This window comes from Mucilaginibacter sp., assembly GCF_028287845.1.
Lineage (GTDB): Bacteria > Bacteroidota > Bacteroidia > Sphingobacteriales > Sphingobacteriaceae > Mucilaginibacter.
The window spans coordinates 1-46344 of the sequence record NZ_JAQBOW010000104.1; the positions used below are offsets into that span (position 1 = coordinate 1).

50 protein-coding genes are annotated in these 46344 nt (G+C 40.4%); 24 read left to right on the plus strand and 26 right to left on the minus strand.

Going from position 1 to position 46344, the window contains the following annotated elements:
* Nucleotides 1-252: 252 nt before the first annotated feature.
* Complete coding sequence (locus JWP71_RS10240; protein ID WP_299499368.1) at nucleotides 253-1233, plus strand: acyl-ACP desaturase; 981 nt, start codon at nucleotides 253-255, stop codon at nucleotides 1231-1233.
* Nucleotides 1234-1362: 129 nt separating this feature from the next.
* Here the strand turns inward: JWP71_RS10240 and JWP71_RS10245 are convergent, their stop codons facing one another.
* The 8 genes from JWP71_RS10245 to aroE all read right to left on the minus strand — a co-directional run bounded on the left by JWP71_RS10245 (nucleotide 1363) and on the right by aroE (nucleotide 7129).
* Nucleotides 1363-1692, minus strand: coding sequence for a hypothetical protein (locus tag JWP71_RS10245; RefSeq protein ID WP_299499371.1), 330 nt, complete (start codon nucleotides 1690-1692; stop codon nucleotides 1363-1365).
* 112 nt (nucleotides 1693-1804) lie between these two features.
* On the minus strand, nucleotides 1805-2500 hold the full coding sequence (locus tag JWP71_RS10250; protein ID WP_299499374.1) for a peptidoglycan DD-metalloendopeptidase family protein: 696 nt from the start codon (nucleotides 2498-2500) through the stop codon (nucleotides 1805-1807).
* 177 nt (nucleotides 2501-2677) lie between these two features.
* A complete protein-coding gene (gene rbfA / locus JWP71_RS10255) occupies nucleotides 2678-3049 on the minus strand; it encodes a 30S ribosome-binding factor RbfA (protein WP_299499377.1) in 372 nt (123 codons plus the stop codon).
* A 75-nt stretch (nucleotides 3050-3124) separates the two neighbouring features.
* A complete protein-coding gene (locus tag JWP71_RS10260) occupies nucleotides 3125-3514 on the minus strand; it encodes a hypothetical protein (RefSeq protein WP_299499380.1) in 390 nt (129 codons plus the stop codon).
* A gap of 9 nt (nucleotides 3515-3523) precedes the next feature.
* Nucleotides 3524-4750, minus strand: coding sequence for an FtsX-like permease family protein (locus JWP71_RS10265; protein WP_299499382.1), 1227 nt, complete (start codon nucleotides 4748-4750; stop codon nucleotides 3524-3526).
* A 40-nt stretch (nucleotides 4751-4790) separates the two neighbouring features.
* The gene (locus JWP71_RS10270) at nucleotides 4791-5429 is read right to left on the minus strand and encodes an MBL fold metallo-hydrolase (RefSeq protein WP_299499384.1); all 639 of its coding nucleotides are present in this window, start codon (nucleotides 5427-5429) and stop codon (nucleotides 4791-4793) included.
* Nucleotides 5430-5735: 306 nt separating this feature from the next.
* A complete protein-coding gene (locus JWP71_RS10275) occupies nucleotides 5736-6356 on the minus strand; it encodes a gliding motility lipoprotein GldD (RefSeq protein ID WP_299499387.1) in 621 nt (206 codons plus the stop codon).
* Nucleotides 6329-7129 carry a shikimate dehydrogenase gene (aroE, locus tag JWP71_RS10280; protein WP_299499390.1) on the minus strand — a complete coding sequence of 267 codons (801 nt, stop codon included), beginning with the start codon at nucleotides 7127-7129 and terminating at the stop codon, nucleotides 6329-6331. The genes JWP71_RS10275 and aroE overlap by 28 nt, the downstream gene beginning before the upstream one ends.
* 165 nt (nucleotides 7130-7294) lie before the next feature.
* Between aroE and JWP71_RS10285 the strand changes: the two genes are divergently transcribed.
* From JWP71_RS10285 to JWP71_RS10295, 3 genes are all read left to right on the plus strand, one after another.
* Nucleotides 7295-8104, plus strand: coding sequence for an SDR family oxidoreductase (locus JWP71_RS10285; RefSeq protein ID WP_299499393.1), 810 nt, complete (start codon nucleotides 7295-7297; stop codon nucleotides 8102-8104).
* Between the two features lie 128 nt (nucleotides 8105-8232).
* Nucleotides 8233-8883 carry a tRNA (guanosine(46)-N7)-methyltransferase TrmB gene (gene trmB, locus JWP71_RS10290; RefSeq protein ID WP_299499396.1) on the plus strand — a complete coding sequence of 217 codons (651 nt, stop codon included), beginning with the start codon at nucleotides 8233-8235 and terminating at the stop codon, nucleotides 8881-8883.
* Between the two features lie 5 nt (nucleotides 8884-8888).
* Complete coding sequence (locus JWP71_RS10295; protein ID WP_299499398.1) at nucleotides 8889-9221, plus strand: MGMT family protein; 333 nt, start codon at nucleotides 8889-8891, stop codon at nucleotides 9219-9221.
* Between the two features lie 114 nt (nucleotides 9222-9335).
* Here JWP71_RS10295 and JWP71_RS10300 read toward each other — a convergent pair whose 3' ends face one another.
* The 5 genes from JWP71_RS10300 to JWP71_RS10320 all read right to left on the minus strand — a co-directional run bounded on the left by JWP71_RS10300 (nucleotide 9336) and on the right by JWP71_RS10320 (nucleotide 12237).
* The gene (locus tag JWP71_RS10300; protein WP_299499400.1) at nucleotides 9336-9968 is read right to left on the minus strand and encodes a hypothetical protein; all 633 of its coding nucleotides are present in this window, start codon (nucleotides 9966-9968) and stop codon (nucleotides 9336-9338) included.
* A 3-nt stretch (nucleotides 9969-9971) separates the two neighbouring features.
* Entirely contained in the window at nucleotides 9972-10190 is a 219-nt protein-coding gene (locus tag JWP71_RS10305) for a DUF2442 domain-containing protein (RefSeq protein WP_299499402.1), read from the minus strand.
* Between the two features lie 101 nt (nucleotides 10191-10291).
* Nucleotides 10292-11017, minus strand: coding sequence for a YebC/PmpR family DNA-binding transcriptional regulator (locus tag JWP71_RS10310; RefSeq protein WP_299499404.1), 726 nt, complete (start codon nucleotides 11015-11017; stop codon nucleotides 10292-10294).
* A 90-nt stretch (nucleotides 11018-11107) separates the two neighbouring features.
* Nucleotides 11108-11245, minus strand: coding sequence for a hypothetical protein (locus JWP71_RS10315; protein WP_299499406.1), 138 nt, complete (start codon nucleotides 11243-11245; stop codon nucleotides 11108-11110).
* 41 nt (nucleotides 11246-11286) lie between these two features.
* Nucleotides 11287-12237 carry an NAD-dependent epimerase/dehydratase family protein gene (locus JWP71_RS10320; protein WP_299499408.1) on the minus strand — a complete coding sequence of 317 codons (951 nt, stop codon included), beginning with the start codon at nucleotides 12235-12237 and terminating at the stop codon, nucleotides 11287-11289.
* 270 nt (nucleotides 12238-12507) lie between these two features.
* On the opposite strand from JWP71_RS10320, the gene JWP71_RS10325 reads away from it, so the two are divergent.
* The 3 genes from JWP71_RS10325 to crtD all read left to right on the plus strand — a co-directional run bounded on the left by JWP71_RS10325 (nucleotide 12508) and on the right by crtD (nucleotide 15822).
* Complete coding sequence (locus JWP71_RS10325) at nucleotides 12508-13518, plus strand: aspartate-semialdehyde dehydrogenase (protein ID WP_299499410.1); 1011 nt, start codon at nucleotides 12508-12510, stop codon at nucleotides 13516-13518.
* 147 nt (nucleotides 13519-13665) lie between these two features.
* On the plus strand, nucleotides 13666-14220 hold the full coding sequence (locus tag JWP71_RS10330; protein WP_299499412.1) for a type 1 glutamine amidotransferase domain-containing protein: 555 nt from the start codon (nucleotides 13666-13668) through the stop codon (nucleotides 14218-14220).
* A gap of 132 nt (nucleotides 14221-14352) precedes the next feature.
* Entirely contained in the window at nucleotides 14353-15822 is a 1470-nt protein-coding gene (gene crtD, locus JWP71_RS10335) for a 1-hydroxycarotenoid 3,4-desaturase CrtD (protein WP_299499414.1), read from the plus strand.
* 20 nt (nucleotides 15823-15842) lie between these two features.
* Here crtD and JWP71_RS10340 read toward each other — a convergent pair whose 3' ends face one another.
* Nucleotides 15843-16796, minus strand: coding sequence for a rhodanese-related sulfurtransferase (locus JWP71_RS10340; RefSeq protein WP_299499416.1), 954 nt, complete (start codon nucleotides 16794-16796; stop codon nucleotides 15843-15845).
* Nucleotides 16797-16997: 201 nt separating this feature from the next.
* Nucleotides 16998-19484, minus strand: a complete 2487-nt coding sequence (locus JWP71_RS10345; RefSeq protein WP_299499418.1) for a DUF5686 and carboxypeptidase regulatory-like domain-containing protein — start codon at nucleotides 19482-19484, stop codon at nucleotides 16998-17000.
* 125 nt (nucleotides 19485-19609) lie between these two features.
* Here JWP71_RS10345 and kbl point away from each other — a divergent pair, with 125 nt between their 5' ends.
* The 7 genes from kbl to JWP71_RS10380 all read left to right on the plus strand — a co-directional run bounded on the left by kbl (nucleotide 19610) and on the right by JWP71_RS10380 (nucleotide 24543).
* The gene (gene kbl, locus JWP71_RS10350; protein ID WP_299499420.1) at nucleotides 19610-20800 is read left to right on the plus strand and encodes a glycine C-acetyltransferase; all 1191 of its coding nucleotides are present in this window, start codon (nucleotides 19610-19612) and stop codon (nucleotides 20798-20800) included.
* Nucleotides 20801-20843: 43 nt separating this feature from the next.
* A complete protein-coding gene (locus JWP71_RS10355) occupies nucleotides 20844-21104 on the plus strand; it encodes a DUF6364 family protein (RefSeq protein ID WP_299499422.1) in 261 nt (86 codons plus the stop codon).
* Entirely contained in the window at nucleotides 21101-21508 is a 408-nt protein-coding gene (locus JWP71_RS10360) for a PIN domain-containing protein (protein ID WP_299499424.1), read from the plus strand. The genes JWP71_RS10355 and JWP71_RS10360 overlap by 4 nt, the downstream gene beginning before the upstream one ends.
* On the plus strand, nucleotides 21508-22542 hold the full coding sequence (gene pheS, locus JWP71_RS10365; RefSeq protein ID WP_299499426.1) for a phenylalanine--tRNA ligase subunit alpha: 1035 nt from the start codon (nucleotides 21508-21510) through the stop codon (nucleotides 22540-22542). Before JWP71_RS10360 ends, pheS begins: the two co-directional genes overlap by 1 nt.
* Nucleotide 22543: 1 nt before the next feature.
* Nucleotides 22544-22960: a hypothetical protein gene (locus JWP71_RS10370; protein ID WP_299499428.1), complete on the plus strand. Its 417-nt coding sequence runs from the start codon at nucleotides 22544-22546 to the stop codon at nucleotides 22958-22960.
* Between the two features lie 3 nt (nucleotides 22961-22963).
* On the plus strand, nucleotides 22964-23545 hold the full coding sequence (locus tag JWP71_RS10375) for a TetR/AcrR family transcriptional regulator (RefSeq protein ID WP_299499431.1): 582 nt from the start codon (nucleotides 22964-22966) through the stop codon (nucleotides 23543-23545).
* Between the two features lie 233 nt (nucleotides 23546-23778).
* On the plus strand, nucleotides 23779-24543 hold the full coding sequence (locus JWP71_RS10380) for a hypothetical protein (protein WP_299499433.1): 765 nt from the start codon (nucleotides 23779-23781) through the stop codon (nucleotides 24541-24543).
* Nucleotides 24544-24634: 91 nt separating this feature from the next.
* Here JWP71_RS10380 and JWP71_RS10385 read toward each other — a convergent pair whose 3' ends face one another.
* The 4 genes from JWP71_RS10385 to JWP71_RS10400 are packed head-to-tail and all read right to left on the minus strand — an operon-like array spanning nucleotide 24635 to nucleotide 26615.
* A complete protein-coding gene (locus JWP71_RS10385) occupies nucleotides 24635-25450 on the minus strand; it encodes an alpha/beta hydrolase (RefSeq protein WP_299499434.1) in 816 nt (271 codons plus the stop codon).
* Between the two features lie 9 nt (nucleotides 25451-25459).
* Nucleotides 25460-25786, minus strand: a complete 327-nt coding sequence (locus JWP71_RS10390) for a VOC family protein (protein WP_299499436.1) — start codon at nucleotides 25784-25786, stop codon at nucleotides 25460-25462.
* A gap of 18 nt (nucleotides 25787-25804) precedes the next feature.
* Complete coding sequence (locus JWP71_RS10395) at nucleotides 25805-26290, minus strand: SRPBCC domain-containing protein (RefSeq protein ID WP_299499438.1); 486 nt, start codon at nucleotides 26288-26290, stop codon at nucleotides 25805-25807.
* Nucleotides 26280-26615 (minus strand): metalloregulator ArsR/SmtB family transcription factor, encoded by a 336-nt coding sequence (locus JWP71_RS10400; protein WP_299499440.1) that lies wholly within the window; start codon nucleotides 26613-26615, stop codon nucleotides 26280-26282. Before JWP71_RS10400 ends, JWP71_RS10395 begins: the two co-directional genes overlap by 11 nt.
* 348 nt (nucleotides 26616-26963) lie before the next feature.
* On the opposite strand from JWP71_RS10400, the gene JWP71_RS10405 reads away from it, so the two are divergent.
* From JWP71_RS10405 to JWP71_RS10435, 7 genes are all read left to right on the plus strand, one after another.
* On the plus strand, nucleotides 26964-29858 hold the full coding sequence (locus tag JWP71_RS10405; protein WP_299499442.1) for a TonB-dependent receptor: 2895 nt from the start codon (nucleotides 26964-26966) through the stop codon (nucleotides 29856-29858).
* 40 nt (nucleotides 29859-29898) lie between these two features.
* Nucleotides 29899-31347 carry a hypothetical protein gene (locus tag JWP71_RS10410; protein ID WP_299499444.1) on the plus strand — a complete coding sequence of 483 codons (1449 nt, stop codon included), beginning with the start codon at nucleotides 29899-29901 and terminating at the stop codon, nucleotides 31345-31347.
* Between the two features lie 84 nt (nucleotides 31348-31431).
* A complete protein-coding gene (locus tag JWP71_RS10415; protein ID WP_299499446.1) occupies nucleotides 31432-32385 on the plus strand; it encodes a hypothetical protein in 954 nt (317 codons plus the stop codon).
* An 11-nt stretch (nucleotides 32386-32396) separates the two neighbouring features.
* Nucleotides 32397-33566 (plus strand): metallophosphoesterase, encoded by a 1170-nt coding sequence (locus JWP71_RS10420; protein ID WP_299499448.1) that lies wholly within the window; start codon nucleotides 32397-32399, stop codon nucleotides 33564-33566.
* Between the two features lie 316 nt (nucleotides 33567-33882).
* Entirely contained in the window at nucleotides 33883-34143 is a 261-nt protein-coding gene (locus tag JWP71_RS10425; protein WP_299499450.1) for a hypothetical protein, read from the plus strand.
* Nucleotides 34144-34368: 225 nt separating this feature from the next.
* Nucleotides 34369-35319, plus strand: coding sequence for a TIGR01212 family radical SAM protein (locus JWP71_RS10430; protein ID WP_299499452.1), 951 nt, complete (start codon nucleotides 34369-34371; stop codon nucleotides 35317-35319).
* A 103-nt stretch (nucleotides 35320-35422) separates the two neighbouring features.
* Nucleotides 35423-36673 carry an acyltransferase gene (locus JWP71_RS10435; RefSeq protein WP_299499455.1) on the plus strand — a complete coding sequence of 417 codons (1251 nt, stop codon included), beginning with the start codon at nucleotides 35423-35425 and terminating at the stop codon, nucleotides 36671-36673.
* Between the two features lie 39 nt (nucleotides 36674-36712).
* On the opposite strand, the gene JWP71_RS10440 is transcribed toward JWP71_RS10435, so the two are convergent.
* The 7 genes from JWP71_RS10440 to JWP71_RS10470 form a co-directional block, all read right to left on the minus strand.
* Complete coding sequence (locus tag JWP71_RS10440) at nucleotides 36713-37186, minus strand: ribonuclease H-like YkuK family protein (protein WP_299499457.1); 474 nt, start codon at nucleotides 37184-37186, stop codon at nucleotides 36713-36715.
* 414 nt (nucleotides 37187-37600) lie between these two features.
* On the minus strand, nucleotides 37601-38047 hold the full coding sequence (locus tag JWP71_RS10445) for a KTSC domain-containing protein (RefSeq protein ID WP_299499459.1): 447 nt from the start codon (nucleotides 38045-38047) through the stop codon (nucleotides 37601-37603).
* Between the two features lie 184 nt (nucleotides 38048-38231).
* The gene (locus JWP71_RS10450) at nucleotides 38232-38684 is read right to left on the minus strand and encodes a Rieske 2Fe-2S domain-containing protein (RefSeq protein ID WP_299499462.1); all 453 of its coding nucleotides are present in this window, start codon (nucleotides 38682-38684) and stop codon (nucleotides 38232-38234) included.
* A gap of 64 nt (nucleotides 38685-38748) precedes the next feature.
* Nucleotides 38749-39681: a DUF5777 family beta-barrel protein gene (locus JWP71_RS10455; RefSeq protein ID WP_299499465.1), complete on the minus strand. Its 933-nt coding sequence runs from the start codon at nucleotides 39679-39681 to the stop codon at nucleotides 38749-38751.
* A gap of 28 nt (nucleotides 39682-39709) precedes the next feature.
* Nucleotides 39710-40252 (minus strand): YceI family protein, encoded by a 543-nt coding sequence (locus tag JWP71_RS10460; protein WP_299499467.1) that lies wholly within the window; start codon nucleotides 40250-40252, stop codon nucleotides 39710-39712.
* A gap of 2 nt (nucleotides 40253-40254) precedes the next feature.
* Nucleotides 40255-41619 carry a hypothetical protein gene (locus JWP71_RS10465; RefSeq protein WP_299499470.1) on the minus strand — a complete coding sequence of 455 codons (1365 nt, stop codon included), beginning with the start codon at nucleotides 41617-41619 and terminating at the stop codon, nucleotides 40255-40257.
* A gap of 3 nt (nucleotides 41620-41622) precedes the next feature.
* Nucleotides 41623-42258 carry a sigma-70 family RNA polymerase sigma factor gene (locus tag JWP71_RS10470; protein ID WP_299499471.1) on the minus strand — a complete coding sequence of 212 codons (636 nt, stop codon included), beginning with the start codon at nucleotides 42256-42258 and terminating at the stop codon, nucleotides 41623-41625.
* Between the two features lie 277 nt (nucleotides 42259-42535).
* Here JWP71_RS10470 and JWP71_RS10475 point away from each other — a divergent pair, with 277 nt between their 5' ends.
* From JWP71_RS10475 to JWP71_RS10485, 3 genes are all read left to right on the plus strand, one after another.
* Nucleotides 42536-43342 carry a glycosyltransferase family 2 protein gene (locus JWP71_RS10475; RefSeq protein WP_299499473.1) on the plus strand — a complete coding sequence of 269 codons (807 nt, stop codon included), beginning with the start codon at nucleotides 42536-42538 and terminating at the stop codon, nucleotides 43340-43342.
* A 214-nt stretch (nucleotides 43343-43556) separates the two neighbouring features.
* Nucleotides 43557-44969 (plus strand): oligosaccharide flippase family protein, encoded by a 1413-nt coding sequence (locus JWP71_RS10480; protein ID WP_299499475.1) that lies wholly within the window; start codon nucleotides 43557-43559, stop codon nucleotides 44967-44969.
* Between the two features lie 123 nt (nucleotides 44970-45092).
* On the plus strand, nucleotides 45093-46344 hold a 1252-nt coding region (locus tag JWP71_RS10485), incomplete at its 3' end, for a hypothetical protein (RefSeq protein ID WP_299499477.1).

The following is a 46344-nucleotide window of genomic DNA, read 5'->3' on the forward strand; positions in this document are numbered from 1 at the left end:
GAACAGAGAAGTCAAGCCCGCCAGAGCCGATGGTACTGCGGTAAAACGTGGGAGAGTAGGTCGGTGCCCAATTTAAATCAGGAAAACCCTGTGAACTAAAGTTCATGGGGTTTCTTGTTTTATGGCACTTAGGTAATTAACCCGGTAATTAACCCGTCCGGGCGGGTGAAATATCGCTGCAATATCTAAGGTTGAAATTGGTATGGTTATATAAGTATTTAAATCATTACATTTGTTGATTAATCAATTATTATGATATTTTTTGAAGAAAAAAGGCAGGAAGTAATGGCACATATTGAGAAATTCATGCTTGAAAAAATGCAGGAATATCTTAAGCCCATCGACACCATCTGGCAACCATCTGATTTTTTGCCGGATTCTACAAGTAACACTTTTTTCAGCGAAATTAAAGACATGCAGGAAACAGCCAAAGGTCTGTCATACGATTTGATGGCTGTTTTAATTGGCGATACTATTACTGAAGAAGCTTTACCGACCTATGAATCATGGTTAACTATGGTTGAAGGCGTATCAAAAAATGAAGAGGGCGGCTGGATGAAATGGACCAGGCAATGGACAGCCGAAGAGAATCGCCATGGCGATCTGTTGAACAAATACTTATATCTTTCGGGCCGTGTTAACATGCGCGCTATGGAGGTATCCACCCAATATTTAATTGCCGACGGATTTGATATTGGTACCGGTCATGATCCATACCGTAACTTTATATACACTTCTTTCCAGGAGCTGGCCACTAATGTATCTCACCGCAGGGTAGCGTCGCAGGCAAAAAAAGATGGCGATGTGTTATTGTCAAAAATATGCGGTGTTATTGCTTCTGATGAAATGCGCCACGCAAAAGCATATAAATATTTTATCGAGAAAATTTTTGAGGTGGATCCTAACGAGGCAATGTTAGCTTTTGAGGATATGATGCGCAAGAAAATTGTTATGCCTGCTCACTTTTTACGCGAAGTAGGTTTAAAAATAGGCCAAACCTTTGGCCACTTTACTGATGCCGCACAACGGCTGGGTATTTATACCGCTGTTGACTATGTGGATATTTTGAAAGAACTTATAGCCGACTGGCATATTGAAAGCATAGGCGACCTGAATGAATCGGGCGAGAAGGCACGCGATTATATTGTTAACCTGCCAGACCGTTTATTGCGCGTTGCCGAAAGAATGAAAAATCCGATGTTAGAGTATAAATTCAGCTGGATAAACGGATAATTAGCCCCACCCAGCTTTCCCCCAAAAGGAGGGCTTTATGCAATTAAAGTCTCTCCTGTCCGGGGGAGATTATTTATAATATGTTTGTTTTTAAGGCGTTCATGAAGGCTGCGCCGTTTGGAGAGGAATTTATCCTTCGGTAACCAGATCCACTCCCCTGATATCATCTGTGAGGTCTTCAAACAAGCTATTTAATATGGATTCAACTGTGAGTGAGTTTACATCATCCACATAATGTTCATTACGAGTTATCCAAAGTTCCCTGCCTTTTATTTTTAAATGGAACAGTACACCATCATACATTTCTGGCTGCGAAATTTCGACAGCATCGCCTACCCGCTCAATTTTAAAGTCGATATCTTCCTGCCTTTGTTCTCTAAACAACGGGTTAAGATTTTGTGTTAAATGCGCCAGTAATTTATCCGGATTGATACGTGTATGCAGGGTTATAACTTTCATATATAAATTACAATTCTAAAAAGGTATTGTTTTATTTCTGATGGAGATATCAACCCACCTGTGATCCTGAGTTGTAAAATTTCGAAAAATTCTGAAGATGAAATGACAAGATTTATTTTGCAAGAAATCCCAATATCAAATTCGGATCAGGAATATTTTTAAGATATTTTTCTTTTTCAGAATACAGGCCAACGCCAGGGTAATCCCCTGTTTTGCCTTCCATATCAAACATCAGTTGAAAATGCAGGTGTGGGGGCCAGTGGCCGTTTTCATTGATATGGCCGAGTGCTGCAATTTTTTGATTTTTGCTGACGCTTTGTCCGGTACTTAAACCGGCTAAACTTTTGCGGCTTAAATGCCCGTAAAGACTATATAATATTAAACCGTCAAGATCATATTGTAAAATGATGGTGGGGCCATAATCGCCAAAATTATCATTGTCCTGAAAGCTATGTATAGTGCCATTTAATGGCGAGTAAACAGGTGTGCCGGCATCACTCCAAATATCAATGCCTAAATGTAAACGGCGCGGTTCATTGCCGGCATCAAACAGGGCGCTACGGGCATAAATAGTTCTGTGCTCCATATAACCACCAATGCCATAACGGCTATTGCTTGCCGTGAGTTTGGCATTTATCCAGCGGCTAAATTGCTCACTGTCTGTAACAATATCAAGGCTTAGTTCGGTATTGGCAGCGGTAAAATCAAAGGGATAAAGGCGATCTGTATCTGCATTAAAATCAACTATCTTGCCAATAGCATCGGGGTGTGCTTTAATATATGCTGCTAACCGGGTAGATGCATCCATGGCCCCCTCTAAATCTCCCCCGGCAGGGGAGACTTTATTGTTTAAGTTTTTAAAAGCTTTCTACCGGAAAGCTGTTGAAAAGTCTCTAAAAGTCCCCCTTACCGTAAAAGCCTCTACTGGAAAGCTTGTGAAGTGTTTGAAGTTTCCCCTACCCGGGGGGAGATTTAGAGGGGCCGGCTATTCAGTGTCCGGCTGTTTTTCTTCGCGATGTATTTTGTCGAATATCTTGTCCATACGATCTACATATTCGCTGGTGTCATCAATAAAAAACTCCAGTTGTGGTATTATCCTAACCTGATCCTTTATGCGGCTACCAAGCTTATAACGGATCTCTGAAGCATGTAATTTAACAGTTTGCAATGCAAGGGTTGTATTGGTGTTATTAAAAAAGCTTAAAAACACCCTTGCAATTGCCAGGTCGGGTGTAACCCTTACTTTGGTTATGGTTACCATAGTATTTGGTAAATAGTTCATGCCTTCACGCTGAAATATAGCGGCAAGGTCCTCTTGTATTACTCCGGCAAATTTTTGTTGACGTTTCGATTCCATAATGATTTAATTAACGCCAAACAGGCAAATGAGTTTGATTTTAATATTTAATATTAATAACGTTAAAGTTTTACCCTATAGCTTGCAGCCTTTAGGTATATCTTTAGTAATAGTTATTATTTTTGTTACTATAAGTGTATTGTTATAACCTTCCTCGCCTTTATGGCCCCCGTCGTCATTTTTGTCAGACGTTACGATCTTGCCTTCTGCTTCAACGTAAACAGGTTCGTTGGGCTTTTCAAATGGCACAAGCTGCCCGTATTTTAACTCTAGCTGCTTCGAGCTGTCTGTAACCCAGTATTCATGCCCGTCGGCACAATCTTTAAATATTTTGGCTTCGGGCCCTAAACTATACAGTCCCTTAAACACATGCGCAGCCTCTTTTTTATCCGACTTATTTTTACAGGCAAACATACCGATAACAATCAGTACACCTAATAAGTATTTGAGTTTGGTTATACGCATCCAACAAAATTATAAATCCTGTTTAATATCATCCAATCCTTTTATACTTAACCGCGCGCTAATACCCGACGCAATTGCCGAAATAACAGCAACGGTTAAAAACACTACGCCAAAATCGGCTAATTTTATAGCAATGGGGTAGGCATCAACCACTGTCATTTTTTCGCCAAGCTTTATAAAGCCATAGTGTTGTTGCAATATACAAAATATGAAGCCAAGCGCAAGGCCAGCCACACAGCCAATTACAGATATCATCATTCCCTCGAAAAAGAATATGCGTTGTATTAAATTCCTATCAGCGCCCAAGCTGGTTAAAACGGCAATATCCTTGCGTTTATCAATAACCAGCATGGTTAAGGTACCGATAATATTAAATATGGCAATAGTTAATACAAAGGTTAAAATCATAAATATACTTAACCGTTCGCCACCCAATACTTTATATAATTCGGTATCCTGCTCCTTGCGGTTTTTCACGGTGAAGTTATTACCTATTTTATCCTGTATTTCTGTCTGTACATTATCAAGGTTAGTGTCTTTGTTATAATTAAGATCAATAGATGAAACCTTAATCGGTATATCAAGCAGCCCGCGGGTAAATTCAATAGGTACTACAACTATGTCATCAAATTCCTGCTGGATAGAAAATACACCCGATGATAAAATACCGCGCGTAATAAACTCATCCGCGGGGTTCACAGAAACAGCAGTACCGCGCCGCGGAGAATATATTTGCAATGGCGATTGCTCATCGCGAATATTAACTGATAAGTTATTTTGCACAATTGCACCAATAACAGCCATTGGCCTGCCATCACTATGTAAAGTGAATGAGCCATCTTGTATGGTACTATCCAGCATGTTATTTTTTAAAAAATCATCACTCACTCCTTTTAAGGTTGATATAAATGATTTGTTACCATACATAATGAGCACTTTTTCCTGCAATACATCTGTATAGGAAAATAGCCTTGCATCCTTATGCAGCGATTTAAAATAAGGTGTGTTAGGATCAAACGTTTTACCCATGCGGGCCTCTATCCTCAATTCGGGCGAGAAGTTACTGTACAGATTAAGCACTACTTTTTCTAACCCGTTAAATGCCGACAGTACAATAATTAACGCCGCGCTGCCAATTAATACGCCCAGCATAGATATACCAGATATGATATTTATGGCATGCATTTTCTTACTTGAAAACAGGTACCGCTTAGCTATATAGATGGAAGTATTCAAGTTATGGGTTGTATATGATGAGTTTTATCTCACTGCAAAACTACGTTAAAAATGGATTGGATTGTTTTTCAAACCCGATAGTTGTTTCGGGGCCATGACCGGGATAGATGGTGCAGCTATGAGGCAGGGTAAAAAGTTTTTCTTCGATGTTTTTTATCAGCAGTTCAAAACTACCGCCGGGCAGGTCGGTACGGCCAATGCTACCCCTAAATAATACATCACCGCCTATAACGTAATTAGCTTCCTGGTCATGATAACATAAATGAGCCGGAGAATGGCCTGGCGCATAGATTAAGTTTAATGTAGTATTGCCAAAGCTAACGGTGCCTGTTTCGGGCAAATATTCATCAGGCATGGGCGAGGGGTCATACCGTATCCCAAACTGTGGAGCATAGGCGATAACCGCATCCAGCACATCCTGTTCGCCTTTGTTAAATTTTGGTTTTAGTCCGTATTGATCAAACACAAATTTATTGCCCAGCACATGGTCTATATGGCAATGGGTGTTTAGCAGTAAAACAGGATTTAAATTATTCTCTTTAATGAAATTCACAACAACATTTTGCTCGGCGGCATTATCCATACCCGGATCAATGATGGCGCATTCGCCGCTTTCATCATATAAAATGTAAGTGTTTTCGCTGAAGGGGTTGTTGGGGAATACTTTTACTGAAGCCATATCTTAATTTAATTTCAAATTCGGAATGTTTATTTAATAGTTAGTATTTGTAATTATTAATATGATGATTTTCAGAATATTACAACTTTTTACTGTCCCACGGTGTCCCAAGTGTCCCACGTGTACCCACGTGTACCCACGTGTACGTGGGACAGTACAGTAATAACATTTAACGGTATAGGCCTATTGCTGCATTTGCTTACTTCACTGGGGAGTTAATTTTCTATATCGATTTAATCACCAAATGCTTTAAAATCATTAATATTTAACTAATTCCGTATTCGAATTTTCGCAATCTGCATTTTGCTACTTCCACCTAAAGCTTTTTATCATCACACCAATATCCTGCTTAACAAAGTTTAGCACAGGTTGTATGGAATCAAGCCGAGGTTCAGTATTAAAATACAATGCACCACGCAGATAGTTTTTTGCACTATCAGTTAAAAAAAACTGTACAGATGATGCCGCGTTGCCATCAATAGTATAATAAATACCGTAAACTTTATGATCAGGAAACCGTATGTTTCCCTGGTCAATTCCGCTTGATTTTACGGTGTTTTTAAAAGCCAGTTTGCGGGCATCCTCAACCAGTTCATTAAATTCTTTTTTTGACGTAAGTGGTTCATAACTTAAATGGAGCGTGCCATTAAGCTGCGGAAACTGCATATTTAATAAGTATTCCATTTTTTGTATACTGCCTGGCAGCCTGCCTTTTGGGGCAAGCTCCATATCGGCATACTTTGGATATAAAAAAGTAAAGGGGTAATTGGATACATATTCCCGGTATTCTTTTTTAGGCAATACAATACGGTAATATCCCCTTGGTTTTGGAGAATAATCATGATTGCCCCCGCAAGCGGCCAAAAACAATAAGGCAAATATTATTATTGCAAATATTCTCATGGATACTTCTCCTTCGCTGTCCATATCTCCCATGATTTTTCGGCTTGTAATACCAGCATTTCGTAGCCATTTTTAGAGGTTGCACCCTGTTCTGCACCTTTTTGTAAAAATAGGGTTTCTGCAGGATTATATATCAGATCGTACAATAAATGCTCGTTAGTTATTGCCTCGTAAGGTATTGGCGGACATTCATCAATTTTTGGCGCCGTACCCAGCGGCGTGGTATTTATAATGAGTTTATGGCTTTTTATATGATGCGGCTTCAGATCTTTAAACAACAAATTACCAGGATGCGGACTGCGGGTAACTACTTTAAAGTTAATTTCAAGGTTTTCAAGGACACATTTAACAGCTTGTGCCGCGCCACCATCGCCTAATATTAAGGCATCGGTATGCTGATTTCTTAATAATGGCCTTAATGACATTTCAAAGCCGTAAATATCTGTATTAAAGCCTTCCAGCCTAAAATCATGCCCCTCCACGCCAACCTCGCCAGAGAATGCTGCCAGTAACGGGCTTTCTTTGCTTATGCGTATGCAATTTACCGCGCCCGCCGCACGTGCATCATGTTCTATCCAGTCCAGGTATTTTAATACATTCTTTTTATGCGGAACAGTAACATTAAGGCCGCATAATTGCGGATTAACATCTAAGAGGTCCTGCAAATCTTTTATATGTTCTAACGGATAAAGGTCATATACCGCGTCGGTAATATTTTCATCGGCAAACTTTGTGGTGAAGTATTTTTTTGAAAAAGAATGCGAAAGCGGAAAGCCGATAAGCCCATATTGTTTCATGCTGTAATATTAATAACAAACAACGAGGATTTTAAATTTTTTATATAGACGCCCGGATAATCTTTTTGATTTAACATTATTACATAAAAATCGCACCATTTATCACGCTTTATTTATATTTGGAAGCACTTTAACCTTAGCTATTTAATTTATCTTTTTTAAAAAATGAAAAAAGTAATTCTTGTAACCGGAGCTTCATCAGGTATTGGATTGGCCAGCGCTACTGCCCTGCACGAAGCAGGACACACAGTTTATGGCACCACACGTAACCTTGCAAAAAAGGTAAACGTACCTTTTAATTTAATTGAACTAGACGTAACCGACGATGCATCAGCAAAGGCCGCCGTTGATAAAATTATAAAAGCCGAAGGGAAAATTGATGTTTTGGTAAACAATGCCGGAAACGGTATTGCAGGCCCCGCGTATGCTATGCCGGTTGATAAGGCCAAGCAACAATTCGAGGTTAACTTTTTTGGTGTGGTACGTATGTGCAGCACGGTTATACCCGAGATGCTAAAAAACAACAGCGGTATTGTAGTTAACATAAGTTCGTTAGCCGGTTTATTTGGCTTGCCATACCAAAGCATGTATGTTGCCTCGAAATATGCTGTAGAAGGCTATTCTGAAAGTATGCGCATGGAACTACGTAAAACAGGCATTAAAATAGTAACCATTAACCCCGGCGATTTTAAGACAGAATTTACCGGAAGCCGCGAAAAAATACCTTTTACGGTAGATCACGCTAAGTTAAAGGCTAATTATGACATCGCTATCACCAGTATAGAAAAAGACGAAAATGCCGGTGCCGATCCATCGGCTATTGGTAAGCAACTGGTTAAAATAGTTGCTAAATCAAGTCCGGCGCACCAGTATTTGGTAGGTGCTATCGGGCAAACCATAGCCGTTACTTTAAAGAAGGTATTGCCAGGTGGGATATTTGAGGGGTTAATGGCCGATCATTACGGGATAAAATAATTTAATTATACAATAATACTCTTTGTCATTTCGAACGAAGAGAGAAATCTATACACCTGCATAACGAAATTAGCAGGTGTATAGATTTCTCCTCGTACCTCATTCGAAATGACATTTTATTTTGAACAGTGGGAAAAGATAAAATAAGGCGCTTTGCAGAGATAGAAACTTTTAGCAATGTTTTGCAGCTGGACGGGGGCAAGCCCTACAAAGGCGAATGGAGCAAAGGTTTTTTTAAAAATGATAATCCGGTGGTGCTTGAGCTGGCCTGTGGTAAAGGTGAGTATACAGTGAACCTGGCAGTACTGTTTCCTGACAAAAATTTTATAGGGATAGATTACAAAGGCAACCGTATATGGCGCGGCGCTAAAACCGCATTAGAAGATGGGGTAAATAACGTTGCATTTTTACGTATCCAAATAGAGAACCTGACAGATTATTTTGCCCCCGGCGAGGTTGATGAAATTTGGATAACTTTTCCTGATCCGCAACCGCAATTGAGCCGCGAGAAAAAGCGTTTAACCTCTCCAAGATTTTTAAATAAATACATTGAATTATTAAAACCGGGCGGCTGTGTTAACCTGAAAACGGATAACGACGGCTTATATACTTACACCGCAGAAAAAATTCAGGAACGGAAATTAAAGGAGCATGTTAATACGGCGAATCTTTATCATTCTGAATATGCCGATGAGGTTTTATCCATCAAAACCTATTATGAGAAAAAATATTTAAAGGATAATAAAAATATTAACTACCTTAAATTCTCATTTCAATAACCCCAATGCCCGATTATAACTTTTACGATAATGTTTATGATGTTGCCCGGCAAATACCAGCGGGCAGGGTAACTTCATACGGCGCTATTGCCAGTTATTTGGGTACAAAAGGATCATCGCGAATGGTGGGTTATGCCATGCAGGCTTGCGGAGCAGCCCAACCCCCTGTACCGGCGCATAGGGTAGTGAATCGTCAGGGACTGTTAACCGCAAAGTTTCATTTTGGTGGCGATACTATGCAGCAGCTGTTAGAGGCCGAAGGCGTTAAAGTAAAAGACGACCAGGTGCAGGATTTTAAAACCGTGTTTTGGGATCCGGCTGCGGAGTTGGCTTTGTAAAGATAAAATTGTCATTCTGAGCATAGCGAAGAATCTTATACAATTGATAGGTTAGCGTTTTACTTATCGCGCATATAAGATTCTTCGCTATGCTCAGAATGACAAAAATAATTATTATTCCTCTGGTGATTTTGGTGGTGCAGGCTTAGTAACCCCTGTCTTAAATCTCGGTGTGAAGCCGATCTTGGGCTTATCCTCAACCGGTGTCTCTTCTTGCTTTTCTTCAGGATCAGCAGTTTCGGCAGGTTTAGTAACCCCAGTCTTAAACCTCGGCGTAAAACCAACTTTTGGTTTTTCTTCGGCTGGTGCTTCTTCTTTCTTTTCTTCGATTGGCGCTTCGGCAGGTTTTGTAGCGCCGGCTTTAAACCGTGGCGTAAAACCAACCCTTGGTTTATCAGAAACAGGTATTTCCTCTTTCTGTTCTTCAACCCGAGCTTCAGGCTTAGGTGGTACGGCAGCTTTAAATCGTGGTGTAAAGCCAGCGTTTGGCGTTGCAAGTTCTTCTAAACTTTCAGTTATCGTTTGCTCGGCTAACTGATTTTCAATTCTTGGTTTTTCGGTTTTTACCTCGGGTGGTAAATTGTATTGCCGGCGAATTTTATTGAACCAGTATTTTTTGGTGTGATCAAAACTCTTTTCGCCCATTTGCTCGAAATGTGTTTTAAATTCAGAAAATAAGCCGGGCTCAGCTTGTTTAAAGGCTGCCAGGTCAATTCTCTTCTTTGTAAAAAACTCCTCGAACGTCATTGTTTAGCTTGTAGTGATATCTAAATCTAGTTTATTAAAATGTATCCCTTTATCAGTTTGCATCCAGTCTTCTCGTTCCTCATCGCTTGCGTTTAACAATTTCGGGAACCACTCCAACGGGAAAGCCTGTTGTTTACCATTCTCACTTTCAACAAACAGCAAGCCATTGTTAAATATTACTTTAACTTTCTTTTCCTGCTTACGTGTATGGAAGAACGGCATTGTTTTTGTCTGAACTTTGATTTTTAGGTTGGAGGATTTACCTGATTTTGAATAGCAAATTGGCAACTAATCTCTAATTACCAATTAACTAATCTCTAAATCTACTCTGCCATATTATGATACACCGCCTGCACGTCATCATCTTCCTCTAAGCGGTCTATCAGCTTTAATACATCAACAGCCTGCTCTTCGGTCACTTCTTTAAATGACTGTCCTACACGCTCTAATTTTGCCGATCTTACTTCAATTCCCATCTCCTCTAAAGTCTTTTGCATTTTGCCAAAATCTTCAAAAGCAGTATGTAATACAGCTATATCGTTTCCTTCCTCGTCTGCTTCAACAAACAGATCTTCTAAGCCGGCATCTATCAGCTCAAATTCCAGTTCTTCCAGGTCGCGGTCGCCGGGCACAAATGTAAAAACAGACTTACGGGTAAAAATAAAATCAAGCGACCCGGTTTTGCCCAGCGCGCCATTATATTTGGTAAAGTAGCTGCGTACATTAGCTACGGTACGGTTAATATTATCAGTAGCTGTTTCTACCAGTATGGCAACACCGTGCGCGGCGTAGCCCTCATAAACCAGCTCTTCGTAATCTTTCTCGTCGCGGCTTGTTGCGCGCTTAATAGCGGCTTCCACGCGATCTTTAGGCATATTTACCGCCTTAGAGTTTTGTACCGCGGTACGCAAACGCGAATTGGTATTCACATCACCGCCACCGGCTTTAACGGCCATCACTATTTCTTTACCCAAACGGGTAAACTGTACGGCCATTTTGGCCCAACGCTTAAATTTTCTTTCTTTACGGAATTCGAATGCTCTTCCCATATTATAGTTAGTAATCCTTATTTAGGCAGGATTTTGAGGTACAAATATAATGTTTATGTTTTTAGATATTTATCGCAGAAAGGTTATTACCTATTTGGGTAACTGCGACGGTGCTATTAAATCGGCTTCTGTATAAAGGTCTTCTTCGTCCTTTAAAAAGTCAAACAACTCGCCCGATGCAAATTTATATACATCAATGATATCATCAATAACAACTTGCTTTGCCATATTCAAATATAATAAATATTAGCCCGTAGAATGAAGTAAGTTTATTTGCTATTTTTTAAATTCTCCAATATATCGGCAGTCATACTGCTCAGGTCAAATTTTTGTTTCCAGCCCCAGTCGTTTTGCGCGTAGGTATCATCTATTGATTTTGGCCAGCTATCGGCAATTGCCTGCCGTGGATCATGTTCACTATAACTTATTTCAAAATTGGGGATATGTTTTTTTATTTCTGCGGATAATTGCGCCGGTGTAAAACTAATGCCGCCCAGGTTGTAAGATGAGCGAATGGTTAAATTTTTAGCCGGTGCATCCATTAATGATAGGGTTGCCCTTATGGCATCTTCCATATACATCATTGGCAAAGCGGTATCAGCAGAAAGAAAGCTTTCATATTTGCCATTTGCCAAAGCCTCATGGAAAATATTTACCGCATAATCGGTAGTGCCGCCGCCGGGTTCAGATCGCCAGCCTATTAAGCCCGGATAACGAATGCTGCGTACATCTAAACCGTATTTGGTAAAGTAATATTCGCACCAGCGCTCGCCGGCCAGTTTGCTAAAACCGTAAACAGAATTTGGGTCCATTATACAAAACTGCGGCGTGTTTTCCTTGGGCGAGTGCGGCCCGAAAACAGCGATAGAGCTTGGCCAGAAAACTTTGGCAGTTTTAAATTCAACGGCAAAATCAAGTATATGGATAAGGCCGGTCATATTAAGGTCCCAGGCCAGTTTTGGTTTTTGTTCGCCTACGGCTGATAGGATGGCTGCCAGTAAATAAACTTGTGTAGGACGGTGTTTTTTGAATACTTTATGCAGGTTGTCTTTATCTAAAACGTTAACCAGTTCAAACGGTCCTTCATTAATTATAGGATGATCTGTATTGCGGATATCTGATGCTATCACCCGGTCGTTGCCATATTTGGCGCGCAGGTTCATTACCAATTCGGTACCAATTTGCCCGTTGGAGCCAATCACCATTATTGTTTCATTCATATTAAGCATCAGTTGCAGCAAAGGTAAAAATTTGGGTCGAATGAACGACTTTTTCCTGCTACAGATACAAATATGAGTCATCATTTACAATAATTTAGACCTGTAAATAAAAAAATCCCGATATTTGGCGTTATATAATAAATTATTAATTAACAATTTAAAAAAATGAAGATCGCCGTAAGGCAGCTTCATTACCGTTAAAAAACAAATTAAACACAATGAAACCTCCGAAGGAAGCTTCATTACAATTAAAAAAACAAATTAAACACAATGAAAATCGCAGTTGTAGGTGCCACAGGATTAGTTGGCACTAAAATGTTGCAGGTTCTGGCAGAACGCAACTTCCCCGTTACAGAATTATTATTAGTCGCATCAGAAAAAAGTGTTGGTAAGGAAATCACTTTTAAGGGTAAGGCTTATAAGGTAATCTCTGTTGAGGACGCGATAAAACAGAAGGCTGACATTGCCTTATTTTCGGCAGGTGGCAGCACATCATTGGAGCAAGCTCCGCTTTTCGCGGCAGCAGGTACTACGGTAATTGATAATTCATCAGCATGGCGCATGGACCCAACCAAAAAATTGGTTGTGCCCGAAGTTAATGCCGATGTACTAACTCCCGAAGATAAAATTATTGCCAACCCAAATTGCTCAACCATACAAATGGTAGTGGCTTTAAAACCATTGCACGATAAATATAAAATTAAACGCGTGGTTGTTTCAACCTACCAATCAGTAACCGGTACCGGCGTTAAGGCGGTAGATCAGTTGATGAATGAGCGTAATGGTATTGACGGCCCAATGGCATACCCATATAAAATTGACTTGAACGTTTTACCTCATATTGATGTATTTACCGAGAACGGGTACACAAAAGAGGAAATGAAAATGGTTAAAGAGACCAATAAAATTATGGGCGACGATAGCATCCGTGTTACGGCTACTACCGTGCGTATACCGGTTATGGGCGGTCACTCAGAGTCTGTAAACATTGAGTTTGCCAATGATTTTGACCTGGCAGAAGTAAGAGAACTATTAGCAAAATCGCCGGGCATAATTGTTACCGACGACGTAGCAAACCTTAAATATCCTATGCCGCTTGACGCGCACGATAAAGACGAAGTATTTGTGGGCCGTATCCGCAGGGATGAGAGCCAGGCAAATACACTAAATTGCTGGATAGTGAGCGACAACCTGCGCAAAGGCGCGGCAACCAATGCTGTACAAATTGCCGAGTATTTGGTAGCTAATCATTTAGTAGGGCAGGCGGTGCTTAGTGAATAGAGATTGGTGATTAGAGATTAGTTTTCAATTTAAAAGGGATAGCCGGTTGGTTATCCTTTTTTTGTTTATAGTAATTTCAACTTTCCCAAAACCATCCTTTCAACCGCCTGTAGTATTTATAGAGTTAAAACTTAAATTATAACTATTATGGAAAGCTTAAGTAATAAAAAAGTAGCTATCCTTACCGAAGAAGGATTTGAGCAGGTGGAGTTAACCAGTCCGCAGCAAGCGTTAAAGGATGCTGGCATAACGGTACATGTGATATCGCCAAAGAGCGGGAAAGTCAAGGCATGGAATGAAACCGACTGGGGCATTGAAGTTAACGTAGACAAACAACTAAGGGAGGTTAGTCCGGATGATTATGACGCGCTGGTGTTACCCGGCGGTGTACTTAACCCGGATAAACTAAGACAGAATAAAGACGCGGTTGCATTTGTATCGGCATTTTTGGATGAGGGCAAGACGGTAGCGGCTATTTGCCACGGGCCACAAATGCTGATAGAAACCGGCATGATAAATGGGCGCACACTAACATCGTTCCCATCATTACGAACCGATCTTAAAAATGCCGGAGCGCACTGGATAGACCAGGAAGTTGTTGTTGACAATGGCTTAGTAACTAGCCGTACGCCTGCAGACTTGCCAGCCTTCAACAAAAAAATGATTGAAGAAATTGCTGAAGGCGTACATCACGGGGTGTAGGCTCTTAACTCCACACTTTTGTCATCTCGACTGAAAGGAGAGATCTATACACGCGCTAGTCTACCTATCAATGTATAGATTTCTCTCTTCGTTCGAAATGACATAAGGAGGTAGATTTCTTACCTTTGCACCATGTCATCCAAAAAAGCTGTCATTATTGGTGCAGGGATAGCCGGAATTGCAGCCGCTATTCGTTTAGCTGTTAAAGGCTACGCGGTTGAGGTTTTTGAGGCTAATGTTACCCCCGGCGGTAAACTGGCCGAAATAGAAAAGGATGGTTTCCGCTTTGATGCCGGGCCGAGCCTGCTTACCATGCCCCAATATATTGATGAACTGTTTGAACTGGCTGGAAAGGAACCCCAAGCTTATTTTCAGTATCAAAAGCTGGATATTAACTGCAAATACTTTTACGAGGATGGTACCAAATTAACCGCTTACGCGGATAAGGCTTTATTTGAAAAGGAAGTAACCACAGTTATTGGCGAGCCTGCCTCAGCCATAGAAAAACAAATAGCCAACAGCGCTAAAATATATGAGCTGACGGATCCTGTTTTTCTGCAAAGGGCATTTAGCGGCTTAAAAAGCTTGTTTAACAAAGAAGGATTTAAGGCATTATTCAATTTAGGTAAGTTGGACACCTCACGCACCATGTATCAGGCTAATCAAAACTTATTTAAAGATGAGCGCATGGTGCAGTTTTATGACCGCTATGCTACCTACAACGGTTCTAACCCATACCAGGCACCGGCAACGTTAAATATAATTCCGCATTTAGAGCAGCATTACGGGGCTTATTTCCCTAAAGAAGGTATGTATAGCATAGTCACAAATTTGGTTTATCTGGCGAAAATATTGGGCGTTAAATTTCATTATAATTCAACCGTTGAGGAGATTGTTTTAAAGGGCAGAAAGGCTATAGGGATAAAAATAAAAGGCGAAGTTATTAATGCTGATGTAGTTGTATCGAACATGGATATTTGGTTCACTTATAATAAATTGTTAAGTGCTTATCCAAAACTTCATCCTAAAAAAATATTACAGCAGGAGCGTAGCAGTTCGGCATTGATATTTTACTGGGGGATAAATAAAAAGTTCGTCAAGCTTGATTTGCATAACATTTTTTTCAGTGCTGATTATAAAGCAGAATTTGATCATATCTGGAAAGAAAGATCTATTTATCACGATCCAACAATTTATCTTAATATCACCTCCAAATTAAAACCAAGGGACGCGCCGCCGGGATGCGAGAATTGGTTCGTGATGATAAACGTCCCGGCCAATACCGGGCAGGATTGGAACGGTTTAATTAATAGCGCCCGGCAAAATATACTGGCTAAACTTTCCAGCCTGTTAAATGAAAATATAAGTAAACTAATTATCAGCGAAAGCGTGCTTGACCCGCGCGGTATTGAGAGTAAAACTTCATCCTACCAGGGATCGATTTACGGTACCAGCTCTAATAGCAAATATGCCGCATTTATGCGCCATGGTAACCGGTCATCAAAAATAAAGAATTTGTATTTTGTTGGTGGTAGCGTGCATCCGGGTGGTGGGATACCGTTGTGTTTGTTATCGGCTAAGATTGTGAGCAAGGGGCTGTAACAGATTTGACAATTGACATATTAAGCCAACGCTATCTTCGATGCTTTCATATTAACCGGTTGCGGCACTTTTACATAATACCCCGTACCATCATAAACCCGTTTACGCGGATGCTCTTTACAGGAATCACTACAGCAGCCATCCAAGGCGGTGCCGCACTCGTCGCATTGGGTAAAGTGTTCATTGCATTCAGGGTTAGCGCAGTTGATCATTTTTTCGGTGGTTTTACCGCAGTTGTAGCAGGTTGATATTGCCACCGGGTTAACGCTGTTTACCTCAACAGATAAACGATTGTCAAACACATAACATTTACCTTCAAAATCCTCGCCGCCCGCTTCTTTACCATATTTAATAATGCCACCATGCAATTGATAAACATCTGTAAAACCCTCATGCAGCAACAGGGCCGATGCCTTCTCGCATTTAATGCCGCCGGTGCAGTAGGTAACTATCTTTTTGTCTTTGTATTGGGCAAGCTCGTTTATCTTATCCGGGAAATCTCGAAAGTTCTCGATATCCAACGTAATGGCATTTTTAAATTTGCCCAGATTGTGCTCATAATTAGAACGTACATCCAGAATAATCACATCCTTATTATTTTTCATCTCCAAAAACTCTTTCGGCTCTAAATGTTTGCCGGTTTTTAATTGGGGATTGATGATGTGTGGATCGCGCAGGCCCGAGTGTACGATTTCTGATTTATAGCGCACGTGCATTTTTACAAATGATGGCGTATCAACCTCGTCAACCTTAAAATCGATGTTTACAAAGCGCGGGTCGGCATGCAGGGTATCCATATAGGTCTTACATGATTCCGCAGCACCCGAAACGGTACCATTTAATCCTTCTTCGGCAACAATTATGCGCCCGGTAAGGTTAAGATCTTTACAAAATTTTAAATGATCGGCAGCAAATTGCTCCGCGTCTGCTATTGTCGAATAACAATAGTAAAGTAATGTGTTGTATTGTCCCATAAAATCATTGATGCCGCTGCAAACGGCGTTAAATGAGGAGCAAAGATAAAGATTAGTTATTGAAGATTAAAGATTAGTGATTTGCAAAATGTATTAGTAATGGTCAAATATTACTTCCACTGTACGACCTGCTTTAATGTAAATATTACGTTTAGGGACTATCAAACCAATCTTTAACCTCTAATCTTCAATTTTTAAAAATTACCTTATACCGTAAAATATCCTTATTCCCTGGATATATTTCTTATTACCTGCGTATGATACACCATAATCAATTCTGAAAATGAGGCGTTGCAGACCAAAATAAAACTCAGAGTAATTGGGGTTGTTTTTTTCGGTAAGATAGTTGGCGCCTATTATCTCTTCGAGTTTAAATTTTCGTATAAAAGGTATCTGGTTTAATATAAACCCCGAAAAATTATGTTGGTAATGGGCCTCAAGGTATCCGCCATTGGCACTGTAGGTATAAAATGGCAGGAAGTGAAAACTACCTACGTAAGTAGGATCGAAAGTAGTTCCCTGGTTACCCAAAAAGTGATTATAATCCATATAGTATAACGTCTTATGGGTAAAGAAATCTCCGCCCGTAAGTTTGAATGATGAATAACCTGCTAAACCCAGCCTGATATGCTCTTTAGAAATATCAACCGAAGCAAAATCGTAGTTTGCATCCGAACCAAAAACTCCCGGTATAGCTTTGCGGTAATTTACCGTAAGAGTTGGATATTGCGATGGTATATAAATTTTACCGGTTGGGCGGGTAATATATTGCTGATCAAACGTAAAGTTAATCGAAGTATTAAAAGTAAAAGCCTGATTTTGCGGGAACAGAATGGAGCTGTCATCTGCCGGTGCTGTCTCTGGCGCAAGCGGATTGTTAGACGTATAGCGCCTGGTTTTAGAAGTAAATATATGGCCGTAAGAGGTATTAAATAACTGTGTACGGTTAGCATAGGATAGGAAGGCTGTCCACAACACCCCATTGGCTAATTCATGTTTATAACCCAGGTTACCATACTCAGACCGGTAATATTTCACATAGTTGTTATTGCTCAGCAGCGTACTCAGTGTATTAAAATATAGCGAGCGGGTACCTACATTGTTTAGGTCGAGTATGTCATTACCAAAATCTAAAAAGAATTCGCCGGCATGAAACGGATCGTAGGTGTAAGATGAGTGCACATTGGCGCTAAATAATTTATTGCCCCATCCGTAGCGTATATTAGGCGTTATGCTGTATTTCCTAAAATCGTCAAGCACTTTAGTGTATCTTACTTTTAAATTTAAACCTAATCCTTCAACTGTATTATAGTAAAGGGTTTGTATAAAAGGGTAAACGTATAAAGAGTCTTTATGATCGTGGCTGGTTGCTGTAAATCCAAATACAGTGTAAGGGATTACCAATAGCCTGTTTTTGCTTTTATGTAAAGAATCAAGGTAGGGCTTTGTTTTCTGCACTGCGGCTATACTATCTTTTTTCTGAAAATCTCTGGTTTCGGTGGCTGTTAAGGGCACGGGCCGATGATTGTACCAATAATCCGCGTCTTTTAGGTTTGCTGCGGTATCAATTCGTAGCACCTCGCCATTATAAAAGCCGGGAGGTTCTACATTAAATTTATAGTTGTTATAAATGCCAAGGTAATAGCCTTCAAATTTAAATCCTAATACAGTTCCCTTGTAATCATATTCAATGGCAACCGGCATCCAGGTGCTATCCCTTATGGGTACGTATTGCTGGCTTATCTTCATAGTATCAACCAGGTTAAGAACATTGTCTTTGCTGGTTAATTGCAGATCTACGCTATAAAGGCGCCAATCGCCCTCAACTATATAAATATTGCCGCGAAATACCGGGTCATGCTGCCTGCGTGGCTGTAGCTCAATTTTATCAATGGTTTGCCCGTTTATCTGCGAAACCCCTACTAATTTAAAACGATAGTAAGAAAATGCATTTGAAGCAACCGGCGATACAAATCCGCGGCTGCTTAAACCATGTACGGTAAAAATATTTTCATAAAAATTTCCCTGTAGATCAGAAACCTTATTGTAGCTGAATGTTGGTGTGATACCGGCCATCCTGGTAGATATATTGACTTCTTTTACCTTATTGGGTCGCTCATAATTAAAAGTTGATATTGATTCCGACTGGTACAATATACCACGTCCGTTGGTATCCAGGGCAAGGACCTTTGCAACCCCCTGCCTTAATAAAGCCTTGGGCGCGCTTGTTAATTTTTGTACTCCTTTTACATAAACAACACATGAGTATGATTTGATCTCGTTCAGGTGATATTCGCGTTTATTAATAACCTTGCGCATAATATCCATAGCCGCGGTATCACGCCCCTTTTTGTCTTTACCAGAAACCTGCCGTAATTGAAAAATATCATCCTCCATTTGCAGGTTCAATAGTACGTCACGGTCGGTAATGGTTACTTTTTCTACCCGCTCTTTATAGCCTACAAAACGGTATACAACGTTATAAGTGCCGGGGTCTAATTTGAATTTATAAGCACCCTCCTCATTACTGGTGGTGCCATAGGTGGAGTTACGGATATAAACTGCTGCGAATGCAATAGGGTTATGTTTTTGATCGGCAATATGGCCCGATAAAACAAATTGCTGCGCTGATGCTTTAAATGTAAAAGCACCCGATAATATAAAAACAGATAGTAAAAGTATCCTCATATATTTCACAATTAATGTTTTAAAGCCAAAAATGTTTGCACAAACAAATAATATTATTTAAAACCTCATCCATATTAAAGCTAAATGGCAGTTAATGCTTAATTTTGCAACCTTAACAGATCGCTATGTATAACACACTACAACCCGTTTTGCAACAGGAGCTTGCAGCAATACAAGAAGCAGGTTTATATAAAACAGAAAGAATAATAACTTCTGCACAGGGTGCCGATATTACTGTACAGGGCGGGCAGGAAGTAATAAACTTTTGTGCCAACAATTATCTGGGCCTATCCGGCGATGCAAGGGTTATAGAAGCTGCTAAAAAGGTAATGGATACACACGGCTACGGCTTGTCGTCCGTCCGTTTTATTTGTGGAACACAGGATATACATAAAGAACTGGAGAAAAAGATAGCCGACTTTTTAGGCACAGAAGACACCATTCTTTATGCGGCTGCATTTGATGCTAACGGCGGTGTGTTTGAGCCCCTTTTTAATGAGCAGGATGCCATTATATCTGATGAATTGAACCATGCGTCCATCATCGACGGTGTGCGCTTATGCAAGGCCCAGCGCCAGCGCTACAAGCATGATGATATGGCCGACCTGGAAGCCAAACTACAGGAAACAGCAGGCTGCCGTCACCGTGTCATTGTTACCGATGGTGCATTTTCTATGGATGGCACCATTGCACAATTGGACAAGATCTGCGCTTTAGCAGAACAGTATAATGCTTTGGTGATGATAGATGAGAGCCATTGCTCGGGCTTTATGGGTAAAACCGGCAGGGGCACGCATGAGCACCATAACGTAATGGGCAAGATAGATATCATAACCGGTACGTTGGGTAAGGCATTGGGTGGGGCATCAGGCGGGTTTACATCCGGCAGGAAAGAAATAATTGATATGCTGCGCCAGCGCTCAAGGCCCTATTTGTTCTCTAATACCCTAGCACCGGCAATTACAGGAGCCTCAATAGCTGTATTGGATATGCTGAGCGAGACTACCCAACTGCGCGATAAGCTGGAAACCAATACGCAATACTTTCGCGAAGCGATGACAGATGCCGGGTTTGATATTAAACCGGGCGTGCACCCCATAGTACCCGTAATGTTGTATGATGCCAAGCTGGCCCAGGGGTTTGCTGCCCGGATGCTGGAAGAAGGTATTTATGTAATAGGCTTTTACTATCCGGTAGTGCCACAGGGTAAGGCACGTATAAGAGTACAGATATCTGCTGCGCATAGCCGAGAGCATTTGGATAAAGCAATTGCGGCGTTTACTAAGGTGGGCAAAGAATTAAAAGTGATTAAATAATACGTGCATATTTTTTATATTTGTACGTATAAATTCATGGGTTATGAAATTAACGTTAAATATTGAACCGGGATTAATAGATCAAATGAAAAAGGTCGCTAAAAAAAGAAATACAAGTATTTCAAAATTAGCGGAAAGCTTTTTTAAAAAGGAAGTGGAGACGGAACGGGAACCTTTTCGTATGAAAAGCTTAGAGGAATTATCAGATGTAGTTAAACAGTTTACTATTTCAGGTGATCCGGTGCCCGACTTTGACCATAAGGCTGAATATCATAAACATTTGGAAGAAAAATACGGATCGTGAAGAAGATCTTTTTGGATAGTGATATCTTGTTAGATGCAACACTAAAAAGACCTGAATTTATACTGCCCGCTTTGAATATTATCAATTTAATTCAAAATGGTCAATTCAAAGCAGTAACATCATCGGTGGCTTTTGTAAATGTTCATTATTTTTTAGACAGATACGATAAGTCGAATAAATTTTTGTTATTAAATGAATTAAGATCTATTCTATCAATTGTAAGCGTCAGTGAAACAATAATTGATCTGGCTTTAAAAAGTGGAATAAGTGATTTTGAAGATGCTGTTCAATATTACGCCGCTAAAAGTGCAGGAGTCGATGCAATTATAACCCGCAACATAAAAGACTATAAAGAATCTACCATACAGGTTTTAGCGCCTGAGCAATTTTTAAGAACATTATAATGCAAGATCAAATAGACCAATACACTGCCGAGATCAATGCCTTCACACCTGCTAACGCGGATGAGCTGGAAACGTTCCGGATAAAATTTTTAGGGACAAAGGGAATTATTAAGGACCTTTTTGAGCAATTTAAAACCGTTGGCCCCGAAGAGAAACGCACGTTTGGCAAGGTATTGAACCAATTTAAACAACTGGCCGAAGCTAAATACAATGAACTTAAAGAAACCTTTAATTCGGAACTCACAACTCACGACTCAGAATTTGATAAAACTTTGCCGGGCGATGGTTTCCAGGTAGGTTCACGCCATCCGTTATCGTTGGTGCGTAATGAGATCATTGACATATTTAAGCGCCTGGGTTTTGTGGTGGCCGAGGGGCCTGAGATAGAAGACGACTGGCACAACTTCTCCGCGCTTAACTTTCCTGAGGAGCATCCTGCGCGTGATATGCAGGATACCTTCTTCATCAAAAAAAATAATGGTAAGGATGATATCGCTTTGCGTACCCATACCTCATCGGTACAGGTGCGTATGATGGAGAATGGCAAACCGCCGTTTCGTGCTATTATGCCGGGCAGGGTTTACCGTAATGAGGCCATATCGGCCCGCGCGCATTGCTTTTTTCATCAGGTAGAAGGTTTGTATGTTGATGAAAATGTATCCTTTGCCGATTTGAAACAAACCCTTTATCACTTTGTGCAAGAGCTGTATGGCGAAGGCACAAAGGTGCGTTTTCGCCCATCATATTTTCCGTTTACAGAGCCATCTGCCGAGATGGATGTATCCTGTACCATCTGCAAAGGCGCCGGCTGCAACATGTGTAAATACAGCGGCTGGGTAGAAATACTGGGCTGCGGTATGGTAGATCCTAATGTTTTAGAAAATTGCGGCATTGACAGTAAGGTGTACACCGGCTTTGCCTTTGGCATGGGTATGGAAAGAATTGCCAACCTAAAATATGTTATACGTGATCTGCGTTTGTTCTCTGAAAATGACGAGCGTTTTTTAAATCAGTTTCAATCAGAAATTATATAGTATGATGAGAAAATTAGGGATAGCGGCAATATTATTAATAAGCTGCATATCATGCGGTAAAGTGGGTGATGTGGTTCCTAATGTATCGGTAGATTTTAGCATATCATTGCTTGATCCCCGCATGAACGCTTTACATAACACAGGTGGTGCCGTGCTAATAAATGGCTATGGTGTTGCCGGGTTAATTATATATCGCGAAGCTAACGGTAGTTATGCCGCATACGATCGATGCAGTGCCTATTTACCCGCCAACAAATGCGCTGTAACACTTGATAACCCTTCGTATACCTGCACTGATCCTTGCAGCGGCTCCAAGTGGAGTTTAGAGGATGGCACCCCTGTTAAGGCCCCCGCCATCAAATCCTTAAAGGCTTATGCGGTAAATATCAGTAATAATCAGATATTTGTAGAGAACTGATCAATGGAAGCTGATAAAATAAAAGACAGCATTAAACGTGCAGCGCAGGAACTGTTTCGAAAATTCGGGTATCATAAAACCAGTGTTAACGAAATAGCCAAGCGCGCAAAAATTGCTAAAGCTACAATTTACAAGTATTTTGATAGCAAGGAGCATATATTGCATACCCTGCTGATGGATTATATCCGGGTAAGTGTTGACGATTTGATATTAAGCCAACCCCCTGATATGGACGAAGAGGCCCACCTGGGTAACCTCATCATGAAAACCTGCCGCTTAAGCTATACCGTGTGTAATGAATTTATAGGTTGGGATTTTATACGCGAAAGCGCTAATTCGCAAGAGTTTTTAAAGAACCTTAGCAATGAGCTTGAAGAACTGCTGATGGCTTCATTTACCCGTATAATAGCTATTCGTAAAACTGATAACTATCACCAGCGCATGCGTTTTCTTATTAAATGCAGCAAAAGTATCGTATTTAGCTTTGCCTTTACTTCTGTGTCCGACTCGGATGTGCGCAAGAACTTTGTATCCTTCCAAAAAGAAATATTACCTTATTTAGTTAAGGCGGCCATAACTATATAGTTATATATCCGGGCACCTAACTACCTACAGCCATCGTTGTAATTCCATTTAAGGCTGCGCCGCCAAATAAAATCTGGATTAATTAGTATTGAATTTCATTCGTTGCAACCAAACGCATAACAGCCTCGTATAAAGATGTTTTAAGTGATAAATTTAACAAATCGCTCGAATAAAATGTTACATTTAAAACAATTTAATCTCAAAAATCATAAACTATAATCCTCTTAAAAATTATGAAAGCTTTAAAACTTACTTTAATTGTGCCATTATTGGTATTTGCCATTTCCTGTAAAAAAACGGGCAGCACTGCCACTGTAACCGTGGACGAGGCTGCTGATATGGCCGCCGGTTCTGTTGCACAAAACTCATTCGGTTTTTCTTCGGTTGCAGATAATGTAGGCGTAAATGCGCAAACTCTTTACTCAGTTAGTTCGGGTGGTCAGGCGGTTAATACAACCTCGACAGTTTCGCACCAGGCATGCGGCACTACTGTTGCCGATAGCCTTACCGGCTCGGGCAACAGTTCATCAGTTACCTACAGCTTTTTTTACAAATACATGCGTACCCTAAACTGTAATACCGCCAGTCAGCCTGATAACCTGCTGAACGTAGTAACTTTCCGCGGTAATTATGATGGCCCGCGCCTAACCTCTGCCGATGCCGGTACCGCCAGCGTTACCGTAGCCGGCTTAACTACTACTGCCACCAACTATGCTATTAACGGCACCTATACACGTAAAGGCACTTTCACTTCAAAAGAAGGCGCAAAAGCCACAGGCACCAGTAATGTGGAAATTAAGGCAACTAATGTATTGCTTAGCAAGCCGGACCGCACAATAATTAGCGGCACTGCCACTGTTGCCATATCGGGCACAGCGGGGGGCAGCACCTTTAGTTATACCGGTACGCTGGTATTTAATGGCAGCAACAAAGCAACTTTAACCGTTGGAACTACTAATTATGTAATAAACCTGCTTACCGGCGCGTATGTTAAATAATAGGTAGGGTTACAGATTTATATAAAACACAAACGCCCCGAACATTCGGGGCGTTTGTGTTTGCGGGGATTTGCAGTTAAACAGCGGGACCTCAAAGCGGTTCATGTGATTTTACTTTATATTGAGCTGTAAAAAACCGAATCAATTCCGGTGCAAGCACTTTTTCAGAAACATTATGCGTTTGTCCTTTTAAAACCCTGTGCTGCCCGTTTTGCAGTTTTTCTGCTACTGCGTGTGCGGCCTTGCGGAGCATATCTGGGCTCTTCTCTCCGGCAATTGCTATTGCGGGGATGGTTATTGCCGATATTTGTTTAGCTGGCATGGAACCATCGCCCATTATTTCTGCATCATAGGGCAATGAGCCGGCATTGGCTTTCATTTTTGACCAGTTTGGAGTAAGCCTTAAAATAAATGCTATGATGGACGGAACACCGATCACTTGGGTCAGGTAGTATTTGGCGGCATCGCCTTTTAAGCCCTCTGCTATCATTAACTGTAGTTTTTCTACATAACCGGCCGGCGGTTCTTTATATTTTCCATCGATATTAAACGGTGGTTCGTAAAGTGCCAGTTGGGTTATATTGAGGCCAGCAGCAACGGCTTTAAGCGCAAGTACCGCGCCAGAGGAAATGCCAAATAAAAAGGCCGATCCCCCTGCCTCATTGAGCAATGCCTGTATATCATCAATTTCTTTTTGAACTGTGTAGGGTGGGGTATCTCCACTTTCGCCGCGTGCCCTGCGGTCATAAGTAAACACTGTAAAGCTTTCGGCTAATAAAGGAGCAAGTTTTGGCATAGGGCCAAAATCCTTACTACAAAAGGCACCGTCTACCAGTATCAGCGCGGGGCCACTGCCTGCTTTGTTGTAAGCTATGCCGGTGCCATCTTTTGAGGTTACAAAATCCATCTCTGATCTTTATTTTTGGTGAAGGCATAAACTATTCCCATCCAAATCTTTTAGCCACGCAAACCTGCCCCAGGGCGTTTCATCAATTTCCCCCATTGTTATTCCTTTCTCCTTTAATTCCTTAACTTCTGTTTCAATATCATCGGTTTCACAAATAATTCCCTGGAAGTTTGCGAGTGATATTGTGACACCCTGGCCGGGCAGCCCCAACTGGATCCATGTTTGACCATGCTCCATAGGAGCTTCCGCTATGATTTCAAAACCGAGTTTCATATAAAACTCTTTTGCTTTTTGCTGATCGGCTACCGGGATCATAATGATTTCAATCGCTTTCATATTTTTAAATTTATTGGTTTAATTTATTTCAAGAACGAGTTGTTCGGCCAAACGGTCAAAACTTTGGTTCCAGCCTAACTCCATTCCCTGGCATGATGTACTAAACTCCGGGCTTGTTTTGATAATGGCTACATTCATTACTAGCTTTGTTTTCCCTTTTTCTTCAGTAAGGGTAACAATATGTAACACCTCCAGCCCGGCATTTCCATGTTGATCTTTGGTGGTTGTAAAAACAAGCCGGTAAGGTGCATTGATCTCATTAAACAAGCCCGTTACATGTATCACCTGACCATCCCCGGTTTGCATCATGATTTTGATCGATCCGCCTGGTCTTACATCCATTTCACATGCGGGATTGGTATTGTTTTTAGGCCCCCACCACCTGGCCAAATATTCCGGGTTGGTCCACATACTAAATACCAGATCAATAGGCGCCTCAAAAATGCGGGTGATCAACACCTCTTGTTTTGCAGGAGCATTTACGCGTTCATTGTTATTTAGCATCTTCTTTGTTTTTAGCTTGTAATTCTTTTAATAGTTTTTCCATTGCATCGAATTTATCATTCCAAAACGCAGCGTATTGGTTTAGCCAATCCCAAACTTCGCCAAGCTTTTCCATCCTGGCCTCGCAATACCGTTCTCTGCCTTTTTGATTTACTATTACAAGGCCACATTCTGTCAATATCTTTATATGTTGGGATACAGCAGACCGGGTAATATCAAAATGCGCTGCTACCTGGTTAAGATTTAGCTGATTATCAGCCAGCATACCCAATATAGCCCTCCTGTTCGGATCAGCAATTGCCTGAAATACGTCTCTTCTAATCATTTGCAATTATTGTGTAAGTGAATGCTTACAAATTTATAGGTAAGTATTCACTTGCGCAAATTTATTTTTTGGACTATTGATGCCAACGTTGCAGGTGTAAAAAAGGACAGTCTGGATCTGCGCTTATCATCAGTACACATCGAGGCAGCATTACGTATTTGTTAATTAAGAATTAATTTAAAAGTAGTTATCATAGGCAATTATACCCTAAATGTTAACTCAAAAAAACCATTGTATTAAGTAATTACTATTGGTCAAAAAAATCAGATTTGCTACAGAATTGAGGGGGTTTCTTTGCGTTTTACCACGCATAATAGTGAAACTTTTTACATCATCATCTCCTCATTCATGAATATAACTTTACTGCCCAAACCATATTTTTTATTAATTCTTCTACTTACGGGTCTGTGCTATTCATCATTCGCCCAAACTATAAAAGGCCATGTTTCTGATTCTAAAACCGGGGAAACACTAATTGGTGCAACAGTACATATTGAACATGGTAATACCATTCTTAATACCCCGGTTAAACTGGATGGTACCTACACATTTAACAACGTACCTGCCGGAAGCTATAAGTTACAGGTAAGTTATATTAGCTATAAAACCACTAAAGAATACATAGTAGAGGCTGAAAAAGGTAAGGTAACTGTTCTAAACGTAGCTATGATTGATAACTCTACCTCACTTAATGAGGTAGCAATTATTGAGTACGCCAGTAAAGAAACAGATAACTCTGCCCGCAACGCAGAAAAAATTGCCAATAATACCATGAATGTGGTTTCGGCCAGTTCTATCGCCTTATCGCCGGATGTACTGGTATCAAATGTGCTTAGCAGGGTTTCGGGTATATCTGTAGACAGGGGCAATACCGGCGACGCGCAGCATGCCATCATCCGCGGGATGGATAAACAATACAATACTACTTTAATAAACGGAGTTAAAATTCCAAGTCCGGACAATAAAAACAGGTATGTACCACTTGATATTTTCCCGGCCGACCTGGTTGAAAAAATTGAAATATCCAAATCGCTTACGCCGGATATGGAAGGCGATGCTTCGGGCGGTGTAATTAACCTGGTAATGAAAACTGCGCCCAGCCATTTAAGGGTAGAGGGCTATTTAAGCACCGGTTATAGCCAGTTGTTTCTTGACAGGGGCTTTAGCAGTTTTAACGCAAGCACTGTACACTCCAAAGCACCCGGCGAATCATTGCCGCCATTGGGCTACGCGTCTATCAGTGATTTTCCATATCAGAACCTGGTTACTAAAACCGGCAACGCGCCGCCAAATGCCAACGCAAGTTTAACCATAGGCGACCGTTTTTTGAATAACAAATTAGGTGTGATTTTTTCTGGAACTTATGAGAATACCTATGCAGGCAGCAATAGTTTTGTTATCGTTCAGACAAATACAGTAGGGCCTGCGCCCGATGCTAATTCGCAAAACCAGGAAACAAATTTTCAAAGTTCTTACAACCGTATGTATTCATCGCAAATTGACAGGCTGGGTACCATAGCATCAATTGACTATAAGTTTGACAACAATAACTCTATTAACTTATTTGCTACCTACCTGCAATTGAATGAACACCGGGTACGTGAAACCGAAAATTTTGTATATGGCGGTTATTCATATCAGGGTTATCATTACACCAATGGTATAGATAACTTAACAGAGACTCGTACCGACCTGCAAAGTATTTTTAATACAACACTAAAAGGCAAACATAAAATATCCAACGCGTTTTCTTTCGACTGGACATTGGCAAAGTCTGAAGCGACACACAAACAACCTGATATTGCCGAATTTAAAACATCATACAATACCAGCCCGGGTCCCGGCGGAACCAATCAACCTACGCCCGGCGATCTTAATAGTTCTACCTATGTAGCGACTTCTATAGTTACCGGCCCGGTATTGTTAGGTGATGAATCAAGAGTATGGACACATAATACAGATAAGGATGTCTCAGGCTATTTAAACCTGCATTATGATACCAAAATATTTGGCCGTAAGGCATTATTCTCTGCCGGTGCAATGGCAAGACATAAAACACGCGACAATTTTGTTGATAGTTATAAATTGAACCACGGATCTGACCCGGGCTCTATAACATCTGATGAGGTGTTTGTTTCTGTACCGGCCTCAACTTTTACATTTAACTCGCCTGATTATGCCCGCGGCTCATCTTACTCTGATCCGGGAGTATACACCTTTACCGAAAATATCCAGGGTGCATACGGTATGTTAAAATATTTTGTAAATGATCATTTTGATATGATATTTGGTTTAAGGGAAGAGAAAACTTACCAGTCCTATCTTTCACAATTACCAGTAACATTCCCGGGCAAAACGGCTACTTTTAATTATACCGATTATTTGCCTAGCATCAATGTAAAATACGCATTAACAGATAACCAGGCCATAAGGGCATCGTATTTTACATCCATATTGAGGCCCGCATTTGCAGACCTTATTCCCTATCCTGATCAAACAGTTGACGGAAATATAACCATGGGTAATCCATACCTGCAACATACTACTATAAATAATTACGATGTAAGATATGAGTTTTTTCCCGGTGTTTTTGATGAGTTTATGGTTGGGGGTTTTTATAAATACCTAATCAATCCAATTGAGCAAACGTATACTACAAGTCAGTTTGGCGCCACGCTGGCCCTTATGCCGGTTAACCTGGGCAACGCGCATAATTACGGGGCAGAGTTTGTAGCTAAAAAATTCTTTGGCAACATTGGTGCATCTGTTAATTATACCTATACGCAATCGCTTGTTACCACACCAAAAGAGATAGATGTTATTAATCAAACTTCTATAACTTATCACAATCAAACCAGGCCATTACAGGGGCAGGCAGATCACATAGGCAATGTTTCTTTGCTTTATAAAGACACCAAAAACGGGCTGGATGCCCAACTGGCCCTGGCTTATACGGGGCAAAGAATTGCTGCAGTATCAAAATATTATAACCTGGACACTTGGGAAAAAGCCAGCCTTAACCTCGACTTTTCTGCTCAAAAAACATTTGGCGGGCGCTACATACTTTTTGTAAAAGCAAATAACCTCCTAAATACACCGTACGAATTATTTATCAAGCAAAATAACACCTATAACAATACCGGCATTTTAAAATATCCTCACCAGGAAAGCCCCAACTATACTACGGTGGAATATGATCAATACTATGCCCGATACAGTTTAGGCTTCCGTTTTAAATTCTAAATTAAATCAATAAAAATCAAAACAATTAATTAAATCAGCTATGAAAAAATTACACATCATTACGTTATGCCTGGCGCTTTTCGCGCTTGCATCGTGCAGTAAGAAAACTGATACCGCGGTAATATCGGCTCCGCTATACCAGGTGGGAAAATCAATTAGTAACTCGGGTACTTTGGCGGCCGGAACCTATAAAGGTACCATGCTTGCAGGCCAAACTTATACCGTTGGCGGCGATATTACCATTAATGCAGGCGATACCCTGTTAATTCAAAAAGGAGTAAAAGTAAACATGACTAATGGCGCTAATTTTATTGTAAACGGCACCCTTATCAGCTTAGGTACAAGTGATGCCCCTGTTACTATTACAGATCCAAGGAGATCAAAAACTACAGGCCCATCTACAGTAGCTACCGATTCGACTTACAAAGGCGGCTGGGGCGGTATATATTGCAGCAATACCAGTAAACTGGTAGTTATTAAATGGACCCACCTTGATTTTGGCGGCGCGGCTTTAAAAGCGCTTCCGTTCCCTGCAGCAGCCGGATTGGCCGCAGGTAATCAATATATCCTGTTTTTTGAAAACCCTAACGGTGTATTTATATTAGAAGATTCATGGTTATATGGCTCGCCTGATGATGCTACCCGTTTTTACGGCGGTTATTTAAATATCATGAGAAACACTATGGAAAAATGCGGCGGTATTGGCGGCGACGGTTTTAACGCGAAAGGCAGCGCCATTGGTAATATGGCTTATAACCTGATTATCGGCGGTGCAACCAATGGTACAAAATCTGCCAGCGATGGCACCCTTGGTGGTCCGTGCCAGTTTACCATGTACAATAACACTTATGTTAACGATGGTTTTAGAAATACCGGCGTTTATGGCGCAAGAAGCGGTTCTGTTGAGATTGAAAATAATTCAAGGGCGTTGGTTTACAACAATTTGATAGTTGACTGTGATTTTGGTGTACGTATTGCAGGCGGTCCTGGTGGCGCAAAAGTTTACCTGGCCGATACCCTGGCCAATACAACAGGCCCTATTTACAAGACGGCTTATGGCTACAATTATTATTATGTTGATAATGCAGCACAGGCAAATCAAATTGTACCAACAAGTGTTGCCCAGCCGGTAGTTACACATCCGCAGGCAACCGATATTCCAAACATGGCAGCTTTCCTGGGCTCTTCTTATACTTTTGGAATGGTTTATGATGGCACCTCGTTGGTAGCAAAAGGCAATCCGTTATTTGTTAACTACCCGCTTCCGGCTGCTAATAACTTCTGGGTTACCCAGGCATCTGTTGATGGTTTTAATTTCCGTCTGCAGGCAAGTTCACCGGCAGCAGGTAAAGGAACAACTAATGCCAACCTGATTAAACCGATTACTACAGGTATCCCAATCGATCCTGTTTTTGGAGCAACTGAAATCACAGCTCCCGGCAAAGATATGGGTTGCTACCAATTAGATGGTACAGGTAACCACCACTAATACTAATTTAATAGTATGATTTTTAATATAACGATCCCTTTTAGTAGCAAATTGGCTATTAAAATGGGATCGTTATGTTTTTTAATGCTATTCCTATTTTCCTGTAAAAAATCCGGAATTTCAACTATCCCCATAAAGGACAGTACGGTAACCATCCCCCCACCGGTAACGGTAAATTTTTTAACACCGGGGTACGATCCTTCATCATTAGAGACTACTCAACTATTTAACCCGATACCTGTTACCAATAATCTTTTCAGGAAAGATTTGCTCGAGATATCGGGCGTAGCAGCAAGCCGGATGAATGCCGGAATATTATATATACATAATGATAGCGGCAACCCAAACCAGGTTTATTTAACTGATGGGAGCGGTACTGATAATGGCACTCTTACACTTACTCCCGTGGGTAACCGCGATTGGGAGGATATTGCCGTAGGCCCCGGCCCTGATGCCGGGAAAAGTTATGTATATGTAGGCGATATTGGCGATAATGATTTAAAATACAGTTCTGTATTTGTTTATCGTTTTCCGGAGCCTGACCTGACCGGAAAGACCCTGCCGTTTGTTTCATCGGTCGCAACGGTTGACCAGATACAGTTAAAATACCCAGATGGGCCGCGCAATGCTGAAACGCTGATAGTAGACCCGCTTACTAAAGACATTTACATCATTAGCAAAGAAAGTAACCAGGCAAAAATATATGTTGCCCGGTACCCGCAAAGCACAACCGCTGTTACTACATTAACGCCAATAGCCCAATTGCTTTTTAACAAAGCTACAGGCGGCGATATATCACCGGATGGTACAGAAATTTTATTACGCAGTAATGAATTAGTGTGGTATTGGAAACTTCCGGCAAATACAAGTATATCTGCCGGTTTAATTACTAAGCCACAACATGCGCCCTTTATTAACAACGAGCCACAAGGCGAAGGCATTTGCTTTGCCGCAGATGGCACGGGCTATTACACCGATACGGAAGTAAAGGGATACACGGGTAAGCTGGCCACCATATCTTATTATAAAAGAAAATAACTCCTTGTTTTATGCAATATCAATTTAAAAATATAGTAAAAGCCATTTTCCTTGGCTTAATAATTAGCTTAACCTGCCTTAAACCGGCAGAAAGCCAGGTTATACAGATGGTATACACCTCTGACGCGCACTACGCGCTTACCCGTAAAAACTTCCAGGGCGCTACCAACGTAAGTGCCAAGATGGTAAATGCCGCCATGATAAAAAAAATAAATGCGGTGCCGCAGCTAATTTTACCGGCAGACGATGGTGTAAGCTCGGGCGAAAAAGTAGCAGCGGTTGATTACCTGATCCAGACCGGCGATATTGCTAACCGGATGGAGATACCCTACCAAAGCGCTGCAGCCAGTTGGGCACAGTTCTCTGAAGATTATATGCATAGCGTAACGTTAAAAGATCATCAGGATAAACCGGCAAAACTTTTACTGGCCCCGGGTAATCATGATATTTCAAATGCTATAGGTTCAAGCAAGCTGATGAACCCCAAAACCGATCCTACATCTATGGTGCAGATATACAATCTGATGATGAAACCGGCCCAGCTTAAAACCAACGAAAATTATAACTACGCTACTGATAAGGTCAACTATTCATTAAACGTAAAGGGTATACATTTAATGTTTATTACGTTATGGCCCGATTCGGCTGAACGGATATGGATGCAAAAGGACTTGGAGAACGTTGCTAAAACAACACCTGTTATTGTTTTTTGCCATGACCAGCCAACGTCCGAATCAAAACATTTTACCAACCCATTGCCGCCTTACAATATGACCGCCGACAACAAATTTGAAAACCTTACTACCGAACATTATAAAGAAGGAACAGTTGCCGCAAAGGAAGATGACGCGACCAATATTGAACAGCGCGGCTGGGTTAAGTTTTTAAAACTGCACCCCAATATCAAAGCTTATTTTCATGGCAATAGCAATTGGAACGAATTTTATGTTTATAGCGGCCCCGATCATGACGTCGCGCTTAATACGTTCCGGGTAGACTCGCCCATGAAAGGCGATTACTCATCAAAGGATGAAACCAAATTGTCTTTTCAATTAATATCGCTCGATCCGGCAAAGCAGGAATTAACCGTAAGAGAATGTTTATGGGATACAGAACCCACTAACCCCGCATCAAAAACAGTTTTTGGCAGCTCAAAAACAGTATCGCTTAAAGTGCAGTAGGGGATATTAGCAATCTCTGCGTAGGTAAGTCGTTTATATGGCGTCGCCACGCTCATGCCTCGTTCGCAATAATGGGGTTGTGTCTTGTACTGTCTCGTACTGTCCCAACTGTCTTGTAATTTATTTTACAAGGCAGACAAGACAGTACGAGACAGTTTGTTACCTCGACCCATCACCACTGCTTTCTGCTCTCTCTTTGATTATAATCCGGGGCTAAAAAACATGCCTTAAAATAAAACTTCATGCAATTATTAGTTAAAACAACTTGCTATATGGTTTGTAGTAACTGTACACAAACTTAATAAGAGAAGAAACAATGAAAAGCATCTTAGTAATGATCGTCATAATAGTTATAGCGATTACCACGACATTTGCCCAACAAAGGCAATATCAAAATCAGGACAGGAACAGCCGCACCACCCAGCAAAACCGAACCAACCAGGCAAACCGTAATAATTCTAATAACAATAGCAATTATAACAAAAGCAGCAGGTACGGCAATTCGCATAGTACCCAAAGCCACCGCTCGCATAAAAGTGTACATCGTTACCATTCAGACGAGCAAAGAAGGTATTAAAATAGCAATAAGCAGTTTACTAGTATAGTAAAGCCCTTTCCGGATACCGGGGGGCTTTGTTTTTTAGAGATTGGTAATTAGAGATTACCCTCGCGGAGGCTCACCAAGGCTGCAATATCTTGTAGTTTATTTTACAAGACAGACAAGACAGTAAAAAGTGATTGCCACACTACACAATTAGGTGGCGGGAGAGATATCTGCATAATTCCCTATCTTTGCCTCACAATGCAATTAACAAACACATCAGCAGCTATTTGGGAGAAGGGTTATAACAACTATGGGCCGTGGCTCAAGGAGAAGTACCCCGGGCACCGTGTGTTTAAGGTTATTGTTGATGGTAATTTTACCTGCCCCAACCGCGATGGCAGCAAGGGCTATGGCGGCTGCACGTATTGCAATGTAGATTCGTTTACACCATCGGTTAGTCGTAACGCCTCTACCATACGCCAGCAGGTAATGGAGGGTATGGAGCGTGCGCGCAAGGGCAACAAGGCCGATAAGTTTATTATTTACTTTCAGCCCAATACCAATACCTACGCCCCCGTGCATTACCTTAAAGCACTGTATGACGAAGCGCTGAGCTATTGCACCGAAGATATTGTGGGCCTGAGCGTAGGCACCCGCCCCGATTGTATCGACGCCGAAAAAATAGCCTTGCTGGAAAGCTATACCGATAGGTTTGACGTGGACCTGGAAATGGGTATGGAAAGCATTTACAACGAAACGCTGGACCAAATAAACCGCGGCTGTAGTCACGACGACCTGCTTAATGCACTTAAACTGGTAGAGAACAGCAAGCTGGATATTTGTGTGCATACCATCTTCGGTTTCCCCTGGGAAACTAAGGAAATGATGCTAAAGTATGCTGCCGAGATAAACCGCCATCCGCAGATAAAATTTGTAAAGTTTCATCACCTGCATATTGTGGAGGGTTCTGTTATGGGTGTTAAATACAAACGCGAGCCTTTTAAACTTTTCGGCCTTGATGAGTATGCCGAGTTTTTATGCGAGCTGCTACCTCTTGTTAGGCCGGATGTGGTGATACAACGCCTCTTCGGCCTAAGCGACCTGGACCTGCTGATAGCACCCAACTGGGGCCTAAAAAAATCAGAGATACAATACTACATCGATCAGAAGATTTTGAATAGGGGCGTGGTGCAGGGGAGTGCGCTTTAAGCAGCATTAAGAGTCTGCCCCCTCCTACAGGGTGAGATTTAGCGGGGGCTTTGCACTTATAAAGTATAAACAAGTATTTTAGGGGAATAAATCAGAGCGCCTTTTGTCACAAAAAAAATTACTAAACTATATTCCGGCATTAACCGGGGTGCGCGCGCTGGCGGCATACCTTGTTTTTATATCGCACTATTGTTATGTTTTTAACGATGTTTTCCCTCACCTAATGCAACGTTTTTTAGGTGAGTTTCACATTGGGGTATCTGTATTCTTTGTACTGTCGGGGTTTTTAATAACTTTTAGGTACTATAATAATTTTCATTTAACTACCAATTGGTTTAGGCAATACCTTAAAAACCGTGTAGCACGCATATACCCCATGTATGCCCTGCTTACCATTTGCGCGTTTGTTTACTATTTTATTACTAAAGACCAAAGCATAACCCAGGGTTACCAAAACCCAACATGGTTAATGGTGCTGAATATTACGTTTATGCGCGGGTTCTTTTATAGGTTTTGGAATACCGGCATAGCCCAGGGATGGTCGCTTACGGTTGAAGAATGCTTTTACTTTTCGGCACCTGTTATATTCCTTATCGCCAAAAAATACAGTAAATTTTATATACAGCCGTTGGTACTAACCGCCTTTGCTATAGTAATGGTGCTGATTTTTAGCCATGTGGATTGGTATGGCTTTTTCGGGAACTTCCCGTTTGTTATGCTGTTTACCTTTTTTGGGCGCTGTTTTGAGTTTTTTGTAGGCGTGCAATTAGCGCGAATTGTTTTGCACCAGGGCTTTGCCCGCACCAACAAAATAGTGTACACCTATTTAGGTTTTATGCTGATGTTTCTTTGCGTGCTGGCGATGGCTTTTCAGCCGATACCTAACGGCTGGGCAGCCGGAGTTGAAAGCCCTACGGGTATAATTATTAATAATTACTTTTTGTGTATTGCGGTGGCGCTTTTTTTTTATGGGATATTGACCGAGGCCACCGTTTTAAAGAAGGTGCTAGCTACTCCGTTTATTGAGCTGCTGGGCAAAAGTTCGTATATATTTTACTTGATACATTTGGGCTGGATGTACAACCTGATACATACTGCAACCGATTGGTTAAATGATGGGGTATTTGCCTTATATGATAAATGGGGCGTTACATGGCACTCGCCTTTTGAATATGATAAATTAAACCTGCTGTATGCATTCATCATACTTAATGCCATATCGGTTTTATTGTTTAAAACAATTGAAGAACCGCTAAATCATTACGTTCGTAAATCAAATTTCCTGATTAAGAATAAACCGGGTAACCCGGATAATGAATCGAACGCGAATAAAGTAGGTATGGCTATAAAATGAAAAAGCTCATGAAACGAGCTGATAAATTTATTAAACCGGCTATTGCACAATTTTATTAGCACAATAAGAGCTGGCAAAAGCCTCTGGTTTGGCTTTAAATACAAAGCCCATACTTAATATATAACCCATAGCCTCGTGCAATGCAGCGTTTGATTTAAACATGGGGTTGGTATTAATATCGGCATGCACTTCCAGGCTAACATCATACAGATCAAGCAGGTCGCAAAGCTTGTAGGCTATATCTATAGATTTTTGCACCTCGGTAAGCATCCGTTCTTTAATGCTCATTTTTTGCGAGGTGCGCTCCTGGTGAATAAACATAAACCCCCCTCTTGCTTCGCGCAAAAACACAATTACAGTAGCAAAATCAGTTACATTTCCCTTAACCTGCGAATCTGTTCCAATACAAACTTTAAGCTTATTGCCCAGCAGGCTTTCTCTTTCAATTGCTTTTTCTACTTCTTCAATAATTGGCGATTGAATGATCTCGCCGCTAAACTTTCTCCAGGTCATAAAGTTGTTTTTTGAGTAGTCCGTTAATGCATACACTAAAGATAAATCATAAGCTTACATATAAACGTAAAGTGTGTGTGGTTTATTTGTTAACATTTAATTATATATCAACAGGTTAACAACAGAATGAGGTAAGATTAAGTTTGCTGCCTTTTAAATTTTTTATTAAAAATCATAAAAAATCAAATCCATATCAGACGCAGACTTTTTATTAAAAAGAGCGCCTCGTTGGCCGTATTGGAGAAAATATGCTGTCAATAGCTAATAAACGCCGTAAAACAAGCCGAATTTGTTCGCGATGCCCGCGACAGTAAAGCCCACGCAGGCTATAGCGCTATAGGTTTATATGTGCCGGGATATATAAGAAGATAATAGAATCTGTTAGCAAGGCCGGTATAGCCCGGCGCGGTTTAATTAAGCAGTAGCTACCAACTTACTCAAACTCCGGTATACATATTCGTTATAAATATGTCTGCGGGCAAATCTACCCGGCGAATCGGCATTGATCAGCTTTATATAAACAGCTTTGGGTACATCAAAATACTCGTAAGCACTGCCATCTAAAAAAGTTATTTTAAGTACCTGCGATTTAAATTCAAAATCGGCAATATTAGAAGTGGTAGTGGTAGCTGTGTATTCAGCTAACGACTGATTTCTTGTTTCGGGTGCAATGCTTACTAAAAAATGGTAAGCTTCAATAATGGTTTTACTTTTTTCTTCAGCGTCTGATTTTTCATTGTCATCCTGAAACTTATCCGGGTGCCAAACTTTCATCAAACCTCTGTAAACAGATTTTAATTCATGCAACTCGGCAGCTTCCGTAACTTCTAAAAGTTTCCTGTAATCAACAATTTTTTTCATAGCGTTATTTGTAATTTATTGTCGTTGAAGCAGAAAGCAATGAAATAGTTAACGCTTTATTCAAGAAAATAATTTCGCGAAGGTACAGAATCTTTTGATTTGATAAAAGATTGTATTGCCCGAACTATGATTGTTTAGGATTTAAAGATTAGTTCGATTATAAATTTATGGTTCAGACAAATATTTACGCTGTTACAGTAAGTGTATTCCCGCTAATTACTACGGTATATTTTTGCAATGCAGCAAGCGCCGGGCCCTGTATAACAGATCCGTTTGTGCTAAACTCGCTGCCATGCAGCGGGCAAATAAATAAACCCTGGCCGCTATTATAATTTATAGAGGCACCTTCATGCGTACATCTTACCTGTACGGCTGTAAAAGAGCCGACTGCATTACCCGCGGCAATTCTTACCAATATTATGCCATTTGATATTTTTGAATCGCCAATAGCAGTAAGTGAGGTGCTCAAATCTGTACTAAATGTAGTACCTGACCCTGTTGCCGGAGGAATTGGCGCAGTACCCGCCGATGCCGGTGTAGCATCATTACCTTTACCGCCACATGCTACCAGACTGCAACCCATACATACTGCCAGTGCGCCTATTCCCAATTTCGATAAAAATTCTTCGCGTTCCATATCTTGTGTTTTGGTTAAGCAAAACAGACTTACGAAGCTTCGTAAAATCTTATATTGTATATAACTAATATTTTTTCTCTTCTTTTTTAGCCCTCGGGTTAAAATCAAACATTCTTGATATGGTAAAACCTATGCGGTATTGCCCCTTTGAAAACCGTTGCTGCGAATTGCTAAGCATGTTCATCTCTGCAACAGAATTTGCATTGGTAATATTTACAGTAAACACGTGGCCGCCGGTTTCTACCTCGTAGCCAAAACCCATTGGGTCCTGAAACGTATCTGTATTGTTTCTAAAAGCAGAGAAAGGGTGCGCGTAATCAAATATTACACCCGAGTGATTGGTTAGCTTAATGCGCGCCGAAGCCTGCATTGCAAAAAAGCTCTGCTCATTACCCGGTAATATTGGAAAAGGTGTGTTATCACGCACATAAGTTGGTGCTACCTGTAAAGCAAAGCCCGGCGAAAATTTACGGGCAAATATGGCTTGCATTAAATGAGAAAGCCTGCTGCTAAAAGTTGGGAACGCACCATAAGGCTTTGCTCCGATTTCGCCAACCAGGGTTATGGCAATAGGCGAGCTGCCATTAGTTGTTTGATGCAATACCGCCCATTTTAATTCCAGCTGTACTAATTGCCCAATAGTGCTCCTGCCCAGGTCAACATTAAAATTATCACTAACGCCGTATTCAAAGCCGAAGAAAACATCATTAACCCGGTCAATACCAAAAGCGGTTTGCGGGCCGCCATTACTGCCCGCAATATCACCAAACCGGTGTATTACCTCAAAGTTTAAATTATTCCTTTTTACCATTTCGGTAGTTTGTGATAACACTAACCTGGTTGATTTAAATATGGCCACAGGTACGGGTTTTTCATCAACCCCCATTAAATTCATTAAAGAATCTGCTGCCGAATTCCCTTTTTTAGTATCCGTTTGCTGTGCCTTAACATTCAGGCTTAATGCTATAATAGCTAATAGTGCGATGTGCTTTTTCATGTTGGGATGATTTAGTGTATGATTAATTCTATTTAACTGCTGTATATGTAGCAGAAACGTTCATTTTAATACTCTCTGCAATGTTGTGAAATACTAATCGCGGTATTGTAATATGGTGATCGACACATTTTACCATAAACTCTGAGGTTAGCGTTAACACGCCATTATTTACGGTAAGCGTGCCCGGGATAGTGCGGGTTTGCTTAACATTATGTACATCCAACTCGCCTACTGCGGTTACCGGGTAAGTACCATCTTTAGTAAGATCAGGATGCTCTTGGATTTTGCCTTTAAAAGTAGCGCGTGGGTATTTATCGCTTTCTAAATAGTCGCTGTTAAAATGTTCCTGCATTAACGCCTTTGGAAACTTGAATGTGGTTATAGCCACGCCAAATACCAAATCGCCCGTGGCCGGGTTATAAACCGATGTTCCGGAGGATGTTTTGGCTGCTATATCTTCAATTGGCGCGGTAGAAAACAAGCTTATCTGTGCGTTTTTACAAGCATAGAGAGTCCCGCCTGCCTGGAAAATGCTCATCCAGGCAAGTAAAATAATACTGATATGTTTCATGTTTACTTAGGTTTTGTTAATGAATTTATGTTCCAATTTAGCCCCACGGCTAAACCTGCTGTTTCTACCTTGACCTGACTGTACCCTATATTTGACAGTGGCACTTTTAAATAAGGCTGTAAACTTATTCCAACCTTTGAATTAATTTGACGTTGATAAGTTGCCTCCAAATTCATGATGCTAAACAAATACTTGCCGCGTGTTTTAACAGCATAATAAGATGGCCCGTACAGGGTAGCTGTATTGCCATAATCATACGTATAGCTTTCATGCATCATGATATATGATGATAAACCCGTGCCCACCGTTATTTTGTTACGATGATTATTATATACCTGGTAGCCAATATTAATAGGTATATCTAATACCCGGCAATCAGCCGATACATATTCGGGCGCGTTTTTAAACTGATAGGTGGTATGATAATCTGCAAACGGTAGGGTGTATGGTTTAAAAGAATAATTTACTCCAGTAGTGATTGTAAACTTCTTAACCAGTTCTGCCGAGAACAATAATCCGTAATTATACCCCTTATTAGTATTTTGCAATGAGCCAATACCATTCATTTCTGACGATGCCAGCACACTCAAAGCAAACTGAGGGCGAAATGATGGTTCTGTTTTCTTAATTCCGGTCTTGCCGGATTTTGTTTGTACCGAAGTATTGGGCATTGCAGGTACAATATTAATTGAAGCGATGGCCGGTTTACCCAAAGTATTTGAGGATGTAATACCCGGCACTTCACCAACTGCGGTTAACGCCGCATAATCTCTTGTATTGGAAACCGGGTTATCATCGTTGCCAATTTTTCCGACAGCATTGCCATTATTTTGCAGATTAAGCGGCCGCGCATTGTGCGATGATTTATTATTGCCATTATGCCTGGCCACGCTATAGTTATTATTTGCTATATACTCTTGTTGTGCCTTTTTCTGGTGCGGCTGCTCTACCAATCCGTTTCCTGGTTTAGTGATTGTATTTGTTGTGCCCGGCTGTGCGGTCAATTTCTCCCCTGTGTTTTCTGCCGATTGTTTTGCCGCTACTATTTGTTGCTGCGCCTTTTGTGTTGGAGTAACAGTTACTGCCGGTTGCTGTATTATTTGTTGTGTTTTATTAACCGCTACCTGTTGTTGTACTTTTTGCACATGGGTTGTAACCTGCGGTTTAAACATTAACCAGCCAAATAATATCAATATAGCTGCTGCAACGCTGCTTAAAATAGGTAACCAGAAAACTTTTTCCGACTTTTTATTCTTATCAAGTATCTGCTCAAATGCATCCCAATCATCTTCCCGATACGCGGCTTCATCAACCGGGTCTGCGAGGCTATGCTTGAAAATTTTATCTATATCCTGCTCTTTTTTCATTACTTATTTGATGCCATTTTTACTATAAAACGCCGGTTTAATAGCAGCGCCATTCATTGCCACTACCGGGTTAAAATCTACTCCTTTATTATAATTACCAGACGAATCTGAATCGTGTATCATTTGTTTTAGCTTTTGTCTTGCCTTAAAAAGGTTAGATTTTGATGTGCCAATATTTATATTCAGCATATCTGATATTTCTTCGTGCGAGTAACCATCAATTGCAAAAAGGTTAAATACCGTTCTGTAACCTTGCGGCAACCGTTGCACCATCGCCAGCAGATCATTATAATTTAAATTATTATCCGCTGATGTGCTTATATCATATACATGCTCCGCAGTTTCCAGGTCTTCGGCATAGGCCATTTTAAGATTAGCCCGATAATAATCAATAGATACATTCATCATTATCCTGCCCAGCCAGGCTTTAAAGGGCCGACCGGCATCGTAAGATTCTATTTTGGTAAAAACCTTAAAAAAGCCCTGGTTCATCACTTCGGCCGCCTCATCTCTATCGCCGGCATACCGCAAACATATTGCCATAGAGAAGCCATAGAATGCTTTGTAGAGCATTTTCTGGCTTTTCCTGTCTTGTGTTATACAGCCTCTGATCAGTTGATGTAACTCTTCTTCGCCCATATGGGTTATAAAATAGTTGCTAATGTGATATTACCCGTTTCTTGTTTCTATAAGCATCACGTAAATTGTTATGTGACGGTTGCCTTGAAGTATAAATTTAGTTTAAAATAATGATAGTTCTGATCATTTTCATTGTTCTTGTAAATTATTCAGACTTTTCAACAGGTTTATTGTTAGGTTTTTATGAAATTTTTAATGGATAAAGGCAACCTTTTAGGTTTATCATTCGTGTATTAAATAATCAATCTGGTTTAAAACGTATAAATTATTTTTTTACATGATCCCTGTTTCGATAGTTATTATCACCAAAAATGAAGCTGAAGTTATAGCCGACTGTATACACGCGGCTAAGATGATAACGGATGATATAATTATAGTTGATAACTATAGTACCGATGAAACTTTTAATATAGCCCGGCTATTAGGGTGTCGTATATACCAAAAAAACTGGGATGGTTATGGTGCCAATAAAAATAAAGGCATAGGGCTGGCTAAGTACGATTGGATATTAAGCGTTGATGCTGATGAAATTGCTGATCTTGAACTTGTACTATCTTTACATAGCCTTAAACTGGATAATACGGGTATTGTTTACGACATTAAATTTAAATCATACTTCGGCAAAAAGCTGATACGTCATGGCAATTGGGGGCGCGACCATCATATACGTTTATTTAATCGTACAGTTGTAAAGTGGTCTGAAGCAAATGTGCATGAAACCTTAATACTTCCCGGGCAAATGCAAATTGAACGGTTAGATGGCTGTATGCACCACTATTCAGTAAAAGACAGTAACGAGTGTAACAACAAAGCGCTTTACTATGCACATTTAAGTGCCGAAAAATATTTACAGGCCGGTAAAAAGGTAAATCCTGTTAAGCTATATATATCGCCAATTTTTAGCTTTATTAAAGGTTATATTGTGTTTTTGGGGTTTTTGGATGGGAAGGAAGGTTGGAGTATTGCAAAAATTACTTATAAAAACAAATGGCTTAAATATCACTATTTAAACCGGCTGGAAAATAACGCTAAGAAAAAGCCATACTTAAAAGCTAATTTAACGCGCTTAGTGATTGAAAATTAAACCGTCAGTAGCTGGGTTATGGAAGAAACAGTGTGTTTTAACGAGTATCGCTTCAAGTGTCCCAGGGTGTCCCAGGTGTATTCAGGTGTCCCTGGGACAGTATACTCACAACTTCGTGTTTGCCCGGTTATTGTAGTATTACGATTCGTAATCGGATATCTAATCGCTAAATACGTTAATTTAGTTGGTGAATATTAACCATTTAGCAAGCTAAATGAAAAGAAAACTACTCCAAAATCTTTCGGCAAATGCCCTGCAGCTTATTATCAATCAACTTTTTGCCTTAGTTATATTTTATATACTATCAATTAGCTTAAGCAAAGACAGTTTTGGACTAATAAATCTTGCACTGGCTATACTGCTTGCTGCATTTAATATACTCTCTTTTGGTATTGATCAGGTTATTATTAAAAAAATAGCCGCAGGCGATGACGCGCAATCGGTACTATCGCTTTATATAAGTCATGTATTAATTACCGGTCTGTTATTTTACGGATTATTGTTAGCGGGTTTAGCTTTGTTTCCACACCAACCTGTTTACAGTTTACTATTATTGATTGGCATTGGTAAGCTGATGATTTATTTTTCTACACCATTTAAACAAGCCGCAAATGGTTTAGAATTGTTTAAGCTGGTAGCCTATCTATCGGTAATATCTAATTTTGCGCGTTGCATCTGTTTAGTAGTCGCCGCCTTGTTACATGCCATTAATTTGCCTGTTATTGTTGCTTTTTTTATTATTGGAGATACGCTGGAGCTGGTTATAGGGGTTTACCTGTTTAAACGGATGGTTAAAGTTCCGTTAACTAATAAATGGAACAAAGCCAATTATATTAACCTGGTGCGTGAGTCGTTGCCGCAAGTGGGTGTGGTGTTAATTACATCGGCCTTGGCCCGGTTTGATTGGATATTTATAGGCTTTATATTATCAGCAATAAAACTGGCCGAATATAGCTTTGCTTATAAAGTGTTTGAAGTTTCTACACTGCCCTTACTGGCTATAGCCCCGTTGCTAATTCCGCATTTTACAAAACTGTTTAAGCAGCAAAATATTCATATCCCTAATTTTAAAACTTTAATTCGGGTAGAAATGGTTGTAGCCGGGTTTATTGGACTTGTATTAAATATGTGCTGGGGGCCTGTTATTGATGGCATAACCGCGGGTAAGTATGGTGCAATAAATGTTAACACCATTTTTATATTATCGTTATGCATGCCTTTTTTATACCTGAACAATTTTTTATGGACGATGTACTTTGCACAAGGGCGATTAAAAATGATATTAACCGCATTCATCATCACCCTAATTGTAAATGTTGCCGGCGATATTATATTGATACCTTTTTACAAAAATGAAGGCGCCGCGTTTGCCTTTTTAATAGCATGTATAGCACAAGCTATATATTTTCTTAAAAAGAATGAAATTGCCGGGCTTAACACCATCTGGCAGCCATTGGTAATTTGTGTAACCTGCGCAGTATGCAGCGGCTTGATAACTAAGATCCTCCTTTTAAATACCTGGGTTGCTGTACCCGTTGCGGTGGCTATTTACCTGGTTTTTTTATTAGCCACCACACAAGTAAAACTTACCGACCGGAAAAACTTAGGCCGTCTGCTTAATTGGTAAAATAAGTTCATTCCCCATCCCTCTAAGGCAACCATTTTAATTTTCGAAGCGTAATCTTAGTGAGAAAATTAAAACAATTATCAATGGTTTTCACCTATGGTAGTTTCAACACGATTAAATTTAATGAATAACGGCACAAAAGTTTTTAACTTAAAAAAACTACGTATTTACGCAGATTGGAAACTGCTGTTGTTTTTGCTGTTATTTTTAAATGTAAAATTGGCTGTAAAAATTCCCGCAATTGCTCTTATCTATCTATTACAATTTGATTTTAAATTTGGCTTCAGGCTAAAAAACTCAAGGCTGCCGCTGTTTTATCCATTAATAATTGGCATTGGTATTATTGGCTTTATCATCAACAGCAATTATTTTAATATAAATTACAATATAGTTTTTGCAACCGGAATTGGCTTTTGGGTTATTTGCATATTGGCCATCCACCAGGTTAAACTATCGGTAGAAAGAAATAATACCGAAATAATTCACAACACAATTGTGATTTTCTTTATTATTAATGCAGTTGCATCACTGCTAAATCTGGCTTACATTGTTTGGGAAACGCATGCTGTTAATCCATACACCTACCAGGGCGAGTATCAAAAATACTTTATCAGTACCGGCGATTTTATAAAGGGCCTCACATTTGATACCTCGACAACCAACGCCGTTTTAAATGCCTTTGGCGTTATTTATTTTTTAACTAAAAAAAATGCAGGCATGGCGTTGTTATGCATGGCCATTTTAATTCTTACAGCCAGCAATTTTACCAATGTATTTATATTGATTATACTGGCTTACCTGTTTGCTTTTAATAGTAACCGCGATCAAAAAAGTGTAATAATTGTTTGCCTGGTGTTTTTAGTTGTATTTATGGCAAAAATATCGCCACAGAATAATGACTATGTGATAAACACGGTTAAAACTTTCTTTTATAAGAAAAACATAGTATCGCCCTGGCCCAGCAATAACAAAGTACCAGTTAACTTAAGACCGGACAGCACGCTCAGTCCCGAAGAAAAAAGACAAAAGATCGCGATACTTTATTTAGATAGTATAGAAAAGATACACAAAATCTCTACCGCACATTTAATTCTTCCGCCAAACGTGCCAATAACTGCCACAGGCAGAATCTTACTACCCAGGCCAAATGTTAATCTACCGGTTTACCAATGGCTTAAAACTACCCCGCCAGAACAAAAACAACTGGTTGATTTTGTCAACATGCACCAAAAGGAGCTGCCTGTTTCAGGCCATCCACACTGGACATCTGTGCCCGGTAAAGTTACCGGGATATTGCAAACGGTACATTTTTTAAAAGAACATCCCTCAAAAATAATAGCAGGAGATGGTGTTGGAAATTTTTCATCCAAACTGG

What these genes read in the sequence shown, in the direction of transcription:
- JWP71_RS10460 (WP_299499467.1), bottom strand. Translation starts at nt 40,252, where the DNA reads ATGAAACATATCAGTATTATTTTACTTGCCTGGATGAGCATTTTCCAG.
- JWP71_RS10310 (WP_299499404.1), bottom strand. Translation starts at nt 11,017, where the DNA reads ATGGGAAGAGCATTCGAATTCCGTAAAGAAAGAAAATTTAAGCGTTGG.
- rbfA (WP_299499377.1), bottom strand. Translation starts at nt 3,049, where the DNA reads ATGGAATCGAAACGTCAACAAAAATTTGCCGGAGTAATACAAGAGGAC.
- JWP71_RS10420 (WP_299499448.1), top strand. Translation starts at nt 32,397, where the DNA reads ATGCAATATCAATTTAAAAATATAGTAAAAGCCATTTTCCTTGGCTTA.
- JWP71_RS10245 (WP_299499371.1), bottom strand. Translation starts at nt 1,692, where the DNA reads ATGAAAGTTATAACCCTGCATACACGTATCAATCCGGATAAATTACTG.
- JWP71_RS10270 (WP_299499384.1), bottom strand. Translation starts at nt 5,429, where the DNA reads ATGGCTTCAGTAAAAGTATTCCCCAACAACCCCTTCAGCGAAAACACT.
- JWP71_RS10430 (WP_299499452.1), top strand. Translation starts at nt 34,369, where the DNA reads ATGCAATTAACAAACACATCAGCAGCTATTTGGGAGAAGGGTTATAAC.
- aroE (WP_299499390.1), bottom strand. Translation starts at nt 7,129, where the DNA reads ATGAAACAATATGGGCTTATCGGCTTTCCGCTTTCGCATTCTTTTTCA.
- JWP71_RS10440 (WP_299499457.1), bottom strand. Translation starts at nt 37,186, where the DNA reads ATGACCTGGAGAAAGTTTAGCGGCGAGATCATTCAATCGCCAATTATT.
- JWP71_RS10475 (WP_299499473.1), top strand. Translation starts at nt 42,536, where the DNA reads ATGATCCCTGTTTCGATAGTTATTATCACCAAAAATGAAGCTGAAGTT.
- JWP71_RS10240 (WP_299499368.1), top strand. Translation starts at nt 253, where the DNA reads ATGATATTTTTTGAAGAAAAAAGGCAGGAAGTAATGGCACATATTGAG.
- JWP71_RS10385 (WP_299499434.1), bottom strand. Translation starts at nt 25,450, where the DNA reads ATGGATTTTGTAACCTCAAAAGATGGCACCGGCATAGCTTACAACAAA.
- JWP71_RS10470 (WP_299499471.1), bottom strand. Translation starts at nt 42,258, where the DNA reads ATGGGCGAAGAAGAGTTACATCAACTGATCAGAGGCTGTATAACACAA.
- JWP71_RS10380 (WP_299499433.1), top strand. Translation starts at nt 23,779, where the DNA reads ATGAAAGCTTTAAAACTTACTTTAATTGTGCCATTATTGGTATTTGCC.
- JWP71_RS10300 (WP_299499400.1), bottom strand. Translation starts at nt 9,968, where the DNA reads ATGACGTTCGAGGAGTTTTTTACAAAGAAGAGAATTGACCTGGCAGCC.
- JWP71_RS10320 (WP_299499408.1), bottom strand. Translation starts at nt 12,237, where the DNA reads ATGAATGAAACAATAATGGTGATTGGCTCCAACGGGCAAATTGGTACC.
- JWP71_RS10425 (WP_299499450.1), top strand. Translation starts at nt 33,883, where the DNA reads ATGAAAAGCATCTTAGTAATGATCGTCATAATAGTTATAGCGATTACC.
- JWP71_RS10395 (WP_299499438.1), bottom strand. Translation starts at nt 26,290, where the DNA reads ATGCTAAATAACAATGAACGCGTAAATGCTCCTGCAAAACAAGAGGTG.
- JWP71_RS10455 (WP_299499465.1), bottom strand. Translation starts at nt 39,681, where the DNA reads ATGAAAAAGCACATCGCACTATTAGCTATTATAGCATTAAGCCTGAAT.
- JWP71_RS10415 (WP_299499446.1), top strand. Translation starts at nt 31,432, where the DNA reads ATGCTATTCCTATTTTCCTGTAAAAAATCCGGAATTTCAACTATCCCC.
- JWP71_RS10375 (WP_299499431.1), top strand. Translation starts at nt 22,964, where the DNA reads ATGGAAGCTGATAAAATAAAAGACAGCATTAAACGTGCAGCGCAGGAA.
- JWP71_RS10355 (WP_299499422.1), top strand. Translation starts at nt 20,844, where the DNA reads ATGAAATTAACGTTAAATATTGAACCGGGATTAATAGATCAAATGAAA.
- JWP71_RS10445 (WP_299499459.1), bottom strand. Translation starts at nt 38,047, where the DNA reads ATGAAAAAAATTGTTGATTACAGGAAACTTTTAGAAGTTACGGAAGCT.
- JWP71_RS10450 (WP_299499462.1), bottom strand. Translation starts at nt 38,684, where the DNA reads ATGGAACGCGAAGAATTTTTATCGAAATTGGGAATAGGCGCACTGGCA.
- JWP71_RS10325 (WP_299499410.1), top strand. Translation starts at nt 12,508, where the DNA reads ATGAAAATCGCAGTTGTAGGTGCCACAGGATTAGTTGGCACTAAAATG.
- JWP71_RS10405 (WP_299499442.1), top strand. Translation starts at nt 26,964, where the DNA reads ATGAATATAACTTTACTGCCCAAACCATATTTTTTATTAATTCTTCTA.
- JWP71_RS10295 (WP_299499398.1), top strand. Translation starts at nt 8,889, where the DNA reads ATGCCCGATTATAACTTTTACGATAATGTTTATGATGTTGCCCGGCAA.
- kbl (WP_299499420.1), top strand. Translation starts at nt 19,610, where the DNA reads ATGTATAACACACTACAACCCGTTTTGCAACAGGAGCTTGCAGCAATA.
- pheS (WP_299499426.1), top strand. Translation starts at nt 21,508, where the DNA reads ATGCAAGATCAAATAGACCAATACACTGCCGAGATCAATGCCTTCACA.
- JWP71_RS10315 (WP_299499406.1), bottom strand. Translation starts at nt 11,245, where the DNA reads ATGGCAAAGCAAGTTGTTATTGATGATATCATTGATGTATATAAATTT.
- JWP71_RS10400 (WP_299499440.1), bottom strand. Translation starts at nt 26,615, where the DNA reads ATGATTAGAAGAGACGTATTTCAGGCAATTGCTGATCCGAACAGGAGG.
- JWP71_RS10390 (WP_299499436.1), bottom strand. Translation starts at nt 25,786, where the DNA reads ATGAAAGCGATTGAAATCATTATGATCCCGGTAGCCGATCAGCAAAAA.
- JWP71_RS10305 (WP_299499402.1), bottom strand. Translation starts at nt 10,190, where the DNA reads ATGCCGTTCTTCCATACACGTAAGCAGGAAAAGAAAGTTAAAGTAATA.
- JWP71_RS10285 (WP_299499393.1), top strand. Translation starts at nt 7,295, where the DNA reads ATGAAAAAAGTAATTCTTGTAACCGGAGCTTCATCAGGTATTGGATTG.
- JWP71_RS10480 (WP_299499475.1), top strand. Translation starts at nt 43,557, where the DNA reads ATGAAAAGAAAACTACTCCAAAATCTTTCGGCAAATGCCCTGCAGCTT.
- JWP71_RS10260 (WP_299499380.1), bottom strand. Translation starts at nt 3,514, where the DNA reads ATGCGTATAACCAAACTCAAATACTTATTAGGTGTACTGATTGTTATC.
- JWP71_RS10345 (WP_299499418.1), bottom strand. Translation starts at nt 19,484, where the DNA reads ATGAGGATACTTTTACTATCTGTTTTTATATTATCGGGTGCTTTTACA.
- JWP71_RS10340 (WP_299499416.1), bottom strand. Translation starts at nt 16,796, where the DNA reads ATGGGACAATACAACACATTACTTTACTATTGTTATTCGACAATAGCA.
- JWP71_RS10410 (WP_299499444.1), top strand. Translation starts at nt 29,899, where the DNA reads ATGAAAAAATTACACATCATTACGTTATGCCTGGCGCTTTTCGCGCTT.
- JWP71_RS10250 (WP_299499374.1), bottom strand. Translation starts at nt 2,500, where the DNA reads ATGGATGCATCTACCCGGTTAGCAGCATATATTAAAGCACACCCCGAT.
- crtD (WP_299499414.1), top strand. Translation starts at nt 14,353, where the DNA reads ATGTCATCCAAAAAAGCTGTCATTATTGGTGCAGGGATAGCCGGAATT.
- JWP71_RS10465 (WP_299499470.1), bottom strand. Translation starts at nt 41,619, where the DNA reads ATGAAAAAAGAGCAGGATATAGATAAAATTTTCAAGCATAGCCTCGCA.
- JWP71_RS10370 (WP_299499428.1), top strand. Translation starts at nt 22,544, where the DNA reads ATGATGAGAAAATTAGGGATAGCGGCAATATTATTAATAAGCTGCATA.
- JWP71_RS10275 (WP_299499387.1), bottom strand. Translation starts at nt 6,356, where the DNA reads ATGGACAGCGAAGGAGAAGTATCCATGAGAATATTTGCAATAATAATA.
- JWP71_RS10330 (WP_299499412.1), top strand. Translation starts at nt 13,666, where the DNA reads ATGGAAAGCTTAAGTAATAAAAAAGTAGCTATCCTTACCGAAGAAGGA.